This window comes from Methanoculleus oceani (assembly GCF_023702065.1).
GTDB lineage: Archaea > Halobacteriota > Methanomicrobia > Methanomicrobiales > Methanoculleaceae > Methanoculleus > Methanoculleus oceani.
Genome location: NZ_QFDM01000001.1, coordinates 946,324 through 1,003,994 on the forward strand (window position 1 = coordinate 946,324; position 57,671 = coordinate 1,003,994).

40 protein-coding genes and 1 tRNA gene (2 of these 41 only partly in view) are annotated in these 57,671 nt (G+C 59.1%); 22 read left to right on the plus strand and 19 right to left on the minus strand.

Annotated elements, in window-relative coordinates; all coding sequences use genetic code 11:
- From DIC75_RS04915 to DIC75_RS04940, 6 genes are all read right to left on the minus strand, one after another.
- On the minus strand, window positions 1-462 hold the 5' end (the start) of the coding sequence (locus DIC75_RS04915) for a proline iminopeptidase-family hydrolase (protein WP_250986878.1). The gene continues 558 nt to the left of window position 1, outside the view; the window shows 462 of its 1,020 coding nt (coding positions 1-462); it begins with the start codon at window positions 460-462; the stop codon falls past the left edge of the window.
- 192 nt (window positions 463-654) lie between these two features.
- A tRNA-Val gene (locus DIC75_RS04920) sits at window positions 655-728 on the minus strand.
- A 106-nt stretch (window positions 729-834) separates the two neighbouring features.
- Window positions 835-1,311: an Ig-like domain-containing protein gene (locus tag DIC75_RS04925; protein ID WP_250986879.1), complete on the minus strand. Its 477-nt coding sequence runs from the start codon at window positions 1,309-1,311 to the stop codon at window positions 835-837.
- A gap of 179 nt (window positions 1,312-1,490) precedes the next feature.
- Window positions 1,491-2,438, minus strand: a complete 948-nt coding sequence (mch, locus tag DIC75_RS04930; protein WP_250986880.1) for a methenyltetrahydromethanopterin cyclohydrolase — start codon at window positions 2,436-2,438, stop codon at window positions 1,491-1,493.
- A 49-nt stretch (window positions 2,439-2,487) separates the two neighbouring features.
- On the minus strand, window positions 2,488-3,624 hold the full coding sequence (locus tag DIC75_RS04935) for an ORC1-type DNA replication protein (RefSeq protein WP_250986881.1): 1,137 nt from the start codon (window positions 3,622-3,624) through the stop codon (window positions 2,488-2,490).
- Window positions 3,625-3,698: 74 nt separating this feature from the next.
- Window positions 3,699-4,289: a hypothetical protein gene (locus DIC75_RS04940; protein WP_250986882.1), complete on the minus strand. Its 591-nt coding sequence runs from the start codon at window positions 4,287-4,289 to the stop codon at window positions 3,699-3,701.
- 356 nt (window positions 4,290-4,645) lie between these two features.
- Between DIC75_RS04940 and DIC75_RS04945 the strand changes: the two genes are divergently transcribed.
- The 4 genes from DIC75_RS04945 (at window position 4,646) to DIC75_RS04960 (ending at window position 12,842) form a co-directional block, all read left to right on the plus strand.
- Entirely contained in the window at window positions 4,646-6,205 is a 1,560-nt protein-coding gene (locus tag DIC75_RS04945; protein WP_250986883.1) for a right-handed parallel beta-helix repeat-containing protein, read from the plus strand.
- Between the two features lie 312 nt (window positions 6,206-6,517).
- A complete protein-coding gene (locus DIC75_RS04950) occupies window positions 6,518-8,170 on the plus strand; it encodes a hypothetical protein (RefSeq protein ID WP_250986884.1) in 1,653 nt (550 codons plus the stop codon).
- A 563-nt stretch (window positions 8,171-8,733) separates the two neighbouring features.
- Complete coding sequence (locus tag DIC75_RS04955) at window positions 8,734-11,349, plus strand: CARDB domain-containing protein (protein ID WP_250986885.1); 2,616 nt, start codon at window positions 8,734-8,736, stop codon at window positions 11,347-11,349.
- Window positions 11,350-11,600: 251 nt separating this feature from the next.
- Window positions 11,601-12,842: a lipopolysaccharide biosynthesis protein gene (locus DIC75_RS04960; protein WP_250986886.1), complete on the plus strand. Its 1,242-nt coding sequence runs from the start codon at window positions 11,601-11,603 to the stop codon at window positions 12,840-12,842.
- A 66-nt stretch (window positions 12,843-12,908) separates the two neighbouring features.
- On the opposite strand, the gene DIC75_RS04965 is transcribed toward DIC75_RS04960, so the two are convergent.
- Both DIC75_RS04965 and DIC75_RS04970 read right to left on the minus strand, forming a co-directional pair.
- Window positions 12,909-15,116, minus strand: a complete 2,208-nt coding sequence (locus DIC75_RS04965) for a DUF2206 domain-containing protein (protein WP_250986887.1) — start codon at window positions 15,114-15,116, stop codon at window positions 12,909-12,911.
- Between the two features lie 189 nt (window positions 15,117-15,305).
- Complete coding sequence (locus tag DIC75_RS04970; protein ID WP_250986888.1) at window positions 15,306-16,481, minus strand: glycosyltransferase family 4 protein; 1,176 nt, start codon at window positions 16,479-16,481, stop codon at window positions 15,306-15,308.
- Between the two features lie 656 nt (window positions 16,482-17,137).
- Between DIC75_RS04970 and DIC75_RS04975 the strand changes: the two genes are divergently transcribed.
- A complete protein-coding gene (locus tag DIC75_RS04975; protein WP_250986889.1) occupies window positions 17,138-18,481 on the plus strand; it encodes a right-handed parallel beta-helix repeat-containing protein in 1,344 nt (447 codons plus the stop codon).
- Window positions 18,482-18,555: 74 nt separating this feature from the next.
- On the opposite strand, the gene DIC75_RS04980 is transcribed toward DIC75_RS04975, so the two are convergent.
- Together DIC75_RS04980 and DIC75_RS04985 are read right to left on the minus strand one after the other, a co-directional pair.
- Window positions 18,556-19,794, minus strand: coding sequence for a glycosyltransferase (locus tag DIC75_RS04980; RefSeq protein WP_250986890.1), 1,239 nt, complete (start codon window positions 19,792-19,794; stop codon window positions 18,556-18,558).
- Window positions 19,791-20,873 (minus strand): CapA family protein, encoded by a 1,083-nt coding sequence (locus DIC75_RS04985; RefSeq protein ID WP_250986891.1) that lies wholly within the window; start codon window positions 20,871-20,873, stop codon window positions 19,791-19,793. The genes DIC75_RS04980 and DIC75_RS04985 overlap by 4 nt, the downstream gene beginning before the upstream one ends.
- Before the next feature lie 1,151 nt (window positions 20,874-22,024).
- On the opposite strand from DIC75_RS04985, the gene DIC75_RS04990 reads away from it, so the two are divergent.
- From DIC75_RS04990 to DIC75_RS05015, 6 genes are all read left to right on the plus strand, one after another.
- Window positions 22,025-24,397 carry a glycosyltransferase gene (locus DIC75_RS04990; protein ID WP_250986892.1) on the plus strand — a complete coding sequence of 791 codons (2,373 nt, stop codon included), beginning with the start codon at window positions 22,025-22,027 and terminating at the stop codon, window positions 24,395-24,397.
- A gap of 25 nt (window positions 24,398-24,422) precedes the next feature.
- Complete coding sequence (locus DIC75_RS04995; protein WP_250986893.1) at window positions 24,423-25,691, plus strand: UDP-glucose dehydrogenase family protein; 1,269 nt, start codon at window positions 24,423-24,425, stop codon at window positions 25,689-25,691.
- Window positions 25,688-26,623, plus strand: a complete 936-nt coding sequence (gene galU, locus DIC75_RS05000) for a UTP--glucose-1-phosphate uridylyltransferase GalU (protein ID WP_250986894.1) — start codon at window positions 25,688-25,690, stop codon at window positions 26,621-26,623. Before DIC75_RS04995 ends, galU begins: the two co-directional genes overlap by 4 nt.
- A 15-nt stretch (window positions 26,624-26,638) precedes the next feature.
- Window positions 26,639-27,583 carry an SDR family oxidoreductase gene (locus DIC75_RS05005; RefSeq protein ID WP_250986895.1) on the plus strand — a complete coding sequence of 315 codons (945 nt, stop codon included), beginning with the start codon at window positions 26,639-26,641 and terminating at the stop codon, window positions 27,581-27,583.
- Between the two features lie 169 nt (window positions 27,584-27,752).
- Complete coding sequence (locus DIC75_RS05010) at window positions 27,753-28,907, plus strand: glycosyltransferase family 4 protein (protein WP_250986896.1); 1,155 nt, start codon at window positions 27,753-27,755, stop codon at window positions 28,905-28,907.
- A gap of 375 nt (window positions 28,908-29,282) precedes the next feature.
- Complete coding sequence (locus DIC75_RS05015) at window positions 29,283-30,530, plus strand: glycosyltransferase family 4 protein (protein WP_250986897.1); 1,248 nt, start codon at window positions 29,283-29,285, stop codon at window positions 30,528-30,530.
- Between the two features lie 181 nt (window positions 30,531-30,711).
- Here the strand turns inward: DIC75_RS05015 and DIC75_RS05020 are convergent, their stop codons facing one another.
- A complete protein-coding gene (locus DIC75_RS05020; RefSeq protein WP_250986898.1) occupies window positions 30,712-31,572 on the minus strand; it encodes a GNAT family N-acetyltransferase in 861 nt (286 codons plus the stop codon).
- Between the two features lie 361 nt (window positions 31,573-31,933).
- Between DIC75_RS05020 and DIC75_RS05025 the strand changes: the two genes are divergently transcribed.
- From DIC75_RS05025 to DIC75_RS05045, 5 genes are all read left to right on the plus strand, one after another.
- Window positions 31,934-32,956, plus strand: a complete 1,023-nt coding sequence (locus DIC75_RS05025; protein ID WP_250986899.1) for a GNAT family N-acetyltransferase — start codon at window positions 31,934-31,936, stop codon at window positions 32,954-32,956.
- Window positions 32,957-34,006: a GNAT family N-acetyltransferase gene (locus DIC75_RS05030; RefSeq protein WP_250986900.1), complete on the plus strand. Its 1,050-nt coding sequence runs from the start codon at window positions 32,957-32,959 to the stop codon at window positions 34,004-34,006.
- A 111-nt stretch (window positions 34,007-34,117) separates the two neighbouring features.
- Entirely contained in the window at window positions 34,118-35,131 is a 1,014-nt protein-coding gene (locus DIC75_RS05035; RefSeq protein ID WP_250986901.1) for a GNAT family N-acetyltransferase, read from the plus strand.
- Between the two features lie 318 nt (window positions 35,132-35,449).
- Window positions 35,450-37,237: a C45 family peptidase gene (locus DIC75_RS05040; RefSeq protein ID WP_250986902.1), complete on the plus strand. Its 1,788-nt coding sequence runs from the start codon at window positions 35,450-35,452 to the stop codon at window positions 37,235-37,237.
- Between the two features lie 149 nt (window positions 37,238-37,386).
- Window positions 37,387-38,433, plus strand: a complete 1,047-nt coding sequence (locus tag DIC75_RS05045) for a polysaccharide deacetylase family protein (RefSeq protein WP_250986903.1) — start codon at window positions 37,387-37,389, stop codon at window positions 38,431-38,433.
- 117 nt (window positions 38,434-38,550) lie between these two features.
- Here DIC75_RS05045 and DIC75_RS05050 read toward each other — a convergent pair whose 3' ends face one another.
- Window positions 38,551-40,041 (minus strand): lipopolysaccharide biosynthesis protein, encoded by a 1,491-nt coding sequence (locus tag DIC75_RS05050; protein WP_250986904.1) that lies wholly within the window; start codon window positions 40,039-40,041, stop codon window positions 38,551-38,553.
- 616 nt (window positions 40,042-40,657) lie between these two features.
- Between DIC75_RS05050 and DIC75_RS05055 the strand changes: the two genes are divergently transcribed.
- Window positions 40,658-40,918: a DUF8044 family membrane protein gene (locus DIC75_RS05055; RefSeq protein WP_250986905.1), complete on the plus strand. Its 261-nt coding sequence runs from the start codon at window positions 40,658-40,660 to the stop codon at window positions 40,916-40,918.
- Between the two features lie 41 nt (window positions 40,919-40,959).
- The gene (locus tag DIC75_RS05060) at window positions 40,960-41,760 is read left to right on the plus strand and encodes a DUF7982 domain-containing protein (protein WP_250986906.1); all 801 of its coding nucleotides are present in this window, start codon (window positions 40,960-40,962) and stop codon (window positions 41,758-41,760) included.
- Between the two features lie 66 nt (window positions 41,761-41,826).
- Here the strand turns inward: DIC75_RS05060 and DIC75_RS05065 are convergent, their stop codons facing one another.
- From DIC75_RS05065 to DIC75_RS05095, 7 genes are all read right to left on the minus strand, one after another.
- The gene (locus DIC75_RS05065) at window positions 41,827-43,788 is read right to left on the minus strand and encodes a hypothetical protein (protein WP_250986907.1); all 1,962 of its coding nucleotides are present in this window, start codon (window positions 43,786-43,788) and stop codon (window positions 41,827-41,829) included.
- Between the two features lie 160 nt (window positions 43,789-43,948).
- Window positions 43,949-45,463, minus strand: a complete 1,515-nt coding sequence (locus tag DIC75_RS05070) for a right-handed parallel beta-helix repeat-containing protein (RefSeq protein ID WP_250986908.1) — start codon at window positions 45,461-45,463, stop codon at window positions 43,949-43,951.
- A gap of 609 nt (window positions 45,464-46,072) precedes the next feature.
- On the minus strand, window positions 46,073-48,301 hold the full coding sequence (locus DIC75_RS05075; RefSeq protein ID WP_250986909.1) for a CARDB domain-containing protein: 2,229 nt from the start codon (window positions 48,299-48,301) through the stop codon (window positions 46,073-46,075).
- 763 nt (window positions 48,302-49,064) lie between these two features.
- The gene (locus tag DIC75_RS05080; protein WP_250986910.1) at window positions 49,065-50,093 is read right to left on the minus strand and encodes a glycosyltransferase family 2 protein; all 1,029 of its coding nucleotides are present in this window, start codon (window positions 50,091-50,093) and stop codon (window positions 49,065-49,067) included.
- 296 nt (window positions 50,094-50,389) lie between these two features.
- The gene (locus DIC75_RS05085) at window positions 50,390-51,937 is read right to left on the minus strand and encodes a beta-ribofuranosylaminobenzene 5'-phosphate synthase (RefSeq protein WP_250986911.1); all 1,548 of its coding nucleotides are present in this window, start codon (window positions 51,935-51,937) and stop codon (window positions 50,390-50,392) included.
- A 72-nt stretch (window positions 51,938-52,009) separates the two neighbouring features.
- Window positions 52,010-53,164, minus strand: coding sequence for a cofactor-independent phosphoglycerate mutase (locus tag DIC75_RS05090; RefSeq protein ID WP_250986912.1), 1,155 nt, complete (start codon window positions 53,162-53,164; stop codon window positions 52,010-52,012).
- A 79-nt stretch (window positions 53,165-53,243) separates the two neighbouring features.
- Window positions 53,244-54,173 (minus strand): NAD-dependent epimerase/dehydratase family protein, encoded by a 930-nt coding sequence (locus DIC75_RS05095; RefSeq protein WP_250986913.1) that lies wholly within the window; start codon window positions 54,171-54,173, stop codon window positions 53,244-53,246.
- Window positions 54,174-54,585: 412 nt separating this feature from the next.
- On the opposite strand from DIC75_RS05095, the gene DIC75_RS05100 reads away from it, so the two are divergent.
- The 4 genes from DIC75_RS05100 to DIC75_RS05115 form a co-directional block, all read left to right on the plus strand.
- Window positions 54,586-55,458, plus strand: a complete 873-nt coding sequence (locus DIC75_RS05100) for a DUF368 domain-containing protein (RefSeq protein ID WP_250986914.1) — start codon at window positions 54,586-54,588, stop codon at window positions 55,456-55,458.
- A 66-nt stretch (window positions 55,459-55,524) separates the two neighbouring features.
- A complete protein-coding gene (locus DIC75_RS05105; RefSeq protein ID WP_250986915.1) occupies window positions 55,525-56,397 on the plus strand; it encodes a methanogenesis marker 12 protein in 873 nt (290 codons plus the stop codon).
- Window positions 56,398-56,494: 97 nt separating this feature from the next.
- Window positions 56,495-57,112: a 6-phospho-3-hexuloisomerase gene (hxlB, locus tag DIC75_RS05110; protein ID WP_250986916.1), complete on the plus strand. Its 618-nt coding sequence runs from the start codon at window positions 56,495-56,497 to the stop codon at window positions 57,110-57,112.
- Window positions 57,113-57,276: 164 nt separating this feature from the next.
- Window positions 57,277-57,671, plus strand: the 5' portion of a protein-coding gene (locus DIC75_RS05115) for a pyruvate ferredoxin oxidoreductase subunit gamma (RefSeq protein ID WP_250986917.1). Its footprint extends 151 nt past the window's final position; only the first 395 of its 546 coding nucleotides appear in the window; it begins with the start codon at window positions 57,277-57,279; its stop codon lies off the right edge, out of view.

A 57,671-nucleotide genomic window follows, 5' to 3' on the forward strand; every position in this document is an offset into this window, starting at 1 on the left:
CACACCGTCGGATTTGTTGGAGAGCACGTACTCGACCGCGAGCGCCCCTCCCCAGGACTGCCCGAGGAGGTGCACCCGACGAAGTCCGAGTGCGTCCCGGACCTCGCCGACCTCCTTAACGTAGCGCTCCACCGTCCAGAGAGCGGGGTCGTCGGGCCGGTCGGAGTTCCCGCACCCGAGCTGGTCGTAGAAGACGACCGGCCTCTCGTCCGCGAGGGCCGCGAGCGGCTCGAGGTAGTCGTGCGTCGCCCCCGGCCCCCCGTGGAGGACCAGCAGGGGCGTTCCTGCGCTGTCGGCACCGACGATGCGGAACCAGACCCGGCCGCCGGTGACGTCGACGTAGCCCTCGTGGGTGTCGCCCTCGGTTTTGGTTATGGAGACGTTTGATCTGTCGGCCGTTCCGCCTGTCGTGGTGCAGAGTGCGAGCAGCACTGCTGCAACTGTGAGAAAGATGAGTAACATGAGATATCCCCGGGACCTGTTGCCTGGCATGGTTGAGCCCTGAATGCACGGCCGGAGGGGGCTGTCGGGCGCATCCGGCGGTGTATTCCTGGTGTGATGTTTGTTCGGGGATATTTTGAATATTATGAAATAGAATGGAAACTGCTCATACGAGGCTTGCAACACAATTAAAATCGCAGAAGACGGGATCGATGGGCCTGGCCGGATTCGAACCGGCGATCTTCGCCGTGTAAGGGCGACGTCATGACCAGCTAGACCACAAGCCCGGTTGCCTACATTTTTTTCTTTCGTATCCTATTTAATGTATTGTACCTGCGGATGCAGGGGTTTTTCCGCAGGATGCTCGAGAAACGGCGGAGTGTCGGGTGGCTCTCACTTCACCGCATAGGGTATCTGGAGCGTCACCTGCTTCGTGATCGCCGCGGTCCCGGTGCCTCCCGCACGTGATTTCGCCTCGTCGTAGGTGATCATCGCTCCTTCGGAGATCTCCGGGGGGATGGTGACGCTCATCATGACGACGTCGGGGGCCGGCGGATAGCCGATGCCGGGCGGGTGCAGGTTGTAGCCCACGGTAAAGGTCGTCTTTCCGTTGCTCTCCGTCGAGCGGGAGAAGGAGAACTCGCTGCCCTCCTTGACACTCGTCCCCGTGGTCTTCACGGAGTGGAACGAAACCGGCACGCCTGCCACCGGCTTTCCCGCACTGTCGATCACCGTCACCTCGAGCATCGCCGTGACGTGGACCGCCTCGCCCTCCGTCACTCCCCCGAGTTCGGTACATCCCGCAACGCCCGCCCCTGCGCCCAGCACGGCGCAAAGGCACACCAGCACCACGACGTATGATACTTCCATCAGAGTCCTCCCATCACCGTTCGACGAATAACTCCATTACACAGCACTCTAACGGCACCGTATATGATGGTTGCGAAATCACCCGGGAGAAACCCCCACGGTGTATTTCCCGTATCTTAAAAGCCCTGAACAGGATTCCCCGCACGCAGGGCGCGGGTGTGTGCGGAAAAAAGTTGTGGTTAGATGAACCCGAAGGACTTCAGCGTCACTTCGGGGTTGACGGCTCCCACGTGGTAGACCTTGCCCTCGGAGAGCTCGTTGATGACCACCTCGGCCGGCGAGAAGAGCGAGGTGTCGATCTGGTAGAAGTCGAAGTTGGCTTCCTTGAAGATCTCGTAGAACGGTTTTCCGTATCCCTTGGACTTGTTGCTCGGGATCCGATCCAGGTAGTCCTTGATCTCCGGGGCGTTCATCGTCAGCATGATGCTCCCGTGGTAGATCGTGGCGTCGTTGGTGCTGCCCATCGCCTTCGTGCCGTCCTTCTTGACGGGGGCGATCGGAGCGTGGCCGATACCTGCGCTGATCTTTCTCGTATCGAATCCGAGTTCGTTCAGCTTGTAGATCGCGGTCTCGACGCAGCGGCCCGCGACCTGGATCGAGCCGACGAGCGATGCCGTGGGGGCGACGACCGCGCAGGTGTTCGCGACGTCCACGTTGCAGGCCTCGGCGATGTTCTCCATCACCGCGGCGTTCGGGAGGTGGTCGCTCTCGAGGCAGATGACCGCGTAATCGAACTCATCCTCGTAGTCGATGACCTCGTAGGTGTGCTTGGGCTTCAAGGAGAGCGCCCGTGCGGGGCCGCTGCCCATGGCGAAGTACTTATTGACGTTGACCGTCCAGCCCGCCTTCTGGGCGCCGAGGCATGCAATGGATGGGAAATCGGTGCTGACCTCGATGAACGGGATCGGAACGTCCCGGATCCGGCCCATCGTGATGTCGACCTCGCCGAGCCCGCCCATGCAGATCTCGGTGAACCGTCTTCCCGTCAGGTACCCGCCGGTCGTGCTGACGCCGCAGTCAACGATGCGTGCCCCGTTGTCGAGCTCGTGCGGGACGGCATGGAACTCCTCGGCGTATTCGAAGAGTTCCTCAAAAATATCCAGAGCCAGTTCGTTCACGCTGAGCATGTGGAAAACCTCATCAGAATACAAACGGTGGGGGAATAGATAAGGATTATCAAATCGTCTGCCGCAGGTGTTCCAGCACGCGTCCGGGATCGTACCGGAGGCTGATCAGCCGGGTCCTCCCCCTTCCCTGGCGGTAGTGGAGGTTCAAGAGCCGCATCGCGTCAAACTTCTGGATTATCTCGTAATACTTGGTGTAACTGACTCCTTCCTGCTCTTTTACGAACCGGTAGACGTCGCCGGCGTTCATCTCCTGGTCGTCGCGGGCCGACATCTCCGCGATCCTCCCGAGCACCCCCCTCTCCTCGGCCTTGAGCGCCCGAAGCGAGAACGCAAGGTGCAGGTACCGCGAAACCTCGTATGCCTTGCAGACATCCTCTCGCTCGACGGAACGGCGTGCCTCCTTTTCGGCGTTCAGGGCTGCACGCTTGAGAAGGTCGATACCGACGCGGAGGTCGCCGCTCTTCATCGTCTGCTCCACCACGAGGTCCAGCGTCTCGGGCCGGATGACGTTCGGGTAGAGCCCCTGCAGGACCCGCTCCTCGAGGATGCCGTGCACCTCCTCCTCCGAGTAGGGGGGGAAGTAGATCTCGGTGGGCCGAAATACCGATGCCACCCGGGCGTCGACCTCGCTCTGCAGGGTGACGGACATGTCGCTGACGATGGCGACGACACCGATCCGGACGCCCGGATAGGCCTCGTGCGAGCGGAGCAGTGGATAGAGCACCTGGTTGATCTCGTTCTCGTAGAGAAGGTAGTTTGCGTCGTCGAGCGCCACAAGGAGCACCTGCTCCTCCCGCTGCAGGACCCGGGCTATGGCGTCGAAGACCTGCTTGAACGATGTGCCTGACGCCGGCGGCGGGTGTCCGGTGACCCGGCGGTAGATCTGCGAAAAGATGGCGAACTTGGTGTTGTCGATCTGGCAGTTGATGTAGACGGGGACGAGTTTCTTCGTGGTCTCCTCGATCTCGGCAAGGACCTTTTTGACGCTCGTCGTCTTCCCCGTCCCCGGGAGGCCCCGGCAGATGGTGTTGAGGGGTCGGGCCCCCCGCAGGCCCGGCCGGACCTGAAAAGCGAGTTCCCGGATCTGGGCGTCACGGTGGTTGAACTGCTCGGGAACGTAATCGATCTCGAAGACTTCAGGGTCCCGAAAAAGCGTCTCGTCCCACATGAGCAGGTTCTTCTTCATTATACAAACCTCGGATACAGTAGTATATATATCCTCCAGGTTGTTCTTCCTTCATCGCGCGGATCCTGCAGGGCCTATGGCTGTTCCATGCACTTCTTGCAGAGTGTTTTGCTCATGAAGAGCTGAGAGAGTTTTGCCTGTGATTTTGTCACTTCTGCTCCGCACATCTCGCAGACGTCCTCCCCGGGAGCGGCGGGCGGCTTTGCCGCGACCGGTGCCTGTTCCGGGGCCGCCTCCGGCTGTGCCGGAACCGCTTCCAGGGGTTTTGCGGGCGGTTCGGGGATCCGGGGCGGCTCCGGGTGTTCCGGCGCCGCCGGGATCGCTCTCTCGATGATCTCGGGCGAAGGGCAGGCTTTCTCCTCCTCCCGGGGTGCCGGTTCAGTCTCCGGGGTCGTTGTCGCCGCCGGCTCGGGAGCCTTCTCCTCCCGCGCCGGTGCCTGTGGCGCTGCAGGCTTGACCGCGAGAACGCGCCGCCGGTACGCATCCACGCGCTCGGCGGTTGCCTGATCGCCGCGTCCGAGCCGGGCAAGCATCCCGTCGAGGAACGTGATAAGGTCGTCCACATCCTCACGGGTCTCTACATCCCCCTCGACCTCGAGGCGGAGGTTTTCATAGTTCTCGAGGTTGATGGTGATCCCGATGGTGACTTCCTTCTTGCTGGACATATATTCCAGTAAATATTGTATTCCATTATATACAATTCCACCGGCGACCCGCATCGCCTCTCCATTCGGTCAGTCCGGTCGTGTTTCTCCGCCTCCTGCATTGAGAGCAGTCCGTGCCGCCGGTCATCGGTCCGGTAGAAACGGGGGTTGTCCCGGGCGTTCCGGCAGGTTCCCGTCCCGGCAACCTGGCGGGCGGGACCCGTGCCGTCCGCTGCCCCGCCGGTCTGAAACCCGGAGCATCGTGGGCCTGGGAGTATTTCCTCTCCCATTGATTTTTATATTCTTGCCGCTATACTGGCGGGTGGAGTTCCCGACAGGTATACCCGGTAGCCCGTACGATATGCCCGAGGAGCGTGATGATTACCCGCCTGCATGAAAAACCGGCAGAATCGCCCCGGAAACGCCCGGCCGGCACGGACCTGCCGGTCGTTCTCCTGGTTGGCATAGTTGTCGGCCTCCTGCTCGTCCCGAGTGCTGCTGCAGCACCGGGAGCGTCGCTCGTTGTGGCGGCAGGCGACAGCAGCCCTGCATCGAAGGCACAGGCGAACTACACCTGTGACGGTCTCGACGATCAGGTGGAGATCCAGGCGGCGCTTGCCGCACTGTCCCCGGGCGGCACGCTCGTCCTCTCCCGCGGCACGTTCAACTGCTCGGGAAGCATCGTTCCCTCCGCCGGGACGACGCTCCTCGGCCAGGGTCCGGAAGCAACGAACCTTTCGTTCAGCCGGAACGGGATGCTCAATGTCTCCGAGGAGCACGTTACCCTGGACGGGTTTCATATCGAGGGGTCCGGCTACGTGAATGCGAGTACGAACACGACCCTCGACCTCACCCAGTGGCTGGGCGTGCTCACCATCTACGCGAGCGATACCCGGGTTTACAACGTCACGGGCACCGCCGACGCGAGTATCCAGGCCGTCTTTCTCCTGCTCCACAACCCGAACATCTACGCCCCCATCCTCCAGGACGTCGAGTTCGTCAACTGCAGGGCCGTGGACACCGGGACCTACGGGTTCCTCCACAACGCCTGGGGGTCGGAGAACACGACGATCAAAAACATCCGCTACAGGAACTGCGCTGCGATCAACTGCGGCAGGTACGGCGCGTTCAACCCCTGGGTGACCGGATTCGACTTTGCCGAGCAGAACGACATCGAAGGGCTCCGGGTGACGGACTGCCTCGCGGAAGGCAGCCTGGAGTCCGGGTTCCACTTCGAGTGGAACCCGACGAAGCAGGACTGCGTCTTCATCAACTGCTCGAGCCGGAACAACGGGCAGAAGCCCTCTCCCGGGGACTATCTGGTTGGCGACCCGGACTTCTTCGGGTCCGGCTTCTACATCCCGGGAGGACAGGTCTCCCTGATAGACTGCCGGGCCGAGGAGAACAGTGCGTTCGGGTTCTTCATCATCAACCCGGACGGTATGCTCCTGTACAATTGTACCGAAAGGGGCACCGGGCGCGTCCCGGGCATCGCTCTCTCCCAAAAACCCATCTCGTACTGTATTCTCCAGTCCATGCCTGTCCCGGCAAACCCGTCCATCGTGATGGATCACTGCCGGAGTCTCGATTCGAACGGTTGGGGCCTCTTTATCTGCGGCACGGAGAACGCACTCATCAGGGATTTCACCATGACCGATCCGGCGGGCATCGACGGTATCGGGGCGATATTGGGGTGCCCTTCCGGAGAACTCCCGGTGAACTCGACGATCGACATGGGTGTCTCCAACTCGACCATCGATCTCGCCGCATCGGGAGACCGGCCACAGACGCTGGTGTACATTGTGAATAACAGAAACGTCACGTATTCCGGGATGGTCGTCTCCGATGCCGTCAGGCCGGTGCTGGTCGAGTGGACCCTGGCGGGGGGTGTGGACCTCTCCGGCCTCGAGGTGCTGCCGGCCAACAGCACGGCATAGCATCCGGACGGCTGCATCGCGGTCGGGGGTGTTCGGGGTTCCCCGGTTCCGGATTCTCCGGTTCCGGATTCTCCGGTTCCGGAAAACCACCACGCATGAATTTCTAACCCGCCCGGGGTCGGAGATCCCGGGGTTGCCCCCCCGGAGTTCCGGGCCGAACCCTCCGGGGGGATCAGGTCGGCTAAACCCTTAAATGGTACTTCTGCGCCATAGGGGTATGAGCCGGGCAGAAGGCGTTGCGGCCCCTCTCGATCCCGGGTCCGGACGGTCCCGTACGAGATACACCGGCAACGTCGAAGAGGTCATAGTTCCATGTCGGCAAGACTACCTCTGGGAGCCAGAGACAGACGTATCCTCATCGCCATCGCGATCATACTCTCGGTGATCGTCGCCATCGTGCTGATCGTATACTTTTATCCGCCGGTCCCGGTGCCTCCGCCTCCTCCTCCGCCGCCCATCACCCCGATTCCCACGACGCCGGTAGTGCCGCCGGTGGTGGCCGGACCGACGATCGTCGTCGCGGCAAGCGACGGCAGCGCCGCGTCGAAAGCCCGGGCCGACGTCCTGTGCGACGGTACCGACGATCAACGCGAGATCCAGGAGGCGTTCGATTCGCTGTCGTCGTCGGGCGGCACGGTCGTCCTGACCGAAGGCACGTTCAATTGTGCCGGGAGCATCTACCCCTCCGTGAATACCATGCTTCGCGGGGAGGCGCCGGATGCAACGTTCCTCGAGTTCACCCGGAACGGGCGGCTCCATGTCACCCGGGAAGGCGTCACGCTCTACAATTTCCACGTCCGGGGCACCGGATACCCGCAGACCGGGACCGACCTCTGGCTCGGCGTGGTCACCATCTATGCGAGCCACGCGAAGGTCCTCGCCGTCGAAGGGACCGCCGATGCGAGCACCCAGGCGGTCTTCCTCCTGCTGCATGACCCGGACGTCTACGCCCCCCTCCTCCAGGACGTCGAGTTCGTCAACTGCCGGGCCGTGGACACCGGAACCTACGGGTTCCTCCACAACGCCTGGGGAACGGAGAACAAAGTGATCCGGAACGTCCGCTACGAGAACTGTCAGGCGATCAACTGCGGCAGGTACGGTGCGTTCAATCCCTGGGTGACCGGGTTTGACTTTGCCGAGTTAAACGACATCGAAGGGCTCCGGGTGACGAACTGCCTCGCGGAAGGCAACCTGGAGTCCGGGTTCCATTTCGAGTGGGACCCCGAGAAGCGGGACTGCATCCTCGAGAACTGCATCAGTAAGAACAACGGACAGAAAGCCTACCCGACGAAGCCCTACCGGGAGGACGATAAGTCGACGCACTACTTCGGGTGCGGTTACTACGCCCCCCGGGGGGACATCACCTTCATCAGCTGCTACTCAGAGGGGAACAGCCGGCATGGGTTCTACGCGACGAACGGCGGCAAGCTCTACAACTGTGTCGACAAAAACGTCGGCGCCGGGAAGACCGATTACCGGCACATCCAGCCGGCATCGTTCTACGCTGCCCCGACCCGTTCGATTGCCCCGTCTCTGGTGCTCGAGAACTGCTCGAGCATCGATTCATGCGGGTATGGCCTGCACATCGACTTCGCAAGCGACGTCTGGATCAAGAACTTCCGTCTGGAGAACCCGGCCGGGATCGACGGAAAGGCGACAAACCTTGGCGGGTCGCAGGGGGGGCCGCTGGCCAACTCCGTGGTAAACATCTATGCGTCGGGCAACCGGGCTGAAACGTTGATCTGGGCCCGGAATAACGATAATGTCGAGTACTCGGGTCGGATAGTCTCAGATACGGCAAAGCCGTTCGTGATCGAGGGAGATCGCACCAGGAATGTCCGGATCAAGGATATGGAGATCGTCTCTGCAAGCCTCGCGCCGTTTAACAACGGTGTGGTCCTCACGAATACGGTGCCTGCGGGAGCGGTGACGTTTGAGAACGTGGCGGTCACCTCGGGAGTGTAGTGACGCTTCGCGTGGGGGCCCGGTGCCCCCTTCCGTCTGGTGACGCCGGCCATGTGGTCCCGGTATCCTGAAAAACGCCCTGACTACCGGCGTGTCGCGGAATCCTGACCGGTGCCGGATACCTGACGTCATTCTATGGCTGATCCGGTTGCGACCGGGTGTCGCACGGGTCTGTGCCGCAGGCATTCCCCCGGCCTCTCCGGGGTGCGGCAGGGGGGGTGGCTGCCGCCCCGGTTGGTTGGCGACGGAGATCTTTGAATATAAGGGATTTTTATAAAATTTACTGGATGATAACTCGTATTCAGGGTTCGTTCACCCGTCCGGAATGTCCCCTCGAACCTCCGGTCGGGACAGGTATTCTCCGGGATATCTGCGCTAAAGTTTAATTGTATATTTATGTTTTTCTCTTCTCACCTAAATTTTGGAAATACCAAAAACCAGCAATTCTCGCTGAAAATAATTGCCTGTTTGTAATTTAAAATAATCTGGATTGTCTAATTAATTTAAAAAACATTTTAAATTGCGGTTGTCAGATAATGCAGTATCTCCCAAGAGGTGAGATAATGCGAGATAGACGGACAACGAAGCTTCTAATCGTAGTGTTCCTGATTGTCGGGCTCGTCCCGATTGTCGGGGCACTCGAAGCGACCCCCAACACGATTGTCGCGGCAAGCGACAGTAGTGCGGCCGATAAGGCATCGGCCGACTACGTCTGTGATGGGGTCAACGATCATGTGGAGATTCAGGCAGCACTGAACGCCCTGCCATCATCCGGCGGTGTTGTCCTCCTCACCAGCGGAACATACAACTGCGCGGGAATCATTGCTCCCAAAGCAAGCTCCACTCTCATGGGGGAAGGTGAATCGGAGACATTCCTGATATTCACCAAGGATGGTCGGATCAACGTCGACCGCGAGTACATTACGCTGGACGGGTTCCACATCAAGGGAACCGGCTACAGCAGCGGCGTCAAGTGGCTCGGCGTGATGAACATCCGCGCAAGCCACGCGAAGATCCACAACATTGAGGGCACGGCGGATGCAAGCATCCAGGCGGTCTACCTCCTGGTGCACGATCCGACCGTGTATGCCCCGACCCTCCAGGACGTCGAGTTCATTAACTGCCGGGCCGTGGACACCGGGACCTACGGGTTCCTCCACAATGCCTGGGGCTCGACGAACATGGTGATCAAGAACGTCCGCTACGACAACTGCGCCGCGATCAACTGTGGCAAGTACGGGCAGTTCAATCCCTGGATCACCGGGTTCGACTTTGCGGAATTAAACGACATGGACGGCCTCCGCGTGACGAACTGTCTTGCGGAAGGCACTACCGAGTCCGGGTTCCACTTCGAGTTCGACCCGAAAGTGACGAATGCCGTTCTCGAGAACTGCGTGAGCAGAAACAACGGGCAGAAAGCCTTCCCGACGAAGGCCTACAACGTAAACGACATGTCGACCCACTACTTCGGGTGCGGCTACTACGCCCCGAACTGCGACGTGACGTTCATCAATTGCACCGCGGAGGGCAACTCCATGAACGGGTTCTACACGACGAACGGCGGCAAGCTCTACAACTGCGTCGAGAAGGACACCGGTATCGGGAGGACCGACTTCTCCTACCGGGTGCCTGCCGGCTATTACAGTATCCCGACCCGTTCGGTCAACCCCTCCACGGTGATGGAGAACTGCACGAGCATCAACTCGCGTGCCTTCGGCCTCCAGGTCGACCTCGCGAACAACGTCAAGATCCGGAACTTCCACCTGATCGATCCGGTCGGATACAACGGCAAGGGTTCGAGCCTCGGCGGCACGAACGGCCAGTTCGATAACTCCGAAGTGAGCATCTATGCATCCGGCAACCGTGTGGAGACGCTCGTATGGGCGAAGGAGAACGTGAACACCGTCTTCTCCGGTCAGATCGTCTCCGATGCCGCGAAGCCGTTCGTGGTTGAGGGTTACAGAACCAAAAACGTCCTCGTGAAGGACATGGAGATCGTCTCCAAGACCCTCCCCGCCGGGTCCTCCGGTGTGACCATCGTGAGCACGGTTCCGGCCGGTCAGGCGACCCTCCAGAACGTGAAGGTGACGTCCACCGGTTCGCCGGTGCCGACCCCGACCGTCACGGGTCCCACCCCGGTGCCCACCACACCGGCACCGGTTACCCCGACCCCCACCACCACTCCGGCTCCCTCCGGGAAGCCTGACCTTGTGGTGACCGATATCTCCTGGAAACCGGCAAACCCGGCCACCGGGAGTGCGGTGACCCTCTCGGCCACGATCAAGAACCAGGGGACGGCCCCCACGCCTGCGGGCGCGAAACACGGCGTTCTCTTCACGTTCGATGACGGGGCCGCCGGGTCCGGCGTCTGGTCCGACACCCACGCCGCGTCGATCGCTCCGGGTGCATGGGTTACGCTGACCGCGAACGGCGGCTCGGCCGGTGCAACCTGGAAGGCCGTCGAGGGCACTCACACCGTGAAGGCCAACGTGGACGACGTCAACCGGATTGCCGAGAGCAACGAAGCGAACAACGTCATGAGCAAGCAGATCACGGTCGCAAAGACCGCGTCGGGGTCAACCCCGACCCCCACTCCTACCACTCCGGCTCCCTCCGGGAAGCCTGACCTTGTGGTGACCGATATCTCCTGGAAACCGGCAAACCCGACCCCCGGGAGCGCGGTGACCCTCTCGGCCACGATCAAGAACCAGGGGACGGCCCCCACGCCTGCGGGCACAAAGCACGGCGTTCTCTTCACGTTCGATGACGGGGCCGCCGGGTCCGGCGTCTGGTCCGACACCCACACCACGGCTATTGCCGCGGGTGCATCCGTCACCCTGACCGCGAACGGCGGTTCGGCCGGTGCAACCTGGAAGGCCGTCGAAGGCACTCACACCGTGAAGGCCAACGTGGACGACGTCAACCGGATCGCCGAGAGCAACGAAGCGAACAACGTTATGAGTAAGGAGATCGTCGCCGGAACGCAGCCTGTCCCCGTCAGGGGAGACCTCAACAAAGACGGCAGCGTTGACTGGGCCGACGTGACGATCGCCGCCGGAATGGCACAGGGAACCACCCCGTCCGATGCCGCTGCTGATTGTAATGGAGACGGCACAGTGGACTGGAAGGATGTTGCCCTGCTCGCCGATTTCTTCTTCGGCAGGACTCCTTCTCTGTAAAGCGTTTGCCAGGAGCAGTGGTTTTGTCCCTCCCCTCCTCCTGGTTTTGCCACAGGTGCCGCCCCCTAACACCTGTGCAGTGTGCAACCATATTGGTTATGGGCGGATCTCCTCACCGGATCCGGTGAGCCTCTTCTGCTGCCGTCTCGTGTAACGAGGCCCTGAAAATTCTCTCCGGAAGGATCTCCGGCTCTCCCGGGGTCGGAGCGGTGGATACATCTATATAGGTGCCACCCGATAATGGCGACCGAATGGCAGTAGCACTTCCTAAAAACTTCAGCGAGGTCAGGCAGCACTTACAGGAGCCGCTTATCCGGAATTCGTTCTTCATCATGGCGTCATCGTTCGTCGCCGCAGGGTTTGGGTTCTTTTTCTGGATGATCGCAGCCAGGTTCTACTCGCAAGCGGACGTGGGTATTGCAACCGCCCTGATGTCGTCCATGGGGCTTCTTATCCTCATCTCCCGGCTCGGCCTGGACCAGTCGGTGATCCGGTTCTTCCCCCAGCGCGACAAGAACAGGGTGCTCGGAACCGCCATCCTCGTCCCGACAGGGGTGGCGCTCGGTGCGGGGGTGGTCTTCATCGCCGCAGTGGACGTCATATCTCCCGAGCTCACGATCGTCAGGACGGTCGCCCCCCTCTACCTCATCTTCCTCGGGGCCTACTCTATCACCTGGGTTCTCGAGGGCGCGTTCAATGCGCTGCGGAAGTCTGAACACTACTTCACCCTGAACCTGCTCTACGGGACGAGAATCCTCTTCCTCGTCCCCCTGGTCTTCCTCGGAGCGATGGGCATCTTCAGTGCCTTCGGTCTCTCGTTCGTCCTCGGGCTTGTCCTGGCCCTCGTCCTCCTCGCCCGGTGCTCCGTGCGGCCGGCACTGGGGGTGGACCGGGTCTTCCTGCGGGAGGCATGGCAGTTCTCTGCCGGCGCATACATTGCCGGGATACTGATGTCCGCCCCGAACATGGCCATCCCGATCATGGTGCTCCACGTGCTGGGGGCGGAGAGCACCGCTAACTACTACATCACCTACGCGATCGTCTCGATACTCTTCATGATCCCCTACGCGTTCACGACCTCGCTCTTCGTCGAGGGAAGCCACGGAGGAGAGATGAAGAAGAGCGTGTTCCGGACGCTCGCGAGCATGTTCGCCCTGCTCATACCTGCGATCATCGGGCTCTCTCTCTTCGGGGAGCAGATCCTCAACCTGATCGGCAAGGACTACGTCGAAGGGATGGCCCTGCTCCAGGTGCTCGCCGCATCCGCTCTGTTTGTCTCCATCTGCCAGACCTTCATATCGATCGCAAAGGTCAGGAACGATATCCGGAGCCTCATCATTCTCAGCGGTTTCATCAGCGTTGCCCTGCTCGGGCTCGGTTATACCCTGATGAACCGGTTCGGCCTCATCGGCATGGGGTATGCGTGGCTCGCCACGTATGTGGCAGGAACGCTCCTCGTCGGCGTGATCCTGAAGAAGAAAGGATGGTTATGACTGTTTTCCGGGCTGCTGCAAGGTCCCGGTTGCCTCTCTGGTCGCGCAGGGGCAGCCGCCCGTCCTTTACCGGTAGTAGACGGCGGAACCGGCATTATCGTAGACCTTGTTCCTGTTCCGGATGAACCATCCTGCATCGGTATAGACTGCCGTAGTGACCGCATGCTCCTGCGCCTCGATCCGGATGCTGTCCCGTACGACGTTATACGTGCCGAAGTAGAGGTAGGTGCTCGGCTCCACCAGCGACGAGTTTGCCGGGATGTACCGCTGACGGTGCGGGTCGAACCCGAGCAGGAGCCACCAGCGCGTGCCGTCGACATAGATGGGGCGCTCGATTCCTTCTGAGAAGAGCCATCGTGCTCCCTGCACTTCTTTGCCGTTGAAGACCGGTTTATCCCCGGTAGTCTCGAGCGCCATCGACGTCGGGTCGTCGTCCACGACCTGGTAGATGAGCCCGCTGTTGAAGAGGAAGAAGACGACGAAGAATGCCGATAACGCCTGATAAGCCGTTCCCATGAATGGGGCGACCTGTATCGTGCGTATCCTCCCGACTGCCGCCTCGTAGAGCGCTATGCCGCCGATGATCGCGAACGGGGCAAGGAAGATCAGGGTGATGTGATAGAGCCGGCTGGTGTTGAGCGAGCTTGAGAAGAAGGGGACGACGATGCCGGCCACGTTGATGAGGAGGAAGACGAGCGAGACGGCGAGGTACTCGGGCTCGATGCGCCACCGCTCCCGCCTCGCGAGGGTTGCAAGCAGTCCCACGGAGATGAGCCCCTGGGTGGCGATATGGACGACCTTTGCCAGACTGTGCAGGGGTGTCGTCGACTGGCTGGTGAGGATCTGCATTCCCTGGGCGGTCGTCGGGTTGAAGGAGTCTGCAAAGAGGGTATTCCAGATCTTATCCCCGATGCCGGTGACGGTAGCAAGCGCCGTGCCTTCGGCTACCGTCGAGTACCAGAGGTAGGCGAGGGCGGCAAAGACGAGGATGTAGGGGAGGACGAGTGTCCTCGCCGACATCCTCCCGCCGGTCCCCGACGGAGCGAGCAGGTCGGGCTTCAGGATGCCCGGCCTTCCGGTGAGCCTCTCCGGGAGCGAGAAATGCAGGCGCTCCGAGACGACGAGCAGCAGCCATGCCGGAACGAGCGAGAAGAAGTAGATGTACGAAAGGCCGTAGTGCGAGACGATCATGGCGAAGGCGAAGGTGACCATGAGGAATGCCTGCCTGTTGCGGTCCATGGTCTTGTCGATCATCACAAGGACGGTCAGCGCGAGAAAGAGTTCAGCGATCTGCTGGCGCGCAAGGGAGATCATCTCCGTATAGAACGTGAAGAACGAGAAGAAGAAGAAGATCGAGAGGAACCCGATCCTCGCGTCCGTCTGTTTCTCCACCGCCCGGTAGAGCGCGAGCGGCACGAGCGCGAAGAGGAGGGGATAGAGGATCTTGAAGACCCATACGGGGTCCAGATCGGAGATAAGCGAGTAGATGGGGACGAGCGCAACGACGGAGAGCATCCCGTTCGTGTTGTACGGAATGGTCATGTCCCAGAACCCCGGGATCAGCACCCCGTTCACGAGATGCAGCTCGTGGTGGATGTCGTAACCCCAGACATACTCCGATATCAGCGAGGTGTGATAGAGGAGCGAGAGCGCGATAGCGTAGATCGCGAGCGGATAACAGGACGTCGGGATGAGACGGTCGAACCCGACGGCGAGGCCGACGATGGCGATCAGGACGAGGAGCAGGAAGAGGAGCGTGACCATATGGTACTCGTCGCGCAGGTACGTCCCTATGATTGCAAGGAACGGCAGCAGCATCAGGAACGGTGCTGCAGGGGAGGAGGGAACGGCTATCTTCGGACTCGAGCCGGCATGTCCCCGGTCCCTGGTGAGCGCGAGGTAAAGCAGAACCTGCACGACGGCGACGATCGTGAGAAAGAGGATAGCAAACGAGAACGGCCGTGTATACCCGAGCAGCGGATAGACGGTGTTGGCACCGAGGCCGGTGAGCATGAGGACCGCAAGGCTCAGCCCGACGGAGTAGAGCACCGTCTCGATCGTGCCGAGATTGTGGAGCCTGAGCGCCTTCAGCACGAGGATCCCGGGAAGGAAGGTGAGATAGAGAAAGGCCAGCGCCTCCCGTGCGATCGGTATCTGGTACCCGACGAGGTCGAGGCAGACTACCCCGACGAAGACGAGCTGGATCGCCTGGAATGCCCAGAAAAACGTTTTGTTATCCCAGTCGTTCATCCGGAGCGGGTTAGGCAGGTGCATGGTATCCCTTGTTCTGACTCTGGTCGGCTATCTGCATGGACAGCGTATCTTTTCCTTCGGTGACGTCTGACAGGCCGTGTGCTCTACCGGTGCACCTACTCTCCGGTCAACCTATTAATGTGTTGCGCCGGCCCGGGCTGTTTGCGGGAGCGGCCCGTTCCCGTGCAGCCGGCCGGGGGGTGCGCAGGGTCATCGCTCTTTCCCGCCGGCGGGGGCTCTCTCGACGAGGGCCTCTTCAGCATGAGGTTTTCCCCTCCCCGGAGCAGGCGCGAGCTCGCTGTAGACCGCGAGGAGCGATCGGGCGATCGTGGACCAGGCCATGTCCGTCTTCAGTTTTACGTAACCCTGCTCTCCCATGCGCCGGCATCCCGCCGGGTCCTTCAGCAGGGCCACGATCGCGTTTGCCAGTGCTTCCGGGTCACGCGGCGGCACGACATACCCGGTCCTGGCGTCGTCGACGACCTCCGGCAGGCTCCCCACGTCCGTCACCACCACCGGTCTTTTGAACCCGTATGCGGTCGGTATGACGCCGCTCTGGGACGCCTCGACGTACGGGAGCGCCACGACGCTCGCCTGCTGGAAGAGCCGGGCGCCCTCTTCGTAGGGTATCCTGTAGTTGTAGACCTCGAATGCGTCCCGGCCCGCCATCGCGTCCCGGTACCTGCCGAAGTCCTCCCCCGTCCCGGCGATGACGATCCGGGCTCCCGGGACTTCCCGGGTGATGAGCGGTTCTGCCCGGATCAGGCAGTCGAGCCCTTTGTAGCGGTGAATGCGGCCGAAGAAGAGGACTCTGAGACCGTCCGGCTCCAGGCCGTCCTGCTCGAACTTCACGAACGGCGCCACCTCGTGCTCGCCGATCGGGATGACATGCACCTTCCGCCCCGGGACACGGTAGTTCTCCACCAGAACATCCCGGAGCGCTTTTCCGTGGACGAAGATCCGGTCGGGCAGGACCCTTGATACGAAGAGGGTGAGCCGGTAGAGCAGGGAGCCCATATCCAGGAGACGGTCTTCGCCCGGGTGCGGCTCGATGTCGTGGAATGTCGCCACCAGCGGATACTTCCGGAGCATGGGGAGGAGCGGGCAGAGCATGGGGTTGTTTACCTGGAAATGGATGACGTCGGGCTCGAAGTCGTTGATTGCGGCGACGATCTCCTTGAGCATCGGGTAGCACGACGGACCGAACCTCCCGGCGTAGCGGGAGTAGCCGAAGATACGGACCTTCACGTTCGGGTCGATGCTCTCCAGGTACTCCTCCGACCTGTAATCCGGCAGCAGCAGCAGCACCTCGGCATGCCGGGCAAGTTCGTTTGCCATCTGGATGGTGTAGTCGTAGAACCAGAAGGTCAGGCATGCCACTCGCATGGGGCACTCTCTGTGAGGATGCTCTATATAGATATTGCGTCCGGGAGCGCCGCTTGACCCGGGGACTCCGGGCAGAAGGGTATGGGTGCGGCGGGTTCCACTCTGAGGCTGGTTCTCCTCCGGGCGTTTCTGCCCGCTGTCCCTGCAGCATCGGGCCCCCGTGACTCCGGATTCCGGATGGCGGGATGGAGCCTGCGTCGTTTCACACCGTCGCCCTGCAGCGAGGGCTGGAGGTCCCGGTTCATACCGGCGCACGGAACCGAATTTCCATCCGCTCTGCGTGAAGGCGTTTTAAGAAGGCCGTTCCCGACGATCGGCGACAGAAGGCGCGGCTATTTATATCCTCCGATTTTAATTTTAATAATTATATAATACGTTTTGGCAGAAGTCTATCTCAGTTCTGCTATGCCTTCATCCTAACTAACTGGATTTTAGGAGCCTATATTGCTGAATAATCCCTATAAGAAATTTTATTTTATGAATAAAATATTTATATTGCAATGGAAAGACGGTAGTAATACCTCACAGAGAGGCTGAATGGCATGACAGACAGGCAAAATATACTACGACTGGCTGCAGTACTTCTGGCGTGCTGCCTTATCCCGGCATTCTCTCCGGTAAGTGCAGCCGAGTCTGCAAGTCCGGCCACGCTCACCGTGGCCGCAAACGATAGCACCGAACTGTCGAAGAACCAGGCAGACTATGTCTGTGACGGAGTCGACGACCAGGCCGAGATCCAGGCGGCGCTCGCCGCACTGCCGGACGGCGGCACGGTCGTCCTGACCGAGGGTACGTTCAACTGCGCCGGGGTCCTCGCGCCGGCGGCAGGCACGACGCTCTCCGGCCAGGGTCCGGATGCGACGTTCCTTGAATTCACCAACGACGGTCGGATCAACGTCGACCAGGAGAACATCACACTGGACGGGTTCCACATCGAGGGAACCGGTTACAGCAGCGGCGTCAAGTGGCTCGGCGTGATGACCATCCGGGCGAGCCACGCGAAGATCCACAACGTTGAGGGAACGGCGGATACAAGCATCCAGGCGGTCTTCCTCCTGATCCACGATCCGGCGGTCTATGCACCGACCCTGCAGGACGTCGAGTTCGTCAACTGCAAGGCCGTGGACACCGGGACCTATGGGTTCATCCACAACGCCTGGGGCTCGTCCAACAAGGTGATCAAGGACGTCCGCTACGATAACTGTCAGGCGATCAACTGCGGGAGCAAAGGCGCGTTCAACCCCTGGATCACCGGGTTCGACTTTGCGGAATTGAACGACATGGAAGGTCTCCGGGTGACGAACTGTCTTGCGGAAGGCAACCTGGAGTCCGGGTTCCACTTCGAGTTCGACCCGAAAGTGACGGACGCGGTCCTCGAGAACTGCACGAGCATAAACAACGGGCAGAAACCCTACCCGACGGTGCCCTACAAGCAGAGCGACATGTCGACCCACTACTTCGGGTGCGGCTACTACGCCCCGAACTGCGACGTGACGTTCAAGAACTGCACGGCGGAAGGCAACTCGCTGTATGGGTTCTATGCGACGAACGGCGGCAAGCTCTACGACTGTGTCGATAAGGACACCGGTGCCGGGAAGACCGACTACACCTACCGGAAGCCGGCCGGCTACTACAGCATCCCGAGCCGCTCGACCGATCCCGCTCTGGTGCTTGAGAACTGCACGAGCATCGACTCGCACGGCTACGGCCTCCAGGTCGACCTCGCAAGCAACATCCAGATTAAGAACTTCGAGCTCGTGAACCCGGTCGGGATCGATGGCAAGGGTGCAAGCCTCGGCGGTACGAACGGCCAGTTCAGCAACGCCGAAGTAGACATCCACGCCTCCGGAGACCAGGTTGAGACGCTGGTCTGGGCGAAGAACAACCAGAACGTCCAGTACACCGGAGAGATCACCTCCGACTCCGAAAAGGCGTTCCTGGTTGAAGGCGGCCAGAACGTCCAGACCGCAGGCATTACGGTTGCGTCTGCCGGCGAGTAAACCAGCCGATACTATCGGGCCCTGACCGGGCCCGACCCCAATCTTTTTTGCACCCGCCCTCCGGCCGAATGCATTCAAAAGGTATCCGGAGCCTTCGGGGCCGCCCCTTTTGAGAACTCCACCGGTATACTACCTTTCGTGCCACCGCCTGCAACCTTCGCGTAAAAGGCCTCGATTTCGTGGACGATTGATTGCCAGTTGTACCGGGTCCGGACGAGCTCCTTCGCCTGCTCGCCGAACCTGGCTCGTAAGGCGTCGTCGGCGAGCAGACGTCCTATGGCGTCGGCGAGCGCCTCCGGCGTGTATCCGGTATTGAACCCGACGGTGTTGTCGAGCCATCCGAGCAGGTCCCCCTGGCCCGTCGTCACGATGGGCGTTCCACAGAGGCATGCTTCGAGGAACGTGACGGGAAAGCCGGTGAAACTCGGCGTCACGAAGACGTCGGCATCGGTATACGCAGCCATCTTGTCCTCCTTGCTCACGAACCCCGTGAAGACCACCCGGTCGTCAAGATCGAGCGACCGGACCCGCTGCCTGAACTCATCGTTGTGGCCCATGTCCCCACCCACCAGCATGAGGATGACGTTGTCGTCCTCCCGTGCGACCTCTGCGAACGAGCGGATCAGCAGATCGATCCCCTTCGTCGGGTCGAGCCTCCCGAGGTAGAGCACTATCTTCGTGGCGTCGTCGATTCCCCACGCCGCACGGAACCTGCCGCGGGCCGGAAGGTCGGGATACTCGGCGAAATCGATGCCGTTCGGGACGATCGCGATCCTCTCCTCGGCGACGCCCAGGGCACGGTAGCGCTCCGCCTCCGTCTCGTTGAGCGCGATCACGCCTGCGGCGCCGAGGATTACCCTCTCCGACAAAAACCGGTCGAACAACCGCTTCATTCGCCTGGATCCCGTATCCTGCGGGAGCGCCCCGTGCGCCTGGAGCACGTACGGTACGCCGTACTTCCTCGCGTAGTGCGAGGCGATGACGGTGAGCATGGTGCGATGGTCGTGAATGTGGATCACATCGAACTTGTCGATCTCGTTTTTCGCGATCGTCGGCATACGGTAGGGCATCACCGGCAGGATCGTGCCCCGGGTGTATCTTCGTAAATTCTCAAAGTAGTAGACGTCCATCCCGTCGACTGCGGTCAGGCGGTTCGTCGGCAGGTCGTTTGGATAGATGCTCCTGTTCGTCGTATAGACCGTGACGTCGTGCCCGTTCTCGTGAAGGGTATGGGAGATGTCGTATGCTACCCGCGCCACCCCCCCCGACTCCCAGAGCGGTTTGAAGAACGGGGTAACCTGTAATATCTTCATGCCTGTCCTCCTGCATGTCGTTGCCTCAGCCGTCTCCTGATCAGACCCGCATAGCAGTTTAAGCAGAACGGTGTCAACAGCCAGACCCCGCACTCGACCAGGGGCGCGAGCCCGTGCTGCCGGATCCGGTAGCGGTAACTCTCCAGGTTGTATGTCAGGTAATCCTCGCCGATCTGCTCGAACCACCACTGCCGGTTGACTTCACCGTTCTGAACCCGATCCGAGCACTTCCCGATCCAGTGCTGCACCAGTTCCCGTGTCCGCCCCTCCGCCACCTCCGGCTGGAAGTCGCTGTTAATGACACAGGGGGTGACGGCGTAGTCCCGGATGCCGTGCCGGTCGAAGTCCACCGAGAGGATCATGGTGCTGTTGATCTGCTCCTTGAAGATCTCGGTGTCGAACTGGAAGTTCCCGAGGGAGTAGGCGATCAGGCCGTTGTTATACCGTTCCAGCCCCTGGATGGTGTGCGAGTGGTGCCCGAGAACCAGGGCCGCCCCGGCATCGATGAGGGCACGGGCGAGTCTGACCTGGCCCGGGGATGGATAGTAGGTGTTCTCGATCCCCCAGTGCAGGGAGACGACGATGTGGTCGCACCGGTCCTTCAGTGCCCTGATGTCATTGATGATGGCCTTTCTCTTCAGTTTGGATACCGTAACTCCCGGCGGCGACCGGAACCTCCCGCTCGTGTAACCGAGGAAGCCGAGCCGGATCCCGTTTCGCTCGACGACCAGCCCCCCGGGGGGGTCGTCGCCCCGTGCCCCTCCGATGTAGGCGATACCACGGGTCTCGAGACCCTCAAGGGTCTTCTCGAACCCCTCCCGGCCCATATCGAGCGTGTGGTTGTTCGCCACGCTGAGAATGTCGAACCCTGCGTCCTTGAGATGCTCGCCCGCTTCCGGCGGGGTCGTGTTGACCCAGCGTTTCCTGCTCTCCGTGCCGCTCTCGGAGAGGACCGTCTCCAGGTTCCCGAAGAGCAGGTCTTTCTGCCTGAGCTCGTGCTGTATCAGGGCAAACGGCTTTTTGTCGTTCCTGATCCAGAGCAGCACGTCTCCGACGGCCCGCAGCCGCACCGATGTCATACCTCTCCCCCGGCAGTCTCTTCGTTCGCTGCTGAAGGCCGGCCACAGGCCCGGGCCTTCTGCATCGACCTGCAGGCTCCCACTCTCTTAAGTCCCTGCGGTGGAGTTCTGTTGCCGTCTACGAGAAAAACCTTCATATACGGGTAATCTGGAATACTGCCCTCCCTCCATCGAAGCGTTGAGTTCCAGACAGGCAGTGTGACAATATATATTTTGCCCCGCTTTCTGCCCCCGGCAAGCAGACCCCGGCGCATACGGTGGCCCCGGAGGCTCCGGCTCTCCATGTGGGGCACGAAATGGCGCCTGAATCGGCACCACCCCGAACCATTAACTGCTTTTACATTGAATACGTACCTGGACTGCCGGGCGGCAGATGATGAGAGTTACCCCCACTGATCCGGTGATGAAGCAGGGGACTGATGCCGCTGTGTATCCCGTGGAAGGGTGGCCCATGTTCCGGGGAATATTCGTTCTCCGCGCCTTCCGCATCGTTCCGGCCCACCAGGCTCCGAAATGCGGCGGCCGCTGTTTTTGTGACGATACCGGCTGCTGCCCACGGTCGCCGGCGGAGCATCCGCGTCGGTGCGGATTAAACAGGGACGATCTACGTAAACCCGGTTGTTCTGTACCGGCCTGTGCATGCGTATCCCTCCTGATCGGTTCTCAGAGCGTACTATCCACTGTACTCCAGCTGCGACCTCCTATCCGGGCTGCCCATGACGCTTTTAAAGAAACCAAATCGATGTGAAGGGCCGGTCCGGATGTCCCTGCTCGAATAAGCGTTATGGAAAAGATATATATGGAAGAAACAGTATGCACGATGTCGGCAGTGCGATTGAGATGGGTGTTTCCTCAGATGAGGTGGGTGTTTCCTCATATGTGCACCGGGATCCGCTCTCCATACCTCTGATAGCAGAGGATGTCAGATATCGCACTGCGAATAACTTATGGGGGCTATGTACGTGCGCTGGGCTGGATCTGTTGCAGTTAGAATTCCTATCAGTAGGAAAAGGACAATAGTCCAGAAGGCTTTTCCCGTTCTCAATAGACCCTCACGCTTCACGTCTCCCATCAAAGGCAGCCGGCGGAGCCGGGATTGTGCTCCGGGCCCGGCCTGTGCCTGCTTGAACCCCGGGCGGACTTCTGTCTGTGTGGATGGGAACTGTTCAGCAACAGGTGTTACCCCTGCCGACAATCCCGAGAACTCCTCCCAGGAGGTCGATGGAAACTGGAGTCGGCAGGAACACCCTCTGTCCCCTTCGGGTAACGGCGTCGATATCCCGAAAGATGGTCGTTCCTCACCCGCCGCGAGAGTATATCCCGCACCTGCAACGCCAGGAACCCACGCGTTTGCCGTTATCGCTCCTGCTTATAACGAAGCCCTCGTCATCGGCTCCGTCGTCCTCCTGGCGAAGAAGCACGCCGACCGGGTGATCGTCGTCGACGACGGCTCGGCGGACCGAACCGCTGTGATCGCCCGGCTCGCCGGCGCCGACGTCATCGAGATGCCGGAGAACGGCGGCAAGGCGAAGGCCATGATGGCCGGGTTTGCCCGGGCGCGTGAACTCGGCTATGAGGCCGTCGTGATGCTCGACGGCGACGGGCAGCACGACCCCGAAGAGATCCCGATTGTGGCGGCGCCGGTGCTCGCCGGCGAGGCTGATCTTGTCATCGGCTCGCGGTTCCTGGAAACCCGGGCCGAGATCCCGACCTATCGCAGGGCCGGCCAGATGGTGCTCAACGGGTTCACGAACCTCTCGGTGGACGGTAGTTTTGCGACGACCGACTCCCAGTCGGGCTTCCGGGCGCTCTCCTGCCGGGCCCTCGAGAACCTCACCTTCACCTCTGAGGGTTACAACATCGAGTCCGACATGATCGCCCACTTCGCCCCCCTGAATCTCAGGATGACCGAGGTCCCGATCTCCGTCACCTACGATGTCCCCCACAAGCACAAGAAGAACCCGGTCTCGCACGGCTTCGGGGTGCTCGCCCGGATCCTCGGGCTGATTGGCTCCCGGCGGATCCTCCGCGCTCATTCTCGGGCTCCTGCTCGTCGCGATGGAAACGATTCTGGAATCATTCGTACAGATTTTCCTGCAGGAGAGCAGGGGTCGTTGCGGTCGGATTCCCGGCCGGACAGGACTCCGGAAGAGTGGAGCAGGGGAGACCCCGTCGGCCCTGGAGGTCCCGGGAGTGATTGCGATTGTGTTTGGCATCCGGTCGGCGAATATTTGAATCTGCCGGGTACAGGCTCCCAGCGAACCCATTTGCCGTCCTGCACGACCGATTCAGGAGTTGCTGATGACGAAAGAGAGAACCAGGTTGTGCCTATGAAGATTTTGCGCGTCTCCTCAAACCTCTATCCGTCGGTTGTCGGAGGGCTCGGTTTGCATGCCCATGAGATGTCCCGCCTCCAGGCACAGGCGGGACACGATATTACCGTCATTACAGACCAGACTGACTCCGGGCAGCCTGCATTTGAGGAGAAGGATGGATACAGCATCATCCGATCGAATGCATCGCTCAATCTCTTCGGGAACTCAATCTCTTTCTCCCAGTTGTTCTCTCTTTTTAAGCGCTGGGACTCCTATGACATCGTTCACGCCCACTCGCATCTTTTCTTCTCAACGGTCCTCTGCACGGTTGTCCGGAAGTTGCGATCCGCCCCGCTGGTCGTCACGAACCACGGCCTTGTATCACAGACCGCGCCTGGGTGGCTGCAGCGACTCTACCTGCCGACGATCGGGAAGTGGGTCTTTAAAACGGCAGATGCGGTAATCTGCTACACCAGGGCCGAACGGGACCAGGTGATCGACCTCGGCGTTTCTCCCGATAAGATCCACGTCATCCATAACGGCATCGACACCAGTGTCTTTGTCCCTTCGGAGTCCTCGTCCCCAAAAAAACAGATCCTCTGGATCGGACGGTTCACTCCTGGAAAAGGAGTGGAGTATCTCCTGAAAGGGTTTGAGGCCTTCTCCCGGAAGTTCCCCGACTACACCCTCGTGGCGGTCGGCCGGGGGCCGCTCCGGGACGATTTCATCAGGACGATCCGGGAAATGGGTCTCGAAGACAGGGTAATCCTCAGGGATTTCACTCCGAACAAGGAACTCCCCGACCTGTACCAGGATTCATCTCTCTTTGTTCTTCCGAGCCTTGAGGAAGGCGTCCCGAGAACGATCCTGGAGGCGATGGCCTGCGGAAGGCCGGTGGTCTGCACGGCTCTCCCTCAGCTAATCGATATCGTTTCGGGGTGCGGGATGCTCGTCCCCACCGAAGATGCCGGGGCCGTGGCCGACGCCCTCTCAGCACTGGTATCGGAGCCGGCCCTCGCCCGTAACCTCGGGCAGTCGGCGAGGGAAAAGGTCGTCTCGCAGTATTCCTGGGACGACACGGTCGCAAGAACTCTCGACCTCTACGCCTCGCTCCTTCACCCTGCTTCCAGGGATCGCAATACGTCCCGGATCTCGAATGTTGCAGAGAAATCTTCAAAATTAGAGGAATTTGAAAGGATCGACGGATAGGAGATCATCGGCTGGTGGTAAAGACATGAAAATATCGATCGTTGGTTGCGGGTATGTCGGCACGGTTACCGGTGTTTGTTTTGCTGATTTTGGTCATGACATCATCTTTTACGATATCGATGGAAAGAAACTGGATCTCCTCGCCCGGGGGGAGGCGCCGATCTATGAACCCTCTCTCGACGGCCTGATCCGGAAGAACCGGGAGCACCTTGTCACGACTCCGGATCTCACCGCTGCCGTGCGCGATACCGATATCACGTTCGTCTGTGTCGGCACCCCGTCCCGGCAGGACGGGTCCATCGACCTCGCTTACATCCTCTCGGCGGGTGCCACGATCGGAGAGGGCCTGCAAGAGATGCCGGGCTTCCATTCCATCATCGTCAAGAGCACCGTCTTCCCGGGGAGCACCGAGGGACCCGTTCGTTCGGTTATCGAGCAGGAGTCGGGGAAACAGGCGTTCGTCGATTTCGGCCTCGGATCGAATCCGGAGTTCCTCAGGGAGGGAAACGCTGTCCGCGACTTCTGCGAGCCCGATCGTATCGTGCTCGGTACCGGGGATACGAGGACGGCAAGGATGCTCGGGAACCTCTACGCCTCCTTCACCTGCCCGAAGATCGAGACCTCGATCCGGACGGCGGAGATGATCAAATACGCGAGCAACGCTTTCCTTGCCACGAAGATCAGCTTTGCGAACGAGATCGGCAACCTTGCAAAGAAGCTCGGGATCGACTCGGAGGAGGTCTTTGCCGGGGTCGGGCTTGACAGCCGGATCGGTCCGGCCTTCTTCCGGACGGGAATCGGGTTTGGGGGTTCGTGTTTCCCAAAGGACGTCCGGGCCCTGATCGCCGGGGCGGGAGGCCACGGCGAGGATCTCCATGTCCTGCACGCGGCGTTGCGCGTCAACGAGGATCAACCCCTGAGGCTGTTCCGGCTGATACAGGCACGCATCCCTGACCTCAAAGGGCGGCGGATCGGCATCCTCGGTCTTGCCTTCAAGCCCGACACCGACGACGTCAGGGAGAGCCGGGCCATCCCGATCGTCAGGGCGCTGCTCGATGCGGGGGCCGATATCATTGCCTACGACCCTCTTGCCATGGAGAACTTCGCCGCTCTCTTCCCGCAGATCGATTACGCGCCATCGGCCCGGGCCGTCCTCTCGGCCGACGCCGTCCTGATCACGACCGAGTGGGAAGAGTTTGAGCACCTCGACTACAGCGGGGCGACCGTCATCGACGGGCGGAGGATTGCGGCTGCTTCCCGGACCGCGGAAATTTATGAGGGGGTTTGCTGGTGAGGGAGGTCAGGAAGGCCGTCATCCCTGCAGCAGGCCTCGGCACCCGGTTCCTCCCGGCGACGAAGGCGATGCCCAAGGAGATGCTCCCGCTCATCGACCGGCCGGTGATCCAGTACGTGGTGGAAGAGGCGATCGACTCAGGGATTGACGACCTGATCATCATTACCGGGCGGGGGAAGCGGGCGATAGAGGACTACTTCGACGACTCGCCCGAACTCGAGATGCACCTGCGCGATCACGGGAAACACGAGACGCTCAAGACGGTGCGTGACGTCTCTTCCCTCGTCGATATCCACTACATCCGGCAGAAGGAGCCGAGAGGACTTGGCGACGCTATCTTGCGTGCTGAAAAGCACATCGGCGACGAACCGTTTGCGGTCCTTCTCGGAGACGACATCATCAGGAACCATATCCCCTGTACGAAGCAGCTGATCGAGATCTACGGGCAGACCGGGCGTTCCGTCGTTGCGGTCGAGGCGGTGCCCCGCGAGAAGGTCAGCAGTTACGGGATCATCAGGGGCACCCCGGCGAGCCCGTCGCTCTACCGCATCGATGACATCATCGAAAAGCCCCGGATCGAGGATGCACCCTCGAACATCGGTGCCATAGGACGCTATGTCTTCAGTCCCGAGATCTTTGAATGCCTGGGGCGTACGTCCCCGGGCGTCGGAGGCGAGATCCAGCTCACCGACGCGATGCGGATCCTCCTCCAGTCTCAGGAGATCTATGCTCATGCGTTCCAGGGGCATAGATATGATACCGGGGATAAGGCGGGATACATCAAGGTGATCATCGACTTCGCGTTAGAGAACCCTGAGACGTGCGATGAGGTCGCCGAGCATCTTTCGTCTCTTGAGAGGCTCAAGCCGGAAGATCTCCGGGCCGAAAAATCCATATCCCAGGGGACTGTAGAGCCCTTTCAAAAATATTGATCGTAAGGAGAATTTATGACAAAGATTGCCGTGATAGGAGGAGCGGGGTTCATCGGATCCCACATCGCCGAAGAGATCGCAAAAGAGCACGAGGTCGTCATCACCGACAACCTTGACGACTACTACTCGCCGGAGTTGAAACGGCGCAACCTCCAGACCCTCCTTGCAAATCCGAACGTGCGTTTCATCGAAGGCGATATCACCGACCTCGACCTCCTCCGGAGGGTGATAGACCCCGATGTGGAGTTCGTCTTCCATGAGGCAGCCCAGGCCGGCGTCAGGATCTCGGTCGAGGACCCGTTCAAACCGAACAACGTCAACGTGCTCGGGACCTTAAACGTCCTCAAGGCCTCCCTCGATGCCGGCGTGAAGCGGGTGATCAATGCTTCCTCCTCTTCGGTTTACGGGAAGGTGCAGTACCTGCCGTTCGATGAAACGCACCCCACCGTGCCGCTCTCTCCCTACGGAGTCTCGAAGCTCGCCGCCGAGCACTATTGCCGGGTCTTTTACGAGGTCTACGGCCTCCCGACAGTCTCGCTCCGGTATTTCACGGTTTACGGCCCCAGGATGCGCCCTGACCTCGCGATATCCATCTTCACCAAAAAGTTGCTTGCAAACGAGCCGATCACGGTTTTTGGCGACGGCAACCAGACCCGCGACTTCACCTACATCGACGATATCGTCCGGGTGAACCGGAGGCTGCTCGAGACGGACGCCGCCGACGGCCGCGTGATGAATGTCGGCGGCGGCCATCGGATTACGGTGAACGACCTGATCGCCCATCTCAGAGAGATAACCGGGAGTGAGTCTGAGGTGGTGTACTCCAACAGGCAGAAGGGCGATGCGGAGCATACGCTGGCGGACACCTCTCTTGCGAGGAAACTGGTTGGATACAGGCCCGAGGTTCCTATCGGGGAAGGCCTGAGCAGATTTGCCAGGTGGTATATGCAGAATCTTTGAGGAAGCGGTATGCATACGCCCAACACCCTCAGAATGCCCTTTCAACCGGGGAAGTTGCCGATGAAGATACCCCGTGCTTGTGGAGTAAGGCCTGTGCCGCCAGATCATGAGCATTCAGTTACAGGCGAACTGAAATTATTCGACTATAACGTCAGGATGGGGGAATAAAATGAAACTATTAGTCTGCACGACAGAATACTATCCCTACGGTTCCGGAATTGCTAATGTTGCATATAATGTTGTTCGGCAGTTAGAAAAGAAGGGAGTCGAATGCACTGTCTGTTCTCCCACCGGACCGGATATAACCATCGAACCGGTATCAGGATGCGGCAGACTCTCCCTGGTACATTACTGGTATAAAGTATCAAAATATTTCCAGAATCGGCAAGATCAGTATGATATAGCCTGGTTACACTATCCGTTGATGCTAAAATCAAATCCCTTCAAGAGGAGTTATGTAACCATTCATTCGACGGCGCACGGCATAAAATATCCTTTCTATCTAAAGCCATATCAAATCATTTCTGAGGCCCTTGAAAGGTACTGTCTGGATAAATTGGACGAAGATATTCCTTTTTCTTCAGTCAGCGACCAATCAATTTTAGATCTAAGAGCAAGTGGATTTGATAAAAAGAATATCATAAAAATAATCAATGGGGTAGATCCCGGTTTATTTGGTTCTAATTACGAAAAAAATGAAATTCGAGCTAAGTATGGCTTGCCAACAGGATCAACAGTATTTCTCTCTGTGGGGAGATTAACATACCACAAAATGCCGTTCAGGATGATTGATTTATTCAAAAGAATTCAAAACTACAATAATGACGTTCTTCTGGTTGTTGTTGGGGGAGGTAAACTTTTACCGGAATTAGAAGCATACGCAAAAAAGAATGGCGTGCAGGTGAAGTTTTTGGGTTATGTTAAATCCGAAGAATTGCCTGGGATATACAGTTGCGCAGACTTTTTCTTCATGACCAGCAAGTATGAGGGAGGAGAACCCACTCTTACGGTAGCAGAGGCTATGGCGTCAGGTTTGCCGTGTATTGCTTCAAAAATACCAAATTTTAAGTTAGTCGAAGAGAACAATCTGGGACTGCTGTTTCACCCTTCAAACGATGATATCGCTGAGTCCGAAATTCTCAATTACTTGAGTAATTATGACTCGAATTATTCTAAAGAGATCCAGAACTACGCCATAAAAAACTTTGATTGGGAGGTTCTTTCAAACAAATACTTTGAGGAATTTTGTAACGCTATTTCTAACGATCTACAACATGAGAGAAATCCTTCAGTGTCCTCTCAGTATCGATCGTTCAGCGGTTAGTTAAAGCGATAATACATTTGACCCTGCTCATCGGGAGGGATCCACCTATGTATAAAAAAGAGTCGAGAGTGGGATTTTTCCCCCTTCTTCTGCTACTACATCTTGGACGCTCCTACCCCTGCTCGAGAGCCGTTCGATGGCACAGGTGATTGAAGGCCGCCTGCGGTTTCCGGGGGTCATCGCAGGGACGGCTGGCGTGCGGCTTCAGAGTGGAGGTGTTTTCCGTTAATTTCCCAGGAATTTCAGTAAATTCCGGGAAATGCCATGATCTCGAATTTTTATCGCGAGGCTGGTTATTTAGGATGGCCCCGTCAGGTGTCTGAAGATCGTTAGTTATAAACCCGAGCGTGGCGCCACTGACCGGCAGGTAGTTCTATGAACGTCGTTATTCTCGATGCGCATCGTGAGGGGGATGCAAGGATTGAGAGGCATACTAAATATCTTGTGGATCAGGGACTGAATATCTACAGGGTACACTATAACTATAAGAGCGATTCCGCAAAACCGGGAGCATTCTCCCGATACGGGGAGAAGGGGTTTAGAATAAATATATCGATCCTTCAGGGGAAGATCAGGACCCTGTATTTCCTCGGATACTGTTTAAGGCGGAAGATGCTGAAAGACTGCCTTGAAGCATTGGAGGTACTCGGCTTCGATCCCGCGCAGCCGTCTGTTATCCATGTTCATGACCCCCAGTTGTTGCCGCTGGCCGGAATGCTGGTTAAAGGCGGCCTGCAGAACTCCAGGGTCGTCTATGACAGGCATGAGGTTTACGAGGTATGGAAACAGTACCTGGGTATTTCTACGCCGGCTTTCTACGAGGGCCTCGGTAAGAACGTTATCTCCGGGGCAGTTGCCGTCTCCGAACACCATATCGATACGGTCCAGAGGTTGTTCCCGGCATCATGCGTTGTGGCGGTTCCGAATTATCCGTTGCCTGAGGATTATGACGATGAGGTGATAAACAGAAAGATTGACCCCGCAAATTCGGAGGCGCCCATAAATGCCGTATATGTAGGAAGCCTCAATAACATGGCCGATAGAGATGTTTCCCTCCTTCTTAACATTGCAGATGCAGCCATTCGGTCGTATGATAACGTGACCTTCTTCGTCGGTGGAACCTCCCTGGATGAAGACTCGAAGGCGAAGATCGACGCTCTCGCCGGAAAGCATGACGGCAGGTTCCGGTTTTTCGGGCGTGTTCCCCGGGAGGAGACCGTCGAACTTACCGAGAAGGCTCACATCGGCTTCCTTCTCATACGACCGGACGTGAGGTACTGGGTAAGAACCTCCCCCAACAAGATCTATGAATACCTGATATGCGGCACCGTCCCCATCGTCAGGGCCGATGTCGACCATGCCGATCTCCTTAGATCGTGTTCGCTGATATTCGATCGTTCCGACGACGATGAGGCTATCGTGAGCGCTGTCCTGGACCTGCTCGGCGATCCCGGGAGACTCAGGAAGCTCATGACGGCCGCCAGGGAGTTAGGCGTCACATTCACCTGGGAGTCCGTAGCATGCCGATATATCGGACTCTATAAGACGTTGCTGCAATCCGGGGCAGCCCCCGACCAATCCGCCCGGGGAATTCCCCTCGACATGTACGGGTGCGAGACTTAATGGGCGCGGCATCCGGGCGCCGGGTGCTTTTTGCCCGATTCGAGTGATCTATCCGGTTCTCCTGACGCGAGTCCGGAATTTGAGGAGATTATGACAGCCGGAGCCGTCGCATCGGCCGCAGCGTTCTGATCCCCGCTCAAAAATTCGTGCAGCGGCCTGCTCCCCGCAGGGGTACCCGCGGTCAGGCTCCCCGGTTCGTGAGGAGCATCTCCCTTATCTTATAGGATACCAGCATCGGTTTTGAGAGCAGGACAAGGTTTGAATGGATCGGCAGATGCTCGGCCCCGAACTTCGCCTTGTACCGGAACCGGGGGTTGCCCGGTTCCAGTTTCTGCCGCCCGGAAGATAACTTTTCATACCCGTTCTTCCACGCCCAGTTAATGCTCTCCCACATGATGTGGTAGGAGGGGGTATACCGGTTCGGAAGGTCCCGGTTGATGGCCAGGTAATTGCCATAGTATATCTTCCTGGCCGGGTCCAGGAGTGCCAGGGATCCGCCGGCAAAGAGATCGTTCCGGGTTAAGGCCGTAACCCTTATTTCGTCCGGGAACTGCTCCAGGAGCTTCTCAAAGAAGGCAAGAGGCAGGATCTTGCCGTTGATATGCGTCATGTTCCCGGAATAGTACCGGTAAAAGTCATCGAGTTCGTCCGGATGGTTTATCTCCGAGACCTCGAATCCGTCGTTCTCAAATGTGCGGAGGGCCTGTTTCGTACGCTTCGAGAGCCCGGCCCATATGGCATCGGGGGGGCTGGATCTCAGGTCCGTCATCATATGGCCTGTATCCTCGCCGGAGACATGGGTGAACCTGATCCCGTCCAGCAGAGCGGGGTTGCACGTATTGAAGTGCAGGAACGAGTACTTCTTCGCAAAGAGCGACAGGATCTCATTGAAATGGTCGGCATTGAACGTATCGTCCAGCACAATTCCGTTCATCTCGGAGTGGGGGATACTGACCAGCCCCAGGAAATTCAGCGCCGACCGTTCGGCCCAGGGACTTATTCCGACGACTTCCTGTTCGTTGAGGATGAGATAATATCGCAAATTCGAATGAAAAATGTCCTCGAGAACCTGTTTCCACCTTAAACTGTGAAATGGTGTTCCTCCTCCTGATTGGTTGTTAAATTCCTCCCATTGGTCTGCAGTGTCCTCGGATAACAACTCAATCGAATATGCCATATGGGGATACCTACCCGGGCAGCGGTATTAATACTTCGTATCATCGGGCGACGGATATGGCATACCGGGCGAATACCCGGAAGCATGCAGGAGGAAGGCCCTGATAACGGGCGTTGATCCCGGCACAGAGAGATCGGGCCTGCATCATCGCGGCCGGAAGAGCATCGGGATGGGCCTTACGGGATGATAGAAAACGTTAATGCCGGTGTCGCTTAAGGTGCCCTTCATGACGTATTCCATCGAACTGCTATCACAGAGCAATGCTCACCGGTGGGAAGAATTTAATTGCCGGTGCAGGGAAGGGACGCCGTTTCACAGCATACGTTGGAAGAACATACTCGAAGATGTGCTGAAATTGCGATTACGCTACTATCTTATCCTGGATGGCGGGAAGGTCGTCGGCATATGCCCCTTTGTCAAACGGTCGATGAAACTCTTTCGAGGCTTAAGCAGTATACCCCGATCCGAGTACAGCAACATCCTGCTGGACGATACGTTCAATGCCGATCATATCAGCGAAATTCTGTCCCTCTTCGCGAATAAATATTCGTTTTTGTCCTTTAATACGTACGATTCGGCCTTACCTGACAGGATCGGGTACGTTAATGTCCCGAACGAGGATGGATGCAATATACTACTGGACCTGGATCAGACTCCGCCCGAGACGATATGGGAGGAGATCCTCTCGAAGGACGAGCGATACAAAGTCAGTAGATTTGAAAAAGGAGGCTTTACGGTCCAGGAGGTAGGAAAAGGGCAGGACATGGAAAAATTTTATCAGTATTACAGGGAAAACCTGAGCCACATAAAAGGGTATATCCTGCCGTTTACCTTCTTCGAGAGGCTTCTGGACTCATTTTCTCCGGACGAAGTGAGGGTTGCAATCGTGACGAACAATGGCGTATTCGCCGGCGGAAACCTGACGTTGCTGGACCCTGCCCGAAAAACCGCTTACTTCCAGTACCTTGCACTCAACCGGGACCTCCCGAACAAGTACTCTCCCAGTTACTACCTTTCGTGGGAGGGGATCAACTGGGCGTGGGAGAACGGCTATGAGAAGATATCGTTCGGACGGGAGAAGCTGGATAATCCTCGTGTCCGAAGCAAAGCAAAGTTCGGGGCCGAACCCGTGCCAATCCATTCGAGGGTAGTCCTGCTTTCGAAGACGGCTTCCCTGCTCTACCAGTTGAGACAGACCGTTTCAGGAAGCCGGGAGGCTGGTGCCCCCTCAACGGGCCGGGTGTCCTGAATGGCGCGAACCGAGGTAAGGGCGCTGGAGTCCGGCGAACTGACGGCTTGGGACGAATTGGTCGCCGGCTCTCCTCAGGGGACGGTCTTCCACACGAGCGACTGGTTGCAGAAGACTGCTTCATCCCTGGACCGGACACTGGTGATACTTGGGTGCTACGAGGATGAGACATTGATCGGGGGTTGCCCCCTTCTCCTGTCGAATCCGTACGGATTGCTCAGAATCGCCTCTTCCGCGGCGCTGCTGGCCCCATACGGGGGGATAGTGACAGCCGGCATAGAAAGCACCAAACGGAGAGAGAAGGAGTTGCATGCCGAAAAGGTCATCGCATCCATCCGCGATCACATTGTCCGGAAAAGATTCGACCACGTGGACCTGGTGAATTCCCCGGGACTGGGGGATATTCGAGGATTCACCAGGAACGGGTGGGGTGCCAGGGTATACTACACGTATATGCTTCCGATCGACGGGGACGTGTTCGAACACATTTCCAAAAATGCACGGCGAAGTATTCGTAAAGCCGAGAAACTGGGTATTACCGCGACAGAGCATTTCGACCCCGAGACATACTGGGAACTCACGAAAAACACCTTTGCAAAGCAGAATTCGCAACCGCCGTTCTCCAAGAAACACCTCGTGAACATGCTGGATACGATCCGGAAGAAGAACCTGGGCGAGATGTGGGTCGCGAGGACTCCTTCGGGAGAGGTCGCTGCGGCTGAAGTCATCATCTGCGACCGGAAGACTGCTCATCGCTGGTCTGCTGCCTCCTCGGAAGAGCACCTGAACACAGGGGCGGCCTCGCTTCTTCTCGGCGAGGTTATCACTCACTTCGCGGATCGGAATTGTTCATCAGTCAATTTGATGGGAGGAAACATGGCCCGCCTGAGTGCATTTGTCTCCACTTTCAACCCGGACCTTGTTCCTTACTACGGCGTTGAACTGTCCGGGCCCAGGTACAACATCATAAACGGACTCAACAATCGCGTGAAGGGCGTGGCCTCCCGCCTCACCTCAAGAGCCGGCACAGGATCCCCGCAACGGAGGTGACCGGGTTTTACCGCGGCGCTTCGTTGCTGGGCTGCATGGGCCGCATCCGTTCGAAGGACAGACCAGAGGTAGTGGAAAGTATTATCAGTGTTGTTCGGCAAGGTGCCCCTCATGGCTTATTCCATTGAGCTGTTGTCCGAAGGGAGCATACACCAATGGGAAGAGTTTAACGATCGATCCCGGGAGGGCACACCGTTTCACAGCATACGCTGGAAGCACATCCTCGAGGATGTGCTGAAACTGCGATTACGCTACTATCTTATCCTGGATGGCGGGAAGGTCGTTGGCATATGCCCGTTCATTGAACAGTCGGTAGGCTTTTTCCGGGGCCTGAACAGCCTGCCTCACTCCGAATTCAACAACATGATCCTGGATGATTCGTTTGATGCCGGCCGCCTTGATGAGATTCTGTCGCTCTTCGCAGAAGATTACTCGTTCCTGCACTTCAACGTCTACCATCCGGACATTATAGCGGCAATAAACCGCGACAATTTCATTGTTGAGCATACGGGCAATATGATGCTGGACCTGAAACAGAAACCTCCGGAGGCCATATGGAGCACATTTTCGAGGAACATGCGGTACAACATCCAGATATTCGAAAAGAGAGGTTTTACGATTCAGGAGGTGCACGAACCATCGGAAATCAAAAGATTCTATCATTACTATGTAGAAAACTTAACACACATCAACGGGGATATCCTGCCGTTCTCCTTCTTTGAGAGACTTATGGAACGTTTCCCGGACGAAGTGAGGATCGCGACCCTGACGAACGGCGACGTATTTGCAGGCGGATGGCTGACACTGGCATCCCCGGATCGAACAACCGCCTATTACCAGTACCTGGCCCTGAACCGGGACCTTCCGAACAGGTATACCCCCACGTATCCTATTTACTGGGACCTGGTCAACTGGGCGTGGGATAACGGCTATGAAAAACTCTCCTTCGGGCGGCAGAAACTGGAACCGGGAAACCCCCGCCTGCAGGGCAAGGCAAAATTCGGGGCCGAGCACGTACCGATTCATGCAAGATTGGTCCCGCTATCGAGGACAGTATCTCTTGCTTACCAGTTGAAACGAAAACTCTCCGGGCTTCAACCTGCTGATGCCCCCACTGCAGGGTAGGTTGACCGGCACAGAGCAGTTGCCGACCGCCGTTTTATCGCCCTTCCTGGCAGTCGGACTGCCTGGTTTGACGGAGATCGCACCGGTGCGGGGCATGCCTGCAGGGCCGTTGTGAGAGGGCGGATTTTTTGCTTGAGGGTTCTACGCGGGCTCCTCATTTTTACGAGTTCTCTCTGGAATTCGGATAAACCTTGATTTTGCAGAAGAAGTAAATCCCCCCGTGTTCCCGGCGTAATGTTAATATACTCTCAAGGATTTGACGATGACAGGTTTCTTCTCACCGCAAGCACACACCGACAAATCACCTGGAGCATATACATGGAACAAGGAAGTCCCGTCCTGATGAAGGCGCTGCTCGCGGCCATCTTCGTCCTTATCGCCCTCATGGCACTGATTGCCTTCTATCCCGGCTTTCAGCAGTTGCCGTTAACGGACAAGGAGGTTACGATATCCGGCACCCTTGTCTCCGAGGACCGGGACCCCGGCACGATATACATCCTCGCGCTCTACCCGGTCGTTCTTCAGAAGATACGCGAGGTGGAAACGGAGGTGCAGCCATACGCATCGCGGCACGTTGTCGCGTATACAACCATCAGCGCCCCGGGCTCCTATAGCATCAGGGTTCCCAAACCCGGCGAATACTTCCTCTATGCCTGGAAAGATACGAACGGTGACGGGGGAATCGATCATGAAGATTACCTGGAACCCGCCGGCTGGTACCGGACCGACGATTACCTGCTGCCGACGAGCGTTGACGTGACCGACGGCAACGACGTTTCCGGGATTGACCTGACACTGCTCGCCCCGACTCCTTACCCGGATGAGGAGTTGAGTGTCAGCCGGGGGAGCGGCGGGGGAACCCTGAAGACGATAAAAGGGTATCCGGTCCTGCAACTCCGGGGGACCGACGAAGAGCGGGCGTATGCCCAGGGATATCTTGTCGGTCCGCAGATCAGGGACTGGGTCGAGTATGTCCTGATCGAGTACTATGCCCGATCTCCGTCGCTCTATGAAAACGACCTCCTTCCCTTCATCCGGGACAACTTCTCAGCAAACGATCCCTATATTCCCGTTGCCGATGCGATGATCCAGGGCATGCGGGACTCCGAAACCAGCATGCGCATCGACGTCCTCAAGCGGGATATCACGCGCGACGATATTCTGGCGATAAATGCTCTTTACTGTATGGTACATCTGAGAGATGCCATACTGAACGAGGAGAAGGGGGAACCGGGCAGCCCGATGTGTTCAAACGCAGTCGTCTGGGGCAACCTGACCCGGAACGACGAACTTTCCGGTGGGTTGATCCACGGCAAGAACATGGACGGAGAGAACGACCTGCGGAAGGTCACGGTGAACACCCTCCTCATCGTCGCAACCGAACCCGAAGAGGGAAGCGGCAAGATGCGGGTCGTGGGTATCGACTGGCCCGGCTTCTACGGGACATACAACGCCATGAACGAGGAAGGCCTGATCCTGGTCACGCATTCCGTCGGATACGGCCCGAACTTCAGTGCAACGGACCTGCTAGAATACTCCACGCTCTATATGGAAACCCTGCAGCACTGCCGGACCATCCCCGAGGCGGAAGCCTACTGGATGTCGCGGGACATGACCCGGACGGGAGGCTGGAATACCGCAGTCTCGGTGCCGTACAAAACGGATCCCAACGAGACCCCGTCGGTGACGTTCGAGTCCGACTCCTATGGCATGGCGGTACGGAGACCCGGCGACGTTCCGCCGACCGGCATCCCCGCAATCCTGACGACCAACAGCTTCTATACCTATAACGCCAGACCGGACGCAGAAGCAACAGCCGACGGAGGGCCGGGATCTATTCTGCCGACCCATTACCGGTACATAGCAATGAACGATACCCTGAACCGGTTCATAAACGAAGGCCGCAGCATCGGCACGCCCGAGATGATAGAGATCCTGCGAGCGGCATCGAACTCCACCAGTTACAGCGGTGCCACCGAGTACAGCTATATCGGGTACCCCGACACCATGTCCTTTGCCGTTGCACGGGAGGATCTGGAACGGAAGATTCTTGATGCGTCGTACGCGGAGTACACGGCATTCTCCTTTGAGGAGGTCTTCCAGTGACAACCATCTCAGGGACAGACGTGTCCGAAAGCAATCGCCGGAGGCCGAACAGGAGCCATGATATGTTAGCGGAACATCAATTGAATGCTGCACTGACCGGAAAGTTATATTCGCCGACTCAGGGTTACAGGGGAGAGGCATCCCCGAGCATGATGGATCTGCTCCGGCAGGATGGGGAGATATGGGACCTGTTCACCAGACAGGAGGAGTACGGGAGCTGCGATCAGGACCGGCACGATCGGTTTCCATACTATCGGAGCCGCCACCGGGACATATGCGTGCCCCGGGCATCGCAGGTGCTGGTGGAGAACGGCTTTCATTGCGAATACCCGGAATCGCAGCCGTTTGCAATCTGTCTTACGCACGACATCGACACTGTGTACCGGCCTCTCCGTTCCAAAGGTTATGAGATCGCAAAAGCGCTGAAAGACGGGAATTTTAAGCGTGCCGGCAACACCGCTCTGCAAATGCGCTCGAAGAAACTCCCCGCGTGGAACTTCAAAGAGATCGCCGACCTCGAGGAGTCCCACGGCGCATGCTCCAGCTTCTACTTCCTTGCCCCGGAGAAGGGGGCACGGGAGTACGCATACGCGCTTGAGGATGTTGAAGGGGAGATGTGCACGCTCCTTGATGGGGGGTGGGAGATCGGCCTGCACGGAGGTTGCGAGGCCTACCTGAACCCGGAGAGGCTGCAGGCGGAGAAACGGCGCCTGGAGAAGATCCTTAACCGGCAGATAGCCGGGTGCAGAAACCATTTTCTCAAGTTCCGGGTGCCGGAGACCTGGGAACTGCTGGAGGATGCAGGGTTCCTGTATGACACCACCCTGGGGTATTCGGACTGTGTCGGGTTTCGGAACGGCATGTGCCACCCTTTTTTGCCTTTCAACCTGAATACCGGCCGGGAGATGGATATCATGGAGATCCCGCTCACGATCATGGACCGGACATTGCTCCATTACATGTCGTTGAACCCGGAGCAGGCCTGGGCCCAGATAGAACGCCTCCTCGCCACTGTCGAGCGGCTTCACGGCGTGATCACCGTACTCTGGCATAACGAATTCATGCTCGGCACGACGCTCCGGTTCTACCGGAAGATCCTGAAGTATGGGCACGATAAGGGCGCCTGGATGACGAGCGGTGAGGAGATCGCGAAGTGGTGGAAGAAAGAGGGGTTGCGGGCTCCTCCGACTGAGTGAGACAGCCGGCCCGTACGGCCGCCGGTCAGACTGGCCCACATGGGGAATCCCCCGGATTCACCTGCCTTTTCATGCCCGATCCTTCGAACGGCTTCCGTACAACCCCTGCCGACCCCGTCATCGGAACAACCCCAGCCGCTCCATCCACTCAACGTGTCCCGGGGGGACGGAACCCCGGATCATCCTCAGGACCTCCTTGCGGATCAGGGCATCCGTGAAGAAGATCAGGAGGTAGTAGGCCGCCGCGGTCACTCCCGCGACCCCGAGCAGGAGCAGGAACGGGACCCCCGCAAACTTCGCAATTATGAGGGGGAGGGATACACCGATGCTGAGCAGCAGGTGCCGGGCCAGGCTGAGGACGCTGTCCCGGTACCCGGCCTCAGACTCCCGTATGAGGTAGGCGCTCTTCGCCCCCCAGATGAAAACGCCGCCGATGGAAAAGAGCGTGAGCGCTATAATGGGATCGCCGAAGGTGCCGCCGATGTAGAAGAGGAGCGTCAATGCGCACAGGGTCAGGATCTCGAAGAAGAAAAAAGCCCTCTGCTTGTCGAGAACGCCGAAGAGGGATGTAATGGGTGAGATGATGAATACGGCGAAGATCCATGGAGCGATAATCATCGCATAGGTGCCTGCTGTGAGCCAGTTTGCACCGAAGACGAAGGTGAAGAGGTCCTGGGCGAGGATCACAAAGACAACGAAAGGGAAAATGCCGATGGAGATCAGCCTCGTGTGGACCTCACGGACCACGTTCTTTACGTCCCCGGTCTGGATTCTTTCCTCGCTCGCTTTCTGGAAGAACACCTGTGTGATCGATTTCCCTACCATCGCCATGGGCAACTTTACTGCCATTATGGCAAGGGCATAGTATCCGACAACAGTCGGGTTGAAGAAGTAGGCAAGCATGAAGGCCGGCAGTTCCCAGGATGCGCTGTTGGCAAGGCTGCCGAGAGACGCATAAAGTGAGAAATGCTTATATCGAGCGGCAAGAGCCATCATTCGCTCTCCTGTAACGGTCTTTAAGAGGGCAGTGTCCTCTTTCAATCCCCGGAGCAGGGAGAGAGTGGCAAGACCCGTCCCTATCACCGAACCGAGTATAAGGCCGAGCGGGGAGGCATGGGCCAGGCCGCCTCCGATCTGGATCACCCGCGTTGAGACCGTGTTCGTTACGATGCCCCTGGCGATGACGCCGTACCTCACCTTCCGGGAGAGCCATTCATTCAGGACCACGATGAGGCTGCTGAAGATGATATAGAGCGGCAGCCATACAAAGTAGTCGGCGATCAGCGGCGTATTGAAGACGCTTCCGAACCAGTCTGCAAACCCGACGAAGACGACGCCCACCCCGGTAGAGATACCCAGCAGACAGACGACACACACCCCAAGGATGTTCACGGAATCTTCGTCTCGCTCCGTCACCATGATCGCGAAGTGATAGGAGAGGTTGGAGACGACCAGTATCACCGCACCTATGGAGAGGAAGAGCTGGTTGACCCCGAAGAATTCCGGTGGATAGAGGCGCGTAACCACGGGAATGAGGATTATGGCAACGATCTGGGCAATCACGGTGCCCGACGCCATCTTAAGGAGATTGCTGATGAAGCTCGGCATGAAGCGATCTCATGCTTTAGACCCGAGATCAGTGATATATGTTTTGCCCGGACGGCTGAAAAGTCGATAAAAGGCATTGCTGAAGGTGTGCTCTATCGATCCGGCCTGCTCAAACACCTGGCCGATCGCAAGACCGGTCCGGCATGAGCCGATGAGCGGCCTGCCCCCCACCTTCCGGCTCCGCGGGATATCCCGTCGGGGAAGGATCCTCGCATCAGGGACCGGGGAAGTTTCGGTTCGTCACGAGTGGGTATGCCGTTTTCGATTTCATGGGGTGACAGGTATGCACGGAGGCTAGCCCCTCTCATCCGCAGGGCCTCTCACAGGAGTGTCCGGCAGGAGCGCCCGGAGAACGGGGCCTGGGTGCCGACGGGAGGGTTTTGCACGGCATTGCGTGCATGGATATGAAACGGGTGCAAAGCGGCTTATGAGTGCCTGCTATCCTTCGCCGAATTCCTGGAGGAGAAGGCGAAAGGCACCATTGGAGTGAAAGGAAGAAGCAGTGCAGCGGAGATCGGAGATATACATCGGGCAACTCCCTAATCCGTCGCCACTCCTTCGATAGATTCGGATCTCCGCAGGTATTATATGCATGGACTCATGATCGGTTACAACGATGCGGAAGAGAAACGTTGCATCGATCACCCTGGCGGCCTGGATGCTTGCCGTGAGCGGTCTTATGAGTATGCTCCACATTCCGGACCTGAAAATGTTTATGGCCACCATACTCGTGGGATTCTTCATCATAGTCTACATCTTCCACCCGGTGTTTTCAAAACCGGGGTATATCCGCAACATACACCGTATGGCAGCAGTCTGCACGGTGCTCTTCGGTCTGGTCATCGTCCTGAGAATACTGGAACTGGTCAGCGGGTGAGGAGTCCCCTGCATCACATAAGTTCTGTTTGAGTGATTGACATGGAGACAGACGAACGTGAACGCTACAGAATCGGCGCATCCCTTCTCATAGGTTTTGCAGTCCTGCTCCTCATTGCAGCCCTGGCGACAGATCAGTGGAGATACATGCAGACCCCCCTCTTCATGCTGAGTACGACCTGCTTCATCGGGGGAGTGTTTCTCTTCGCGTTCGGCGGGGGCGAGTCGGTCGACGCAAGGTTGGCCAGCCGGCTCTCCCTGCAGGGCATCCCTGCTCTCGGCCGGATCATCCGGAACCTGGGTGGCTACGGGACTGCAATCTTCCTTCCGCCGGATAGCCCGGACGGGAGGGTTATGCAGTTCATTCCTACCCAGCCCGCCTGCAGGCCCCTTTTCGGAGACGGAGGTGGGTTTGCTTATCACGACGGGAGCACCGGGACTATAGCCCATCCCCTGGCGGGTCCCGTTCTCGAGGATCTGAAACGCGACAACGAACTCGTCCTGCCTTCTGAGTACGGCCTGCTGATGGGGGCTATCCGTGAGGTGTGCGAGGACCTCCTTTCCGTCGCGGACCGGGTGGATATAAGAAGGGTGGACGACACGGTGATCTTTCACCTGCACAACTACCTGTTCTTCTCGGGCTGTGCTGCACTTCGAAAGGAGTCTCCGGAGGTCTGCATACTCTGCCCCTGCTCGATCTGCAGCCTGATCGCGTGCATGATCGCAGAGGGTCTTAAGTGCGAGGTTAGCCTGAACTGCGTCACCCTGGATGACTCCGGCCGCTCGCCCGGTATGGAAATCCGCTATACCCTTAAGATGGGCACAGATGAACCGCAATCCTGAAGGGGGCCGCACCGTTAATTCCCGGGCCCGTTATGGCAGGACGGTTCGATCCGTCCTCTCCTGGCATCAGTGCAGAAAATGGTAGACTTCGACGGCGGCGTTTGAGTAAACCTTATCCTCCGTAGACAATCTGCCTGTCATGTTCAGGACATTCTCTTCCGTGGGCCGGTAGGGCTTAAGGCTTTTGTCCGGATCAATCTCCGCTTCATCCAGTAGCTCATCCGGCCCGAGGAGGAGCCCTCCATGCATGAACTGGTGATTCAGGAGAACGATATAGCCCGTCTTCTCCGAGATCCTCAGATCTTCCGGCATCATGCGAGCGGAATAGTAAGGCAGGTTCAGACTTTCAGATTCGTTGATCTTCTTTCTCCCGAAGAATCGCAACGTATAGTAGTCCGAGTACAGAGGGGATCCGCTGGGCACCGTCGTTAACACGCGATCGAACCCGGCTACCTCGTCCTGGTCGAAAGAGTACCGTTTGTAGCTTGGCTCATCCCTGACGAGCCCGAGAGAACCGATGCCGTACAGGAGGATCAGGGCAATGAGTACTACCCCGATCCACCTTGATGACTGCCTCACGGCGGACAGGTACCGGGTGAGAAGGTATATCCCGACACCCATAACGACGGCAAGAATCGGCAGAAACAGAATTGCGAACCGATCGATTCGGAGGATTGCCGCGAACTGGAAGATCACGGTAAGGATATTCGGAACGTTCAGGAGAACTGCTAACAGTCCTAAAAGGCCAAATACAGCCGAATATTTCGGCTGCTGCTTCCATATAAGATAAATCGCCCCGATCAATGCGAAGAACACGACGAACAGGCCGTCAATCTGGCTAACCAGGAAATTCCAGCCGTTGTACACCACGTCGGTGAAAACAACCTCCTGGTATAGCGATAACTCGGTACGCGGGAGCAGTTCCCTCACGAAGGAGTAGGCTACGAAAGTCCAGTAACAGGCAAACAGGGATATGGGGACCATCAGGAAGACCGGATCCACGTGCTTCCTTTCCTGGATGGCCCATCCGAGGACGAAGAGGAGCCCGATCAGGATGATGATCATGGGCATGGAGATCTGGTGCGTCAACAGAATGAAGACGGCCATGATCACGGCGGGGATCTTTCTGGCGGCGGGCCTGACGATGGCATGCTCCGCGTCGGCCTTCGGGCCTGTCATGGTGTAGAGCAGGTACAGGAGGATGAGAAACCCGACATATGCCATGATCCTCGTCACCATGTACGTCCCGTAGAATATGACGTCGGCGTTCATTGCGTACGCAAGAACCGCCAGAAGGGCGATCTGTTCGTTACGGAATATGCTGTTGACCAGATAGTACAGGAACAGCACCGTTGAAGCGAAGATCAGGCCCGTGGTGACAAAGAGGGCTGTCTGGATATCCATGCCCAGCATCTGCGAAGATTGAGCCACAAATATGTGGTATAGGGGGAAGTAGGTGTATGTTCCGACATCGGGCGGGATGACGTGCCCTGACAGATACGTGACCGTGGCCATGTAACTGTGCGACAGGATATCCGTTGTCCCGAAGTACAGAGCCGGCCGCAGGGTGTAGCTGTAGATCGTGATTGCGAGCGTGAGCATGGTCTCAAGGAGCACCGTCACCGGGCGTAGCCGCCAGGACAGTATCTGGACGAAGATTGTCGTGTACAGGATGAGTGCCGGAAACAGGCCCAGTTCGAAATCGATGTCCGTTACGAGCAGGACCAGGACGGCAAGCGTGGAGTACAGCAGGAAGAATACCGGAGACAAGAGAAGGCTATACCGAAATACCGCCGCTTTCTCTGACAGGTCGGGATCCCTTTTCTTTATGAGAATGAATACGGCACACGCGATGATCGCAGGAACCGCTATGATTGAACCGTTGACCAGATAGCTCATTCTGTCGATATAGACACAGAAGATGCAGCCGACGATGTAGAAAGAGAGCGTCAGGTACGGGAGGATGTTGGCCAGCCTCTCAAGCGATCGGATCTTCATTTTCAGACCGAACCGCACTTCAACGCTCAAACCTAATAAAGTTAAGTTTGCGAACCGTCGGCGCCCCGGCGAAAGGGTGCTCCAGAATATTCTGCGTGCGGTCTGAGTAAGTTCTGTATTGGCGGAAGGGGAGCAGCGGGTTATGCTGTCTCGCACACAGGGCCTGCCCCGTCCGGTGGCGCCTTTTCCTCTATACGTGGCGTATCGGTCCCTCTTCGTGGAAATTCCGTTCGGGCCCGATCAGGTTGTCGGTCATGGTGATCCCACTTCTGCCGTCCGTCTGCCAGACTGGTGCCTGCTGGGTGTAGTAGAACCAGTTGTGGTCGATGTACGCCCCGTCCCGGGGGACCCCGCGGATGGCTACCGGGTACGCACCCGTGGGCTGGGTGGCCTGGAATGTGTTGTGGTGGATCAGGATCGTGTCGCCTGCAATCGTGCCGGAGCCGTTCGGGTCGGGCTTGCCGTGCATGTCGAAGGCGTGCGGGGACGTTGCGATGGCGTGCGGGCCGCAGATGTTGTACCTTGCCTCATAGCCATCCCCGGCGACCCCGGTCCCGGCGATCGCGTGCCGGCAGTAGTCGAAGTAGTTCGCCTCGACCAGAGCTACGCCGCCGGCGGAGACCACGATACCGTATCCGAGACCGTCCATCTGGCAGTGGTGGATATAGTTGTGGTGAATGTAGCCGCCGGCCTTCATGTCGGAGCCTCCGGTGCCGACCATGGTGATCGCAGCGCCGTTCCAGCCCCAGATCTCGCAGTTGTCCACCTCAAAGTTCCGGTGGGTGCAGTAGATTCCGATCTTCTTTTCATCGATCCAGTCGGTGTCCTTGTCCGGTCCCTCGATACGGAGGCCGGTGATCCTCACGTTCTCCCCCCCGACGATGAGTCCGGCCGGGTAGTTGGAGTCTGTCGATGCCAGGGAGATCCTTCCGCCCGGGGAGACCGGGAGTTCGCCCATGCCGGGGCCATCAGGAGCCGAGATATACGCTCCTCCCAACGCAACGGAGTCTGCGATTGCCTCCATCGGAGATGAGATCGTACCGGATTCAGCTTCTATCCAGGTGTGTCTCTCTCCGCTCTGCTCTTCCATGGCAGCATCCGGAAGATAATCCGTGTCGTCTGTGATGAGGATCCCGTCGAGTTTCGAGTTCTTCTCCCGCCAATGGATGGTCAGGGTGTGCTGACCGCTGGAGAGGCGGTGGACCCCTTCCCTGTTCCAGCGCCAATCAGAACCGGCTTCAAGGTCCCACCGCCGGGTTCCTTCTCCATCTACCGAGATCCAGAAAGAATCGCTCTCCTCATGGGATGCGGACGCAAGGCCCCAGACAACATAATCTCCGGCCTCCTCAACCTCGAACGAGTATATCGCCGATCCGATTGTATTCCTCTCCCCCCTGTTGCCGGCAAGGGTCACTCCTTCCGGTACGGTCACTCCTCCCGAAATATCCGTGAGGTCGATCCGGGCCATCTCATCGACGTAGATTACATCTCCGCTTTCCGCGCTCGAAAGGGCGGCAAGCAACTCGTCGGTGGTTGTAACGACATAGTCCACTCTCGAGTCCGTCGAAGTGAATATCTCGTCGTAGCCCTCCCCTCCGCTGATGGGGTTGCCGGTGGGATTCGATTCCGCACCGAACGTCTCCTCCTGATCGGGGGATGCCGGATCCGGAGAGCCTGCGAAGAAGGGGGGCAGGAAAAATTCCAAAATACTCGTGTTGTTTTGCCCCAGGGATAGCAGCGTCTCGCGTATCGTCCTGTAAATATCGATGGCCGACGGCATCGCACGAAGATCTCCATCTTCGGCGCTCGCAGTCCAGATCCCGCCACCGAGGAGTTGAACTCCGTGGATATGTGGAATTCGGGAACCGCCTTCGCTGCTTTGATCGCTACAGATCGGGGAACTACCGGAATCGGCAGGGTTCCGCGATGGATCCGCCAGCTCAGGCTCGTCCCAGCCTCTGTTCTCGACCCGGGAGGGAAGATTGGTGCCGGTAGTTATCGAGATGACCAGTGCTGCACACAGCAGGATCTGGACAACAGGAACGAAATCGCCGGATCTCACTTGTTGTGTTTGATTCCGTTGGTCCGCAATAAACCTTTTTACCGGCAGCACACTTTCGGGCCGTAATAAAACCCGGTACGCCAGGGACGCTCATTGGACCCGGGGTGCCGCGTTTCAGCACGATTTCCGGCTCGGCCCACGTCTCCGTGCAAAAAAAGTGTTCTGTCGAATCGGGCCTAAGTGCGATTAAATAGATGAAGCACCCATCCAAAAAAGGTGGTTGTGGGGTTGCTCTTGACCTTCCTTACCAGTTCAGACGTACTTGATCGGACCCGACTTTGAGAGAGTTCCGGAAGCCCCGATCAGGTTGTCGGTCATGGTGATCCCACTTCTGCCGTCCGTCTGCCAGACAGGTGCCTGCTGGGTGTAGTAGAACCAGTTGTGGTCGATGTATGCCCCGACGCGGGGAACGCCCCGGATAGCAATCGGGTACGCACCCGAGGGGCTCGTGGCCAGGAACGTGTTGTGGTGGATCCTGACCTCGTCACCTGCAATCGTGGTTGAGCCGGACGCCTTGCCGTGCATATCGAAGGGATGCGGAGACGTTGCGAGGGCGTGCGGGCCGCAGATGTTGTACCTTGCCTCATAGCCATCCCCGGCAACCCCGTCTCCGGCGATCGAGTGCCGGTTGTAGTCGAAGTAGTTCGCTTCGATCAGGGCGACACCTCCGGCGGTTACCACGATACCGTATCCATAACCGTCCATCTGGCAGTGGTGGATATTGTTGTGGTGGATGTAGCCGCCGGCCTTCATGCCCGAACCTCCGGTGCCGGCCATGTTGATCCCGGCATCGCACCAGCCCCAGATCTCACAGTTGTCTATCTCACTGTTCCGCTGGGTGCAGTAGATTCCAATGGGTTTGTAACTCACCGAATTGGTGTTCTTTTCCGGTCCCTCGATACGGAGGCCGGTGATCCTCACATTCTGCCCGTCGACCCTGAACAGGACGGCCGTGGACGGTGGGCTGGACTGCTTGCTCTGGTAGATCCGCCCGCCCAGAGCACCGTTCTCGCCCCGGTTGCTCGCAAGGGTGACCCCTGCCGGAATCCGGGTGTTGTAAGTGCCGCTCATGTCGATGTTGGCGTTGCCTTCGACGTAGACGACATCCCCGGACCGTGCGCTCTGCAGGGCCGAGAGCAGTTCGCTCTTCGTGTCGACGATGAAGTCAGCACTGCTTCGGCTGACGATGTTCGTGTAGCCGTCGCCTCCGCCGATCGGGTTTCCGGTCGGGTTGGCATCCGCTCCGTAGACATTGTTACCGGGAGTCGGTGCCGGGGTCTGGGTCGGCCTTGGAGTCGCCGTCGCAGTGGGTGTCGGCGTCACGGTGGGTGTCGGGGCCGGTGTGGTCGCCTTCACCGTCATGGTCTTCGTGAGAACGTTGTTGTCCTCATTCTCCTCTACCATCCGGTCGACGTCGTCCACCCATGCCTGGATGGTGTAAGTACCCGCAGCCGCATCCCAGGTCGCACCGGCCGAGCCGCCGTTCGCGGTCACCGTGACCGATGCTCCGGGGGCGATGGAAGTCCTGAAGTCGTCAGACCAGACTTTGGAGCCAAGGTTTCCGTCCGAGGTGAAGGCCACCCCGTGAATCGTGCCGGATGGCGTTGCAGCAGTGCCCTGGTTCTTGATCACTGCTTTCATGACGATCGTGTCGCCGGTTGCCGGGCTCGCCGGTTCCCAGGAGATGTCGGTCACCACGAGGTCCGGGTTCCCTGAAGGGGCCGGTGTGGAGGTCGGCGTCGCGGTGGGAGTCGGGGTCGGTGCAACGCTGGGGACCGTGATCTCCTTGCTCATGACGTTGTTCGTCTCGTCGCTCTCGGCGATCCGGTAAACATCGTCTACGTTGGCCTTTACGGTGTGAGTGCCTTCGACGGCCTTCCAGGTTGCACCGGCCGAGCCGCCGTTGGCGGTCACCGTAACCCATGCACCCGGGGCAATCGATGCCGTGTGGGTGTCGGACCAGACACCGGGACCGGCGGCCCCGTCATCGAACGTAAAGAGGACGCCATGCTTCACGCCGGCAGGCGTGGGGCCGTCACCCTGGTTCTTGATCACCGCTTTCATGACGATCGTGTCGCCGGTTGCCGGGCTCGCCGGTTCCCAGGAGATGTCGGTCACCACGAGGTCCGGGTTCCCGGAGGGAACCGGTGTGGAAGTCGGCGTCGGCGTCGGAGTTGCGGCAGGATTGATTACCTCAACTTCGATGGAACTGCTCAGGGCATAGTTCCCGGGTGCAATGACTACGGTACCGTCTTCGACGGCCCTCATTGCGGTCTGGATAACTTCGCTGTCATCTGTTCCCGCTGTTCCGCTGCTGATCACCTGACCAGTGCTGTCTTCCGCAATGATCTCGGTATCGTCAGTGTACACAACGATGTCGTAGGTACCCTCTGATACCTCCTGACTTGGCGCAGCCTGTGCCGATGCAGCCATAGCAAACACCAGGCATAGTGCCAGCGCAAGGAATAGGGGTTTCTTCATGTGTAATCTCCTAGATCCGTTCCGGGAGGACCCCTTTCGGCCTCCCGGCAGGCAGTGAGGGTGGAATCCCTCAGACTTATTTCATCGCTCTGACATATATATCAATACGTTTTGAAAATTTCCAAAGCGCGATTAGAATCTTTTATTGTGATTAGAATTCTCATCAATTCCAATTAACTCACATTAAATAATTATTACGGGATGGGATAGGTTTTTATATTCATTCTTTTTTTGATCGTCCGGGTTCACCCCGCTTTGCAGGGTTGTTGAAGAGGCAGAGCGCGAACCCGCCAGTGAGGAAAACGATGTTCCAGGTGCGACTGCCGGAACGGCAGGAGCTTGATTGAGAAACCCGCAAGCTTCGAGAAAGAAGTTTGAGCGCCGGGAGTGCCAGTCGCGATGGCTCGTTAGAACCGGGACGTGGCACGAACGCGCCGTCGAGCCTGCGGCCCCGCTACACGATGCAGCAATCCATCTTCCTTGGGTGGGGAGGATTGGAAACTGGTGGCCCGGGCTATTGCCTCATGCAACAGGGATGCGGGAGATTGCCGTCCCGGAACTGCCGCCTAAAAATGTCAAAACCGAATTATGCTCCTCTGACAGGGATGACGGCCCATGATGGGTTCTTTCCCTTCGCCTCTCGCGCACGACCCTCCAGCAGCTCCGGAACCACAGTATTCTTGCCGTCAATGATAAACGAGTTATCGCACCAGTTCGCAAAAATGTCCTGGAATACCTGTAACGAAGTAGTGCAGCGCCCCGATCACTTGAGGGCACCTCCGGTTTGAGATTTAAACCTGAGTTGCTTTGCTGCTCTTTTCTTGATTTTCGATACCCCGGTAAGTAAAGCCGAAGTTACCGTGTGAGATTTCAGTACGAGATACATATCTGAAGGAACATATGCCCAGAACAGGGCCGAATATTTAGATCTCCAGAGGTACCGGGTCTTACAACCCTTCAGGTTGTCTCTTGCAAGATCGGGCCTGCCTGCCTCCAGATTACGGCATGCAATCTGGATCTGTCTGGATGCTACATATTCCAGCAGGTCTTCTCTCAACTCCGGCGGCACCTCTCCGGCCTGCAGTGCATTCCGCGCGGAGGTCACGAAGACATGCTCCCGTATCGGCTCTTTCTTATTGCAGGCCCTGTTCGCAGCTTCTTTGTGGTAGATCCCCATCCCGTCCCAGGTGAAAGCAATGGGGTACTTCAAAGCGATTCGTCCCCACAGGTCCACATCTTCCCCGTACCATGCGCCGGTATCGAATCCTCCCATCTCGTCCAGAATACGTCTGGGTACGGCGACTATCGACGACGAGATCGGCGGGGTGCCGCGGATAGCGTCCCTGTAATAGTTGGGGAGCAGGCCTTCCCATGGTTCCGGGGGTATGTCGGCGCTGAATGGTGGAACCCGGACCGTCGAATCATTCTCCTGTAAGAGGTATGCCGTCCCGTACGCCCCGGCGCGAGGGAATGTATCCCGCAGTCTCATCAGGGCTTCAAGGTGCCGGGGCATCCATTCGTCATCCGCATCCAGGAACGCAACCACCTCCGCCCGGGCCGCCTCGATCCCCCTGTTTCTCGCCGCCGACACCCCCCGGTTCTCCTGCCGGATCAGCCGGACCCGGGGATCGCCGAACCCCCCGACCATCTCCGCCCCGCCGTCGGTGGAACCGTCGTCCACCACGATCACCTCAAAGTCCTGAAAGGTCTGGGCGAGGACCGAGTCTAAGGCACGGGCGATGTAGGGACCTTTGTTATAGAGCGGGATAACGACTGAAATATCCGGTGACATCGCCTCATCCCCTGCGCGGTACTTCGGGAGATTCTCCGGATTGACAGGGTTGCTCCGGAGGGTTGCAAAGATCGGCCGGTCTCCGCCTCAGACACATCCCGATATGGCCCTGCCTGCGGATCCGGAACCCGCAGTGCCGGCGTGCACCCATTCCACCAGTAGTATAAAACTATTAAAATGTGTCGGGAACCGGTTGGAGCAGGTCTCACGGTGTCAAAAAAGGGTGTGTTTTTGCCGCCCGGGCCGGAAATGCCGGATACGTTGCCCGCTGTCACGAAATACGGCCCGGCCGGGCATCACCCCGTCCGCACGACCGCCCCGCAGTTCCTTGCCTGTGTCAGGAGCACCGACCCTCCGCGGTCGCCGAGCACCTCCGTCGCCGCGCGGGCCACATCCGCCATGCCGGAATCCCCGACGGCATAGACCGTCGGCCCGAACGAACTTAAGCCCGCACCGGCGGCGCCGGCCTGCATCGTCGCCTCTAGGAGCGAGGGAACGACCGGGTCCTGCATGGCCACCTCGACCTTCTTGAACCCGAGGCACTGCGTCCGGTTGATCGCCGAGCCGAATAGGTCGAGATCGTGCTCGATGAGACCCGGGATCATCCGCATGAGCACCTCGTGGCAGACCTCCCGCACCTCATCGAGCGGCACCGGGCAGTGCGTGCGGAAGATATCTACTTCTCTTACCCCGTGCGCTCCCGCCCCGGTTTCAGGCGTCACAAGGAGGATGCGCCAGTCCTCGGGGAACCGGTGCCGTGCGAGAACCGGCGGGGGCGCAATGCCCCTCGATGCCGCCGACGGACGGAAATCCTGTTTGGCCCCGGGAGTTCCGAACCGGTGCCCGCCGTCCAGGATAAACCCGCCCTGCTCGAACGCCGCCGTGCCGATGCCGGAGGTCCCGCCGCGGCCGACGACCCTCGCAAGGTCGGATACCGGGACATCCCGGTCGTAGAGCCGGCAGAGGGCGGCGGCCGTGGCGAGCGCAACCTGCGTCCCGCTCCCGAGCCCGGCATGCTGCCGGGCGGTGGTATGCAGGGCGATCTCCGCACCGCCCGGGAGGCCGAGCCCCTCCTTCACCGCCCGGGCCGCATCGGCAACCCTGCGGCGGGCTTCCTCGTCGCCGCCGCGCACATCGATCCCCGCGCTTTTCCGTGCATCCAGGACGCACCCGGGCTCGTCGAGGGTAACCCCGACCCCGCCGTCCACCCTGCCCGACGTGCCGTTCATATCGAGCAGGGTGATGTGGATCCGGGACGGGGCATCGACCAGCACCCTGATCTCGTCAGCAAACGCCGTGCAGGGGAAGACCTCTTCGATGGCGATCAGCGGCTCCTCGTGGTGGATGATCCGGTACTTCCGGGAGAGCATCGGTTCGCACCGGTGGACGTTGAACGTCCGGGCGAGATCCGTACCGGCATGGATGACGCGGGCATCGGTGATCTCCCGGCGTGACTCAATCCGGTGGCGGCAGAGGATCCTCCCTATCGGGATATCCGCCCGCATGAGGTCCTGCCTGAACTCCGGCGCAAGCCGCCGGAGCGGGGTGCAGGAGACCGCATAGATGAGCACCTCTCCCGTTACGCTGTCTTTCAACTCCACAACGCGGTAGTTGACCTCGTCACCCGGCTCGATCTCGAGTGCCGCCGCGGTCCCGGGGTCGGCACCGATAACATCCTGAACGCGGGTGGTGATGGTGACGGGATGGCCCGTCGCCATCTCGAGCAGGTTGGTCACCGATCCGTCGGTCCCGATGAGGACCTTCTGCATCGGGGAGAGCCTTCCTATGCCCTGCTCGATCTCGCGTATCTTCTCGACGATCCTGTCTGTCGTCAGGGGTTTCATATCCGAATAGATGTGATGTATGGAGACTACAAAAAGGTGGTGCCGGGAAATTCCGCCCCGTCTCAGGCCGGTTCACCGTGAAAAGAGCAGGGAGAGGAGGTCGGGGGCCTGCATGAGCCCGAAAGATCCCCGTACCGCCTCGCGCTCGGAGAACGCAGAAGCGTCATCCCTCCCTTTCCCGAGCACCGCAAACGGTATCGGGTCCGCGGTATGGGTCTTGCACCGTATCGGCGTCGGGTGGTCGGGGAGGACCGCGACGGTCGTCTCCGGCCGGTCCAGGACGATCCCGATCGCCTCGTCGAGGCGCTCGATCGCCCGCACCTTCTCCTCCACGCTCCCCATGTGCCCGGCCTCGTCGGGGGCCTCGACGTGCATGTAGACAAAGTCGAGGCGGTCGAGGGCGTCGACTGCATGCCGCGCCTTCGCCTCGTAATCAGTATCCAGGAACCCGGTGGCACCCGGGACGCGGATCACCTCCATCCCGGCAAGGCGGGCGATGCCGTTCAAGAGATCGACTGCGGAGATCACACCGCCGGCAAGGCCGTACTTCTCCCTGAAGGGTGTGAGGGACGGTTTCCTCCCGCCGCTCCACGGCCAGACCTCGGTTGCCGGGGTCTTCCCCTCCTCCCGGCGGCGGCGGTTGACCGGGTGGTCGGCAAAGATTTTCCTGGACCGCTCCATGCAGTCGAGGAGGATGCCGGCGTCGTCTCCGCTCGGAAGGAACTCTCCGACGGTTCTGCCGACGATGTCGTGGGGCGGGGTGGTGACGGCGCCGCGCGCGCGGGGAACGACCATCAGGTTCCGGTAGCTGATCCCCGGGTAGACCCGGACGTCACCGAGCGCAGCAGAGAGGTCACGAAGGAGTTCTGCGCCCTCGGCACTGGAGATGTGCCCGGCGTTGAAGTCCTCCATCACCCCGCCGCGGATCGCGACCAGGTTGCACCGGTAGGCCATCTCGCCGTCCCCGAGATCGATCCCCATGCTGGCCGCTTCGAGCGGCCCCCTTCCCGTATAGGAGGTGCGGGGATCGTAGCCCAGGATGGAGAGGTTCGCGACGTCGCTCCCCGGCTCAAACCCGTCCGGCACGGTCCGGAGCATCCCGCACCGCCCCTCGCGGGCGATCCTGTCCATATTCGGTATCTCTGCGTATTCGAGGGGTGTCCTGCCCCCCAGTTCGGCAAGCGGCTCGTCCGCCATGCCGTCTCCGAGGATTATGATGTACTTCATGTGAACACGTTATGCAGTCCTGATAATGCCTGGAATTCCGACCCGGTCGCTATTGTGGGGAGGGGAGAGTGCCCCGCCCCTATCCGAGCATGGCACGAACCGCCGTACGCACGCTCTCTTCAGAGGTTGTCCTGCACCGCCACCCGAGATCCTTGAGTTTCTCGACCGAGAGCTGCATCCTCGGCACGTCGCCGACCCAGCCCCGTGTACCGCCGGTGAACCGGTAACGGACGCCGGAGAGACCCATCTCTTCCGCGACGATATCGGCGATCGCGACGACGTCGATCCAGTCCTCGGAACCGATGTTGAAAGTGTTCACCGGGTCGCGCGAGTGCTCGATCCCGAACTGCACGGCGCGGACGCACTCCCCGACCTCCAGGTAGGACTTTGTCTGCCGGCCGTCGCCGAGGATCTCGAGTTCCCGCGGGTTTTCCCGGAGTTTCCGGATGAAGTCGGGGATGACACCGTGACCGCTCCTCTCGCCGATGATGTTTGCAAACCGGTAGACCCAGGACGTCATCTCAAACGAGTGGCAGTACGACGATATGAGCGCCTCGCAGGCGAGTTTCGTTGCACCGTAGACCGATATCGGCTCGAGCGGGGTATAGGTCTCCGGCGTCGGGATGACGGCGGCGTCGCCGTAGACGGTCGAGGTCGAGGTGAAGACCAGTTCCGGCACGCCGTGCGCCCGCATCGCCTCGAGCACCCGGTGCGTGGCGACGATGTTGTTCCTGATCTGGGAGTCCGGGGTCACGGCGCTCTGCCGGACGTCGGGGTCTGCAGCGATATGGTAGACCCGGTCTGCACCCTTGATGCGCTCCTGCCAGCCGTCATCGAGCAGGTTCTGCCTGACGAAGGCGACCCGCCCGCTCGCCGCGTGGTGTGCGAGGTTCCTCTCGGTGCCCGCACTGCAGTCATCGATGACCAGCACGTCGTCTCCCGCCGCGACCAGGGCGTCGACGACGTGCGAACCGATGAAACCGGCACCGCCCGTTACGATACAGAACATCATAGAGTAATGACCCTCTCACGCTATAGGATTTACTTATGGGTGGAGCGGGGAAAAGCCCCCCTTATCGGGCACGACCCGTCATGAGTCTTCGCCGGAGTTGCTCCCCGGTTGTCCCCGGGAGAGCGGCGATGCGGCGGCATGGGGAAAGGTTAATACCCGCACACGGTTCATTCCACGATCCTGTAGTTCCTATCGGGACATATTTTACATGACCGTCTCCAACATATGAAGAACCACAAGGAGTTGTCCGATTGAGAGAGGCACACACCTGTTGCAGGACCGGCTGGTCTCCGGCCGCCGCCTACCTGCAGGGATCTCCTGCGCCGGCGCTCGCCCGGCCCGGCGACTATACGATCCGCCCGCAGAGCCGGGTTCCCGTGTTCATCGATACCTTTCACGGAGCCGGGCCATGAGCCGGCGTCCGGCTATGCGGGAAAACGCCGGGATCTACCTGCGCGGCCTGATGATGGGAGCCTGTGACATCGTCCCCGGCGTCTCGGGAGGGACGATTGCCCTCATCACCGGGATCTACGAGCGGCTGGTCGGGGCTATCGGCAGTGTCGACCCTGCCTCGGCAAAACACCTCGCAAGGGGCGACTTCGGGTCTCTCCGGACAGACCTCGAGAAGATCGATATCCCGTTCCTCGTCGTCCTCCTCGCCGGGATCGGCACGGCCTTCATCGTGATGTCCGGCGTGATCCTCTCCCTCCTCACCTACCACGCGGTGGAGACCTACTCCTTCTTCCTCGGCCTCATCATCGCCTCTGCGGTAGCCATATTCCTCGAGATCCGCTCCCCGGGCGCGGCCACCGTTGCCTACCTCGCCGTCGGAACCGGTGCCGGGTTCCTCATTGGAGGCCTCGGGCACCTCGACGTCGGCCACTCTCTGCCGGTCCTCTTCCTCACCGGGATGGCGGCGCTCTGCGCCATGATCCTTCCCGGGGTATCGGGAGCCTACATAACCCTCGTCCTCAACCAGTACGAGTACATGCTTGAAGCGCTCCGGGCCTTCTCCCTCCCCGAGATATTCGCCTATATTGCCGGCGGTGTTGCGGGGCTCCTCCTCTTCACGAAAGCCCTCAAGTACCTCCTCGCGACCTACCACGGGGCGATGCTCGCCCTGCTCACCGGGCTGATGCTCGGCTCAGCAAGGATGCTCTGGGAGAAGGGGGCTGCTGCCGGGGATATGGTGTCCGGGGGCTGGGTCTTCTTCCTCGTGGGCCTCGCCGTCGTCGGCGCGGTGGAATACACGAAGAGACGCTACCAGGGCAGTGTAACCTGATTCACGCCTCCCCTCACGGGACGATCCGAAAACTTACTTCCTCCCGAGGGTGCAACGAGTTATATCATGTTCATCGGCATCGACCACGGCACTACCGCGATGCGCTTTTCCACCGGCACAGAGGAGTTCAAGATCTCCCGCGAAGAGGCCAGGCATTTTTCGGCCGGCGATCTTGCCCGACTCTCCCCTCTCGACGAGATTGAGGGTATCGCCGTCTGCTACTCGATGGGTGACGGCATCCCGGCCGTAACCGATATCGGGAAAGTCGAAAACCGCGGCGTCATCTCCCGGGAGGGGGCCGGCAAGCATATCGGCGGCGGCACCCGGGTCTACGACGAGATTAAAGAGAGCGGCATTCCGGCAGTCGTCATCCCCGGGCTGCACCGGGGCTCGCCGACCGATCCGCGGTTCAAGGCCTACTCCCACCAGGCGAGCCCCGAGAAGATCGGGATCCTGTATGAGGTCGTGCACGACCTCGGGAACGACGTCGTGGTCTGCGACGCGAGCTCGAACACCGTCACCCTCCTCGTGACCGGCGGCCGGATCACCGGCGCGTTCGACGCCTGCATCTTCGCACCCGGTACCCGGCACGGCGCTCTCGACGTGGATGCCATCCGCCGGATCGACCGGGGCGACTCCACGGCGAACGACGCCTTCCTCCACGCGGGCGTGAACCACTCGATGCCACCCGAACTCAGGGTGGAGACGATGGCCATGTTTGCCGCGATGGAGTGCGCTGCGATGCTTCTCATAAACCCCGGCGCGAAGGTCGCCCTCGCCGGCTCCATGGCCCCCGCCCTCGCACCGGGGGTGGAGGCGCTCCTCTCCCGGAAGGTCGCCGTCTACGACGAGTGGTGTGCGGCCCGGGGGCTTGCCAGGATCGCTCGCGACGTCTTCTCGGGAGCAACCGGGATCCTCGGGCTCGCGGTGGAGCGATAATCCCCATCCGGCGGCGATCTCCCGGCAGCCTTCCATCTCGTACCCTTTTATGTGGTGCCGGGTAGTATAGGTGACCAGAAGAGGTGGAACCAGAAGCATGCAGCCGGAATGCCCCAGTATCGCCGATCTCATGCTCCTGATGGCATCAAGCCTCGAAGAGACGGCACGTGCCATAAATCAGGAGAATGCAGGTCAGTTCCTCGATGAGATACTCAACGCGAAGCGGATCTATCTCGCCGGCGCCGGCCGCTCGGGCCTCGTTGCCCGGGCGTTTGCCCAGCGGCTGATGCATCTTGGGTTTGAGAGTTACGTCATCGGCGAGACGATCACGCCTGCATTCGGGCCGGAAGACGTGCTCGTCGCCTTCTCGGGTTCGGGAGAGACCCAGTCCGTCATGGACGTCTGTGAGACCGCCCGGGAGATCGGGGGGAAGATTTGCCTCGTCACGGCGACGCCCGACTCGCATATCGGGCGCATGGCCGACTGCATCGTCGAGATCGGGAATAACCGTCACAAAGACACGGATGTCCCGCGTGACTTCGAGATCCGCCAGCTCACCGGACAGTACCGGTCGGTCTCCGGGTCTTTCGCCCCTCTCGGGACACTCTTCGAGACCGCGGCGCTGGTATTCTCCGACGCGCTCGTCTCCGCTCTGATGGAAGTGCGTCACTGCACCCTCGAGGAGCTCAGGAGCCGCCTCGCCAACGTCCAGTAAGCGATACAATCCCGGCACCCCGGTTGCATTCTCTTTTAACACCGGCAAAAATTAAGTTGTCTCGCGGGCAACAGATGTTCCGGCACGCCCGTGACTCCGGTGGGTTCCGCAGGGTGCCGGAGTATTTATATTATTAATCATTAAGATTTAAAGGGGGTTTTTGTTTGAGAGAGTTACGCATTCATGGCAGGGGTGGTCAGGGTTCCGTGACCGCCGCCGAACTCATTGCTTACGCGGCATTTGAAGGCGGCGTGTTTTCCCAGGCATTCCCGGCCTTCGGCGTGGAACGCCGGGGTGCCCCGGTTCAGGCGTTCGTCCGATTCAGTGACGAGAAGATCCGGTTGCGCAGCCAGATCTACGAACCCGACTACATCATCGTGCAGGACCCGACCCTGGTTGGGGATGTGGATGTCTTTAAGGGCATGAAAACGGGCGGCGTTGCCATCGTCAACACCGAGAAGCCCGACTTCGATTCCCGGGTTCCGGAGGGCGTGAAGGTCTACACCATCGATGCGACCACCATTGCGCTCGAAGAACTCGGTGTGCCCATCACCAATAC

Coding starts and splice junctions, on each gene's coding strand:
- DIC75_RS05060 (WP_250986906.1), top strand. CDS start 40,960: ATGGAGACAGACGAACGTGAACGCTACAGAATCGGCGCATCCCTTCTC.
- DIC75_RS04935 (WP_250986881.1), bottom strand. CDS start 3,624: ATGAAGAAGAACCTGCTCATGTGGGACGAGACGCTTTTTCGGGACCCT.
- DIC75_RS04925 (WP_250986879.1), bottom strand. CDS start 1,311: ATGGAAGTATCATACGTCGTGGTGCTGGTGTGCCTTTGCGCCGTGCTG.
- DIC75_RS04965 (WP_250986887.1), bottom strand. CDS start 15,116: ATGCACCTGCCTAACCCGCTCCGGATGAACGACTGGGATAACAAAACG.
- DIC75_RS05040 (WP_250986902.1), top strand. CDS start 35,450: ATGGAACAAGGAAGTCCCGTCCTGATGAAGGCGCTGCTCGCGGCCATC.
- DIC75_RS04995 (WP_250986893.1), top strand. CDS start 24,423: ATGAAAATATCGATCGTTGGTTGCGGGTATGTCGGCACGGTTACCGGT.
- DIC75_RS05095 (WP_250986913.1), bottom strand. CDS start 54,173: ATGTTCTGTATCGTAACGGGCGGTGCCGGTTTCATCGGTTCGCACGTC.
- DIC75_RS04970 (WP_250986888.1), bottom strand. CDS start 16,481: ATGCGAGTGGCATGCCTGACCTTCTGGTTCTACGACTACACCATCCAG.
- DIC75_RS04980 (WP_250986890.1), bottom strand. CDS start 19,794: ATGAAGATATTACAGGTTACCCCGTTCTTCAAACCGCTCTGGGAGTCG.
- mch (WP_250986880.1), bottom strand. CDS start 2,438: ATGCTCAGCGTGAACGAACTGGCTCTGGATATTTTTGAGGAACTCTTC.
- DIC75_RS05035 (WP_250986901.1), top strand. CDS start 34,118: ATGGCTTATTCCATTGAGCTGTTGTCCGAAGGGAGCATACACCAATGG.
- DIC75_RS05100 (WP_250986914.1), top strand. CDS start 54,586: ATGAGCCGGCGTCCGGCTATGCGGGAAAACGCCGGGATCTACCTGCGC.
- DIC75_RS05010 (WP_250986896.1), top strand. CDS start 27,753: ATGAAACTATTAGTCTGCACGACAGAATACTATCCCTACGGTTCCGGA.
- DIC75_RS04960 (WP_250986886.1), top strand. CDS start 11,601: ATGGCAGTAGCACTTCCTAAAAACTTCAGCGAGGTCAGGCAGCACTTA.
- DIC75_RS05105 (WP_250986915.1), top strand. CDS start 55,525: ATGTTCATCGGCATCGACCACGGCACTACCGCGATGCGCTTTTCCACC.
- DIC75_RS04940 (WP_250986882.1), bottom strand. CDS start 4,289: ATGTCCAGCAAGAAGGAAGTCACCATCGGGATCACCATCAACCTCGAG.
- DIC75_RS05090 (WP_250986912.1), bottom strand. CDS start 53,164: ATGAAGTACATCATAATCCTCGGAGACGGCATGGCGGACGAGCCGCTT.
- DIC75_RS04945 (WP_250986883.1), top strand. CDS start 4,646: ATGATTACCCGCCTGCATGAAAAACCGGCAGAATCGCCCCGGAAACGC.
- DIC75_RS04985 (WP_250986891.1), bottom strand. CDS start 20,873: ATGACATCGGTGCGGCTGCGGGCCGTCGGAGACGTGCTGCTCTGGATC.
- DIC75_RS05005 (WP_250986895.1), top strand. CDS start 26,639: ATGACAAAGATTGCCGTGATAGGAGGAGCGGGGTTCATCGGATCCCAC.
- DIC75_RS05015 (WP_250986897.1), top strand. CDS start 29,283: ATGAACGTCGTTATTCTCGATGCGCATCGTGAGGGGGATGCAAGGATT.
- DIC75_RS05045 (WP_250986903.1), top strand. CDS start 37,387: ATGATGGATCTGCTCCGGCAGGATGGGGAGATATGGGACCTGTTCACC.
- DIC75_RS05085 (WP_250986911.1), bottom strand. CDS start 51,937: ATGAAACCCCTGACGACAGACAGGATCGTCGAGAAGATACGCGAGATC.
- DIC75_RS04950 (WP_250986884.1), top strand. CDS start 6,518: ATGTCGGCAAGACTACCTCTGGGAGCCAGAGACAGACGTATCCTCATC.
- DIC75_RS05030 (WP_250986900.1), top strand. CDS start 32,957: ATGGCGCGAACCGAGGTAAGGGCGCTGGAGTCCGGCGAACTGACGGCT.
- DIC75_RS05080 (WP_250986910.1), bottom strand. CDS start 50,093: ATGTCACCGGATATTTCAGTCGTTATCCCGCTCTATAACAAAGGTCCC.
- DIC75_RS05025 (WP_250986899.1), top strand. CDS start 31,934: ATGACGTATTCCATCGAACTGCTATCACAGAGCAATGCTCACCGGTGG.
- DIC75_RS05075 (WP_250986909.1), bottom strand. CDS start 48,301: ATGAAGAAACCCCTATTCCTTGCGCTGGCACTATGCCTGGTGTTTGCT.
- DIC75_RS05055 (WP_250986905.1), top strand. CDS start 40,658: ATGCGGAAGAGAAACGTTGCATCGATCACCCTGGCGGCCTGGATGCTT.
- hxlB (WP_250986916.1), top strand. CDS start 56,495: ATGCAGCCGGAATGCCCCAGTATCGCCGATCTCATGCTCCTGATGGCA.
- DIC75_RS04955 (WP_250986885.1), top strand. CDS start 8,734: ATGCGAGATAGACGGACAACGAAGCTTCTAATCGTAGTGTTCCTGATT.
- DIC75_RS05050 (WP_250986904.1), bottom strand. CDS start 40,041: ATGCCGAGCTTCATCAGCAATCTCCTTAAGATGGCGTCGGGCACCGTG.